Source organism: Pseudomonadota bacterium (genome assembly GCA_022361155.1).
Taxonomy (GTDB): domain Bacteria; phylum Myxococcota_A; class Polyangia; order Polyangiales; family JAKSBK01; genus JAKSBK01.
The window spans coordinates 1-57,671 of record JAKSBK010000095.1 but is presented as its reverse complement, the minus strand read 5'-3'; the positions used below and the strand labels follow the sequence as shown (position 1 = coordinate 57,671).

At 65.6% G+C, this 57,671-nt stretch carries 44 protein-coding genes and 3 tRNA genes (1 of these 47 running past the window's edge); 22 read left to right on the top strand and 25 right to left on the bottom strand.

Features of this window, described 5'->3' with window-relative positions; genetic code table 11:
• Window positions 1-666 carry the 3' portion of an acetyl-CoA carboxylase, carboxyltransferase subunit beta gene (gene accD / locus MJD61_03015; protein MCG8554249.1) on the top strand. The gene continues 171 nt to the left of window position 1, outside the view, so 666 of the gene's 837 nt are visible here — the last part of the coding sequence; the start codon falls outside the window, past its left edge; it ends in the stop codon at window positions 664-666.
• Between the two features lie 40 nt (window positions 667-706).
• Window positions 707-1,996 (top strand): bifunctional folylpolyglutamate synthase/dihydrofolate synthase, encoded by a 1,290-nt coding sequence (locus MJD61_03010; protein MCG8554248.1) that lies wholly within the window; start codon window positions 707-709, stop codon window positions 1,994-1,996.
• Window positions 1,997-2,278: 282 nt separating this feature from the next.
• Here MJD61_03010 and typA read toward each other — a convergent pair whose 3' ends face one another.
• Entirely contained in the window at window positions 2,279-4,153 is a 1,875-nt protein-coding gene (gene typA / locus MJD61_03005; GenBank protein MCG8554247.1) for a translational GTPase TypA, read from the bottom strand.
• 1,175 nt (window positions 4,154-5,328) lie between these two features.
• Window positions 5,329-6,366 (bottom strand): type III secretion system cytoplasmic ring protein SctQ, encoded by a 1,038-nt coding sequence (sctQ, locus tag MJD61_03000; GenBank protein ID MCG8554246.1) that lies wholly within the window; start codon window positions 6,364-6,366, stop codon window positions 5,329-5,331.
• A gap of 232 nt (window positions 6,367-6,598) precedes the next feature.
• Between sctQ and MJD61_02995 the strand changes: the two genes are divergently transcribed.
• Window positions 6,599-7,732 (top strand): serine/threonine protein kinase, encoded by a 1,134-nt coding sequence (locus MJD61_02995; protein MCG8554245.1) that lies wholly within the window; start codon window positions 6,599-6,601, stop codon window positions 7,730-7,732.
• A 187-nt stretch (window positions 7,733-7,919) separates the two neighbouring features.
• Here the strand turns inward: MJD61_02995 and hisS are convergent, their stop codons facing one another.
• From hisS to MJD61_02960, 7 genes are all read right to left on the bottom strand, one after another.
• Window positions 7,920-9,323 carry a histidine--tRNA ligase gene (gene hisS / locus MJD61_02990; protein MCG8554244.1) on the bottom strand — a complete coding sequence of 468 codons (1,404 nt, stop codon included), beginning with the start codon at window positions 9,321-9,323 and terminating at the stop codon, window positions 7,920-7,922.
• A 55-nt stretch (window positions 9,324-9,378) separates the two neighbouring features.
• A complete protein-coding gene (locus MJD61_02985; protein ID MCG8554243.1) occupies window positions 9,379-9,798 on the bottom strand; it encodes a DUF1232 domain-containing protein in 420 nt (139 codons plus the stop codon).
• 102 nt (window positions 9,799-9,900) lie between these two features.
• Entirely contained in the window at window positions 9,901-10,065 is a 165-nt protein-coding gene (locus MJD61_02980) for a flagellar biosynthesis anti-sigma factor FlgM (GenBank protein ID MCG8554242.1), read from the bottom strand.
• 78 nt (window positions 10,066-10,143) lie between these two features.
• Window positions 10,144-10,707, bottom strand: coding sequence for a hypothetical protein (locus tag MJD61_02975; protein MCG8554241.1), 564 nt, complete (start codon window positions 10,705-10,707; stop codon window positions 10,144-10,146).
• 146 nt (window positions 10,708-10,853) lie between these two features.
• Window positions 10,854-12,671, bottom strand: a complete 1,818-nt coding sequence (locus MJD61_02970) for a hypothetical protein (protein ID MCG8554240.1) — start codon at window positions 12,669-12,671, stop codon at window positions 10,854-10,856.
• Between the two features lie 236 nt (window positions 12,672-12,907).
• Window positions 12,908-13,990, bottom strand: coding sequence for a 4Fe-4S binding protein (locus tag MJD61_02965; protein MCG8554239.1), 1,083 nt, complete (start codon window positions 13,988-13,990; stop codon window positions 12,908-12,910).
• Between the two features lie 28 nt (window positions 13,991-14,018).
• Entirely contained in the window at window positions 14,019-15,386 is a 1,368-nt protein-coding gene (locus MJD61_02960; GenBank protein ID MCG8554238.1) for an NAD(P)/FAD-dependent oxidoreductase, read from the bottom strand.
• Between the two features lie 428 nt (window positions 15,387-15,814).
• On the opposite strand from MJD61_02960, the gene MJD61_02955 reads away from it, so the two are divergent.
• A complete protein-coding gene (locus tag MJD61_02955; GenBank protein MCG8554237.1) occupies window positions 15,815-17,044 on the top strand; it encodes a penicillin-insensitive murein endopeptidase in 1,230 nt (409 codons plus the stop codon).
• Between the two features lie 11 nt (window positions 17,045-17,055).
• Here the strand turns inward: MJD61_02955 and MJD61_02950 are convergent, their stop codons facing one another.
• The 4 genes from MJD61_02950 to MJD61_02935 all read right to left on the bottom strand — a co-directional run bounded on the left by MJD61_02950 (window position 17,056) and on the right by MJD61_02935 (window position 20,047).
• Complete coding sequence (locus MJD61_02950) at window positions 17,056-17,469, bottom strand: acyl-CoA thioesterase (protein MCG8554236.1); 414 nt, start codon at window positions 17,467-17,469, stop codon at window positions 17,056-17,058.
• Between the two features lie 16 nt (window positions 17,470-17,485).
• Window positions 17,486-17,740: an acyl carrier protein gene (locus MJD61_02945; protein ID MCG8554235.1), complete on the bottom strand. Its 255-nt coding sequence runs from the start codon at window positions 17,738-17,740 to the stop codon at window positions 17,486-17,488.
• 98 nt (window positions 17,741-17,838) lie between these two features.
• Window positions 17,839-18,093 carry a phosphopantetheine-binding protein gene (locus MJD61_02940; protein MCG8554234.1) on the bottom strand — a complete coding sequence of 85 codons (255 nt, stop codon included), beginning with the start codon at window positions 18,091-18,093 and terminating at the stop codon, window positions 17,839-17,841.
• A gap of 274 nt (window positions 18,094-18,367) precedes the next feature.
• Window positions 18,368-20,047, bottom strand: coding sequence for a fatty acyl-AMP ligase (locus MJD61_02935; protein MCG8554233.1), 1,680 nt, complete (start codon window positions 20,045-20,047; stop codon window positions 18,368-18,370).
• A gap of 228 nt (window positions 20,048-20,275) precedes the next feature.
• On the opposite strand from MJD61_02935, the gene MJD61_02930 reads away from it, so the two are divergent.
• The 3 genes from MJD61_02930 to MJD61_02920 all read left to right on the top strand — a co-directional run bounded on the left by MJD61_02930 (window position 20,276) and on the right by MJD61_02920 (window position 24,108).
• Window positions 20,276-21,508 carry a beta-ketoacyl-[acyl-carrier-protein] synthase family protein gene (locus MJD61_02930; GenBank protein ID MCG8554232.1) on the top strand — a complete coding sequence of 411 codons (1,233 nt, stop codon included), beginning with the start codon at window positions 20,276-20,278 and terminating at the stop codon, window positions 21,506-21,508.
• Window positions 21,509-21,677: 169 nt separating this feature from the next.
• On the top strand, window positions 21,678-22,892 hold the full coding sequence (locus MJD61_02925) for a hypothetical protein (protein ID MCG8554231.1): 1,215 nt from the start codon (window positions 21,678-21,680) through the stop codon (window positions 22,890-22,892).
• A complete protein-coding gene (locus MJD61_02920; GenBank protein MCG8554230.1) occupies window positions 22,879-24,108 on the top strand; it encodes an aminotransferase class I/II-fold pyridoxal phosphate-dependent enzyme in 1,230 nt (409 codons plus the stop codon). Before MJD61_02925 ends, MJD61_02920 begins: the two co-directional genes overlap by 14 nt.
• Window positions 24,109-24,130: 22 nt before the next feature.
• On the opposite strand, the gene MJD61_02915 is transcribed toward MJD61_02920, so the two are convergent.
• Entirely contained in the window at window positions 24,131-24,622 is a 492-nt protein-coding gene (locus MJD61_02915) for a hypothetical protein (protein ID MCG8554229.1), read from the bottom strand.
• Window positions 24,623-24,763: 141 nt separating this feature from the next.
• On the opposite strand from MJD61_02915, the gene MJD61_02910 reads away from it, so the two are divergent.
• The gene (locus tag MJD61_02910) at window positions 24,764-26,965 is read left to right on the top strand and encodes a DUF4388 domain-containing protein (protein ID MCG8554228.1); all 2,202 of its coding nucleotides are present in this window, start codon (window positions 24,764-24,766) and stop codon (window positions 26,963-26,965) included.
• Window positions 26,966-27,023: 58 nt separating this feature from the next.
• Here MJD61_02910 and MJD61_02905 read toward each other — a convergent pair whose 3' ends face one another.
• Both MJD61_02905 and MJD61_02900 read right to left on the bottom strand, forming a co-directional pair.
• Window positions 27,024-29,045 carry a hypothetical protein gene (locus MJD61_02905; protein MCG8554227.1) on the bottom strand — a complete coding sequence of 674 codons (2,022 nt, stop codon included), beginning with the start codon at window positions 29,043-29,045 and terminating at the stop codon, window positions 27,024-27,026.
• A gap of 377 nt (window positions 29,046-29,422) precedes the next feature.
• Window positions 29,423-29,509, bottom strand: a tRNA-Ser gene (locus tag MJD61_02900).
• 161 nt (window positions 29,510-29,670) lie between these two features.
• Between MJD61_02900 and MJD61_02895 the strand changes: the two genes are divergently transcribed.
• Window positions 29,671-30,120 (top strand): hypothetical protein, encoded by a 450-nt coding sequence (locus MJD61_02895; protein MCG8554226.1) that lies wholly within the window; start codon window positions 29,671-29,673, stop codon window positions 30,118-30,120.
• Window positions 30,121-30,277: 157 nt separating this feature from the next.
• On the opposite strand, the gene MJD61_02890 is transcribed toward MJD61_02895, so the two are convergent.
• Together MJD61_02890 and MJD61_02885 are read right to left on the bottom strand one after the other, a co-directional pair.
• Window positions 30,278-30,727 carry a secondary thiamine-phosphate synthase enzyme YjbQ gene (locus MJD61_02890; protein MCG8554225.1) on the bottom strand — a complete coding sequence of 150 codons (450 nt, stop codon included), beginning with the start codon at window positions 30,725-30,727 and terminating at the stop codon, window positions 30,278-30,280.
• 2 nt (window positions 30,728-30,729) lie between these two features.
• Window positions 30,730-31,383: a radical SAM protein gene (locus MJD61_02885; protein MCG8554224.1), complete on the bottom strand. Its 654-nt coding sequence runs from the start codon at window positions 31,381-31,383 to the stop codon at window positions 30,730-30,732.
• A 133-nt stretch (window positions 31,384-31,516) separates the two neighbouring features.
• Between MJD61_02885 and MJD61_02880 the strand changes: the two genes are divergently transcribed.
• The 4 genes from MJD61_02880 to MJD61_02865 all read left to right on the top strand — a co-directional run bounded on the left by MJD61_02880 (window position 31,517) and on the right by MJD61_02865 (window position 33,645).
• The gene (locus MJD61_02880) at window positions 31,517-31,993 is read left to right on the top strand and encodes a hypothetical protein (GenBank protein MCG8554223.1); all 477 of its coding nucleotides are present in this window, start codon (window positions 31,517-31,519) and stop codon (window positions 31,991-31,993) included.
• Between the two features lie 13 nt (window positions 31,994-32,006).
• On the top strand, window positions 32,007-32,969 hold the full coding sequence (pip, locus tag MJD61_02875; protein ID MCG8554222.1) for a prolyl aminopeptidase: 963 nt from the start codon (window positions 32,007-32,009) through the stop codon (window positions 32,967-32,969).
• A 189-nt stretch (window positions 32,970-33,158) separates the two neighbouring features.
• Window positions 33,159-33,234, top strand: a tRNA-Lys gene (locus tag MJD61_02870).
• A gap of 132 nt (window positions 33,235-33,366) precedes the next feature.
• Window positions 33,367-33,645: a hypothetical protein gene (locus MJD61_02865; GenBank protein MCG8554221.1), complete on the top strand. Its 279-nt coding sequence runs from the start codon at window positions 33,367-33,369 to the stop codon at window positions 33,643-33,645.
• Between the two features lie 55 nt (window positions 33,646-33,700).
• Here MJD61_02865 and MJD61_02860 read toward each other — a convergent pair whose 3' ends face one another.
• The gene (locus MJD61_02860; protein ID MCG8554220.1) at window positions 33,701-33,886 is read right to left on the bottom strand and encodes a hypothetical protein; all 186 of its coding nucleotides are present in this window, start codon (window positions 33,884-33,886) and stop codon (window positions 33,701-33,703) included.
• 184 nt (window positions 33,887-34,070) lie between these two features.
• Here MJD61_02860 and MJD61_02855 point away from each other — a divergent pair, with 184 nt between their 5' ends.
• Complete coding sequence (locus MJD61_02855) at window positions 34,071-35,414, top strand: 2-oxo acid dehydrogenase subunit E2 (protein ID MCG8554219.1); 1,344 nt, start codon at window positions 34,071-34,073, stop codon at window positions 35,412-35,414.
• 37 nt (window positions 35,415-35,451) lie between these two features.
• Here the strand turns inward: MJD61_02855 and MJD61_02850 are convergent, their stop codons facing one another.
• The gene (locus tag MJD61_02850; protein MCG8554218.1) at window positions 35,452-36,750 is read right to left on the bottom strand and encodes a PEGA domain-containing protein; all 1,299 of its coding nucleotides are present in this window, start codon (window positions 36,748-36,750) and stop codon (window positions 35,452-35,454) included.
• Window positions 36,751-37,021: 271 nt separating this feature from the next.
• Here MJD61_02850 and MJD61_02845 point away from each other — a divergent pair.
• The 3 genes from MJD61_02845 to MJD61_02835 all read left to right on the top strand — a co-directional run bounded on the left by MJD61_02845 (window position 37,022) and on the right by MJD61_02835 (window position 40,597).
• Window positions 37,022-37,104: transfer RNA gene (locus tag MJD61_02845), tRNA-Leu, on the top strand.
• Window positions 37,105-37,195: 91 nt separating this feature from the next.
• On the top strand, window positions 37,196-39,031 hold the full coding sequence (locus tag MJD61_02840) for an ABC transporter ATP-binding protein/permease (protein MCG8554217.1): 1,836 nt from the start codon (window positions 37,196-37,198) through the stop codon (window positions 39,029-39,031).
• A 132-nt stretch (window positions 39,032-39,163) separates the two neighbouring features.
• Window positions 39,164-40,597, top strand: coding sequence for a hypothetical protein (locus MJD61_02835; protein MCG8554216.1), 1,434 nt, complete (start codon window positions 39,164-39,166; stop codon window positions 40,595-40,597).
• A gap of 151 nt (window positions 40,598-40,748) precedes the next feature.
• Here MJD61_02835 and MJD61_02830 read toward each other — a convergent pair whose 3' ends face one another.
• Window positions 40,749-42,137, bottom strand: a complete 1,389-nt coding sequence (locus MJD61_02830; GenBank protein ID MCG8554215.1) for a hypothetical protein — start codon at window positions 42,135-42,137, stop codon at window positions 40,749-40,751.
• A 417-nt stretch (window positions 42,138-42,554) separates the two neighbouring features.
• Here MJD61_02830 and MJD61_02825 point away from each other — a divergent pair, with 417 nt between their 5' ends.
• Window positions 42,555-43,181: a response regulator transcription factor gene (locus MJD61_02825; GenBank protein ID MCG8554214.1), complete on the top strand. Its 627-nt coding sequence runs from the start codon at window positions 42,555-42,557 to the stop codon at window positions 43,179-43,181.
• Between the two features lie 92 nt (window positions 43,182-43,273).
• Entirely contained in the window at window positions 43,274-44,440 is a 1,167-nt protein-coding gene (locus tag MJD61_02820) for a PLP-dependent aspartate aminotransferase family protein (GenBank protein MCG8554213.1), read from the top strand.
• 154 nt (window positions 44,441-44,594) lie between these two features.
• Here the strand turns inward: MJD61_02820 and MJD61_02815 are convergent, their stop codons facing one another.
• Window positions 44,595-45,308: a hypothetical protein gene (locus MJD61_02815; GenBank protein MCG8554212.1), complete on the bottom strand. Its 714-nt coding sequence runs from the start codon at window positions 45,306-45,308 to the stop codon at window positions 44,595-44,597.
• Window positions 45,309-45,345: 37 nt separating this feature from the next.
• Window positions 45,346-45,891: an RNA polymerase sigma factor gene (locus MJD61_02810; protein MCG8554211.1), complete on the bottom strand. Its 546-nt coding sequence runs from the start codon at window positions 45,889-45,891 to the stop codon at window positions 45,346-45,348.
• 251 nt (window positions 45,892-46,142) lie between these two features.
• Between MJD61_02810 and MJD61_02805 the strand changes: the two genes are divergently transcribed.
• The 3 genes from MJD61_02805 to MJD61_02795 all read left to right on the top strand — a co-directional run bounded on the left by MJD61_02805 (window position 46,143) and on the right by MJD61_02795 (window position 53,763).
• Window positions 46,143-51,758, top strand: a complete 5,616-nt coding sequence (locus tag MJD61_02805; protein ID MCG8554210.1) for a tetratricopeptide repeat protein — start codon at window positions 46,143-46,145, stop codon at window positions 51,756-51,758.
• Between the two features lie 41 nt (window positions 51,759-51,799).
• Entirely contained in the window at window positions 51,800-52,225 is a 426-nt protein-coding gene (locus MJD61_02800; GenBank protein ID MCG8554209.1) for a PilZ domain-containing protein, read from the top strand.
• Window positions 52,226-52,383: 158 nt separating this feature from the next.
• A complete protein-coding gene (locus MJD61_02795) occupies window positions 52,384-53,763 on the top strand; it encodes a hypothetical protein (GenBank protein ID MCG8554208.1) in 1,380 nt (459 codons plus the stop codon).
• A 176-nt stretch (window positions 53,764-53,939) separates the two neighbouring features.
• Here MJD61_02795 and MJD61_02790 read toward each other — a convergent pair whose 3' ends face one another.
• Entirely contained in the window at window positions 53,940-54,572 is a 633-nt protein-coding gene (locus tag MJD61_02790; protein MCG8554207.1) for an alpha/beta fold hydrolase, read from the bottom strand.
• 37 nt (window positions 54,573-54,609) lie between these two features.
• Window positions 54,610-57,540: an aminomethyl-transferring glycine dehydrogenase gene (gene gcvP / locus MJD61_02785; protein MCG8554206.1), complete on the bottom strand. Its 2,931-nt coding sequence runs from the start codon at window positions 57,538-57,540 to the stop codon at window positions 54,610-54,612.
• Between the last annotated feature and the right edge of the window lie 131 nt (window positions 57,541-57,671).

Sequence of the window (57,671 nt, the reverse complement as noted above, 5' to 3'; positions counted from 1 at the left end):
GCCTGGCTCGACTTGTTGCTCGACCCCGGATCCTGGACCGAGGCCGAGCAGGCGCTGGTTTCCATGGATCCCCTGGGGTTCAAGGACAGCAAGCGCTATCCGGACCGGATCAAGGCAGCGATCAAGAAGACAGGCGTAAACGATGCCGTCCTGACCGGCACGGGCGCGATCGAGGGCCGGCCGGTGGAAATGAGCCTGCTCCTGTTTCGATTTCTGGGCGGCTCCATGGGCTCGGTCGTCGGGGAGAAGATCACCACGACCTTCGAGCGGGCAGCAGAGCGCCGGCACCCCGCTGTCGTGCTCAGCTCCTCGGGCGGCGCGCGCATGCAGGAAGGCGTGCTCTCGCTCATGCAGATGGCGAAGACGGCCGCCGCCTTGGGCAGGATGCGAGACGAGGGGGTGCCTTTCGTGAGCGTGCTCCTGGACCCCACAACAGGCGGCGTTGCAGCGAGCTACGCGCTGCTCGGCGACGTCAACATCGCGGAGCCGCGGGCACGCATTGGCTTTGCAGGCGCCCGCGTGATCGAAAACACCATCCGTCAGAAGCTGCCGGAAGGCTTCCAGCGCTCGGAGTTTCTGCTCGAGCACGGCATGCTGGACATGATCGCCGAGCGCCGCGAGATGCGTGCCACGATCGCCAGGGTCTTGTCGCATCTCGTGGGCTGAAAGCCGCATGCAGCCGCTGCCTTCGCCGTACCCAAGGACTGTGCGTGCGAGCTACCGCGAAGCCCTCAGGGGTCTTTACGCACTTCAGGCCCGCGGCGTCAAACTCGACCTCGAGCGCATGCACGAGGCGCTCGCCCTGCTCGACTCGCCCGAGCTCGCCACGCCCTTCGTGCACGTGGCTGGAACCAACGGCAAGGGAAGCGTTTCGGTCATGCTCGCCGAAACGCTGCAGGCTGCGGGATACCGTACAGGCCTGTACACCTCGCCGCACTTGCATCGCTTCGTGGAGCGGATACGTGTGAACGGGCGCGCGATCACGCAGCGCGAAGTGGCTGGGCGCCACCAGGCCCTCAGTCGGGCGCTCGCGCAGCCGGGTGCGCCACGCCTGACCTTTTTCGAGCTCACCACCCTGATGGCGTTCCAGCACTTCCGTGACCGGCGCTGCGACATCGCCATACTCGAGGTCGGTCTGGGCGGGCGCCTCGATGCGACGAATGCAGCGCCGTCGGTGTTATCGGTCATCACGCATATCGGTCACGATCACGGCCGCATCCTGGGCACGGATCTGGCGAGCATCGCGCGCGAGAAGGCGGGCATTCTCAAGTGCGCGGTTCCTGCGATCGTGGGCGTGCGTGAGCCGAGCGCGCTCAGCGTGATCGCCGGCCGCGCCCGGGAGCTGGGTGTGCCGACGTTGTGCGCCGGCCGTGACTTCGAGCCCCGTCCATGGCAAGCGAGCGGCTCGTTCGACCTGGCGCTGGGCGAGCAGCGGCTGCAGGGGCTGCGTTGCGGGCTCGAGGGAACTCACCAGGTTCACAATGCGAGCTGCGCGGTCGTGGCGGCGCTGCAGCTCGAGCGGATCGGCTTTCCCGTTGCAGAGGCCGCCATCCGACAAGGCCTCGAGCGCACCCGCTGGCCGGGTCGCAACGAGTGGCTGCCCGGAAAGCCGGCCTGCCTGCTGGATGCAGCGCACAACCTCGATGGCTGCCGGGCGCTAGCCAGTTTCGTCACCGCCCACCGGAACGGCCGCAAGGTGGCGCTGCTCTTTGGCACGATGGCGGACAAGGATTACGCGGGCATGCTCCATAGCCTGCGCCCCCACGTGGACAGCGTCGTGTACGCGGCCCCACCGCTGCCTCGTGCCGCCCCACCGGAGACACTGCACCAAGTCGTGCCCGGTACGTGCTGCCCCGATCCCAGGGCAGGCCTGGAGCGAGCGCAAGGGGACGCGGGAGAGCGCGGCCTGCTCGTGGTTGCCGGCTCCATTTTCATGGTAGCCGTGGCACGCGAGCTCCTGCTCGGTGTGCGCTCGGATCCTCCGCTCCGCATGTAGTGTCCTGCGTCCCAAACCTCGGCGACCGAAGCGGGCTAGGAACTGCCTGCAAGCTCGACGCCCTGCAGCTTGGCTTGATGCTCGGCGACTACACCGGCGCCAGGCACGCCTGGGCTGCCGTTTCCCGAAGCACCGCTGCCCGAAGCACCGGTCGTTCGGCCAGCATCGGGAGGCAGCGCTTGCGACGTCCCGGTTTGGAAAGCCGGCGAACAGGCTCCGGGCAGCCAAGCGGCAGCAAGCCCCATGCCCGCGCAAAGAGCTTCGTGACACTCGCGCCGGCAATCACCCCGCCAGCAAGGCGGTACGTTTGGGGCGGCGGTTGCAGGAGAGGATCTTCTTGCGCACCCGGACCGCATCGGGCGTGACCTCCACCAGCTCGTCGCTGTCGATGAACTCCATCGCGGTTTCCACGTCAAGCTCCAAAGGTGGGCTCAGGACCACGTTTTCGTCGCGACCTGCTGCTCGGATGTTGGTGAGCTTCTTCTCCCGGGTCACATTGACATCGAGGTCGTTGGCGCGGTTGTGCTCACCCACGATCATGCCTTCATAAACCCGGCGGCCTGGACCCACGAACAAGCGGCCGCGCGGTTGCAGCTGAAACAACGCATAAGGGGTGGTGTTGCCCTTGCGGTCGGCAACCATGGCACCTCGCTTGCGACATACCTTCACGCAGGAGGGTGCGGCCCAGCCGTCAAATAGCGTGGTGAGCAGTCCCGTGCCGCGGGTGTCGGTGAGAAACTCGGAACGGTAGCCTATGAGGTTGCGGGACGAAATCCGGAACTCGGAGCGTACGCGACCGCTCAAGGGACTCGACATGGCGATCATATGCGCGCCACGCTGACCGAGCTTGGACGTGACCACGCCGACGTGCTCCTCTGGAACGTCCACGACCGCCCGTTCGAAGGGCTCCTCGATGACGCCGCCGCGGTCTCTTTGCACCGCCTCGGGCGTGCCCAGCGAAAGCTCGTAGCCCTCGCGGCGCATGTTCTCGACGAGCACGGCAAGCATGAGCTCGCCTCGGCCGTAGACCGTGAAGGCATCGGGCTGATCGGTCGGCTTGCAGCGCATAGCCAAATTGCGTCGCGCCTCGCGCTGCAGGCGGTCTCGCAGATGTCTCGAGGTGATGAACTGTCCGCTCTGGCCCGCAAAGGGGGAGCTGTTCACCTGGAAGCGCATCTTGATGGTCGGGTCGCTGATCTCGATGCGCGGCAGGGGCACAGGCGTATCCAGGGCCGTGACGGTGTCGCCGATCTGCAGCTCCTCGATCCCCGAGAACGACACGATGTCGCCGGCGCAGGCATCCTCGACGTCGACCCTTCGCAAGCCCTCATAGCGGTAGAGCTTTCCGACGCTCGCACGCCGCTCGCCGTCTTTGTGCAGGTGCATCACCAGCTGCCCAGGGCGCAGGCTGCCCTGCACGACGCGTCCCATGCCGAGCCGCCCGACGTAGTCGTCGTGTTGAATGTTGGCCACAAGCATCTGCAAGGGCTTGCCCGAGCCGTCTTCGGGAGGCGGTATGCGCGCGATGAGGGTTTCAAACAACGGTCCCAGATCGCCGAGATCGTCGCTCATGGCCCGTTTGCATTGACCGAGCTTTCCAATCGTATAGAGCGTCGCAAAATCGGCCTGCTCGTCGCTGGCCTCGAGCTCGCAGAACAGATCGAAGACTTCGCTCAAGACCTCGTCCGGACGGGCATCGTGCCGGTCGATCTTGTTGATGGCGACTACGATCGGCAGCCCCAGCCCGAGCGCGTGCTGCAACACGAAGCGGGTCTGCGGCAAGGGTCCCTCTGCCGCGTCCACTATCAGAAGCGCCCCGTCTGCGAGCATCAGGGTTCGCTCTACCTCACCGCCGAAATCGGCATGACCGGGCGTGTCGATGATGTTGATGCGCGTGCCGCGATACTGGACCGACGTGTGCTTGGCCAGAATCGTGATACCGCGCTCGCGCTCGAGGTCGTGCGAATCCAGCGCCCGCTCAGGCACCTGCTCGTTGCGCCGGAAAACGCCGGTTTGATGCAGCATCGCGTCGACCAACGTCGTCTTGCCGTGATCGACATGCGCCACGATCGCGACGTTTCGCAGCGAGCGGCTGCCCAGCGGCCGGTTATCCGCCGCCTCGACCCCGCTCCGCGCCTGCTGGGATTGGCGTGTCATCTCAACCGTTCGCCGACGCTTTAGCACGAGGCCAGCGTGCGGCCAGCAACACTGTAAGACAGCCGCGTACTGCCGGTACCGAGATCGTACCTATTTGATGCAGTAAGTGGACGCGCGCGCGGGCTTCGGTGACGTTGAGACCGTGGGCAGTGCGCGGAGGCGATGAGCATGGCACAAGCACCGTCGATCGAGCTCGACCAAGAAACGAACGAGCGGCTCCTTTTGGAAACCGTGACGGCGGCGATCAACGCGCGCGTCACCCGGCGCGACGGGCGCGGGATGACGGTCGAGCAGGTTCTTCCATTCCTGAAGCTGCGGACCGGGGTACGCGACGAGTCCCGACGTCGCTGCCTCATCGAGTCGGTGGGCATCGTGATCGAAGACGAGGTGCCGCGACTGGTGATGCGTTTGGGCTACGAGTCGCCCTTCCTGGAGCAGCGCGCCAGCGACACCGCAGCCGGGCGATCCGCGGTGCACGACTCCCACCAGGGTGAGTCCCGCGGCAGCGAGCAGGCCCTGCTTGCAGCGCGCAGCTCGACCGGCGCACGCCTCACCCTACCCTACGCGCCCGCGATGCCCCCACCGCTACCTTCGCGGCGCAACGATCGAAGCGTGACCGCCACGGACACCAAGGGTGCGCGTAGCGAGCTCGTGCCCGGTGCCGCTCGAGCGAGCGCATCCGGGATTCGCCGGCTCATGCTGGCGCTGCGCAGGGGCCTGAGCGCGTGCGTCGGGTTTTATGCCGTCGCCTGCGTTTTGCTCGCGGTCGCACTTGCCTGGGCCGTGCGACCAGGGGCCCGCTTGTGGCAGCGCCTGTTCCGGAGCGGCGCGGGAGCTGCCGGGTCAGGGGGATCGAGCCCGAGCAGCCAAGCTCTGCAGGCCGTGGAGCCTGAACCGATGGGCGCACTACCGTCGGTGGCCGCCCCTTCGGGCCGCGACGTGGCACCGCCCCGGCGCATCACGAGCCATCCCCGGCGCATCACGAGCCATCCCCGACGATCGCCGCCCGCGTCCCGCGCCCAGCGACGCCCCCGCAAAGCTTGCCCGCAGCGACGCTCTCTACCTCGCCCTGCCGCGCGCACCCAACAAGAGGCCGCCGTGAGCCCGAGGGTCCGAACCACGGTCTGCTCGGCTTTGCCGCGGCCTGCCCGAGCACCCGCGCGAGGCGGGTCCAGTCAAGAAGCCGCGGCCGGGTCCTCGGCCACGCGAACGATGCGCACGCCGACCTCGCCTTCGATGTCCACGAGCTCGCCCGTGGCCATGGCCGCCGGGCCGGCTCGCAACACCACGTGCTCCCCTATCCGCCGTCCCGTGCTCAGGACCTGACCGGGCTGTAGGGCTGCGAGCTCCGCCAGGGTCAGATGGAAGCGAGCGAGCTCCACTCGAAGCTCGATCGGTGTGTCGCCTGCGGGGACGAGCGGGTCAAAAGGCTCCTGTTCCGCTTCGTGAGACTTGCTGTCGCCCATGGCCCCGTCTTGTACTCGAAGAACACGCTCGATCACCAGAGCCTCATCGTGCACATGGCAGGAGCAGTGCGTGTGCTTTGTGCCCCCGAGCGATAGCTCTGCTCGGCCCCGCCAGCCGTCTTCGACCCTGCACAGCGCGCAGGCGTCAGGCACCAGTATGTCGCCAGGGAGCAGCGACCGCAGCTCCGAAAGCTCGAGCTGGGCCTGGCCCGCGTCGGCGGCTAGCGCAAACGGCAGTGTGCGCGCAAGCGTGTCCGGCAGTCGGGCCGGGGGCAGCTGCGGCGCGCCGCAAGAGGACCACGCGGACGCGCTGGTCCACAGCTGCACATGGCCGCGGACGGGCTCGACCCAGACCTCGAAGCACGCGCCGGCATCGCAGGGCGCTGACCGCTTCAGGGAGCTGATCCGTTCGGGTCGGACATCGATCGCGCACAAGCATTGCCCGCTGGGAGCCAGTAAACGTGCCAGCACGTAGGCCAGCACCCCCTTGGAGAACTCGTCCGCTGGGAACACCCCGCGCCCGATGCCCGAGTTGCCGTCGCCCCCGAGCGCACGGTCCACCACCACGGCCGCCAGCAGCTGGTCGATCTCAGCGACCCACAAATGGCCTGCGGCGTCGTCGATCACCGCGACCACCACGGGCCGGCCATCCGGCGGCAAGGCATCTTCGGGCGGCCCCGGCCGAGCCCCGGTGAGTCGGAACCGTACGGGCGCGCCGAGCAGCTTGCTGGCGGTATCGAGAGCCATACCCAGTTCGATACCAGCGAATCGGTGCACGCAGCGACGGAGCAGCTCCACCTGGCCGCGGCTCAGCTTGGGCCAGCGCCCGTACGGGTAAGGCGAGGCGTGCCTCGCTGGTGGGCGGCTCGTTGTCACCGGCGCTGCACCGTCAAGAAGCGGGCGAAAGAGTCGATGTTGGGTTCGGGGTCGAGTCTGTCATGGCCCACGGAAACGCGCTAACAATGGTATGCTGAGTGCTGTGGCTGACTCCCTCCTGGGCAAAGAGGTTGCAGGGCAGTTTCGCATCACGTCGAGGATCGGCACCGGAGGCATGGGCTCGGTTTATCTGGCCCAGCAGCCCAGCATGAACCGCGAAGTGGCTATCAAGGTGCTGCATTCCAAGTACGCTGCGCGAGCCGACGTGAGCGCGCGCTTCCGGCGTGAGGCGCGCGCCATGAGTCAGCTGTCTCATCCCCATACCGCCCGGGTATTCCTTTTCGGCGAGCTCGACAACGGTTGCGCCTACTTCGTAATGGAGTACCTGAAGGGGCGGAATCTGGCCCAGGTCGTGCGCGCCGAAGGCCCCATGGGGCCGGAGCGAGCGCTCAACATCATGGTACAGGTTTGCGGCGCACTCGACGAGGCCCACAAGCTGGGCATCATTCACCGCGATCTGAAGCCGGAGAACATCTTCCTGACCCAGCAGGGTGGCATCCGCGACTACCCGAAGGTGCTCGATTTCGGACTGGCCAAGGTCACCCAAAAGCAGATGCGGCCCGACTCGATCATCTTGACCAAGCAGGGCATGGTGTTTGGGACGCCGGAGTTCATGAGCCCGGAACAAGCCCAGGGCAAGGAGCTCGACGCACGCTCGGACATCTACGCGCTCGGCATGATCTTGTACGAGCTGCTCACCGGCAGGTTGCCCTTTGACGCGCGCAACGCGCTCGAGTTCATGAAGGCCCAGGTGACCAGCGAGCCCATTCGACTCAACGATCGCAGCAAGAGCAAGCAATTCTCGGCCCAGCTCGAGACCGCAATCATGAAGGCGCTCGAGAAGGACGCGGGCAAGCGCTATCCTACTGCCGCGGAATTCGGGCTCGCGCTCAAGGGCTGCCTAACAGGCGCCGCCGTCAGTAGCGCGCGCCATGCGATAGCGGGCGCGGCCGTCCCAAGCACGAAGACCCGGTCCGCGCGGGCCGCTGCCACCGAGCCGACTGGGCCGGTGTCGGCTCCATCCAACGACGCGCACGTGGGAGTCGGCAGCTCGGCCGCGGCCACGCCCACACCACCGCCGAGCGCGCGCTCGCCCGTGCCCCTGGTCCTCGTGGGCTTTGCGCTCGGCCTCAGCGTGGCTGGGGCTGTGGCCGCCGCCTTCTGGGCGCTGGGGTAGTTCCGGGGATTGCCGATTCCAATCGAGTGCTCCGGGCACGGTCGCTCTGCGCACGTAGCCTGCTTCGAGACGGGAGAATCGGCCCTCATCGGTCACCGTCCTCCGGCCGATCCAACCGTGCCGGCCGCCGCGTCCTCGAGTGGCAACGGTGAGCCGCGCGGTGCTGTGTCCAGGTCTTCGGACAGTCCTATCCGGACGGGGCTTGGTTCGGACGGATCAGCTCGGTCAGCAGGGCCTCGGGAGACAGGTCACCGCCCAGGACTCCGCGCTCCTTGCGCCAGATCTTGAGGTGATCGGCCTGTCCGCGCTCGAACCACACCGCGGACACAACGCCGCGGGCGTCGGCATACTTGCGCAGCGGGCCCGGCTTGGTGGCTTTGGGTCGCAGGTCCACTCGCAGGCCCGCAGAGCGCAGCTTCTGGCTGAGCACCAGGGCTGCTCCAAGGTCGTCTTCATGCGTCGCGCTCAGGACGACGTCTGCGTGGGCCATGGCAGCAGGGAACATCCCGCGCTCTTGCATCACGACCAGGATACGCTCGAGCCCAAGCGAGATGCCGCAAGCGGGCATGTCCTTGCCTAGAAACATGCCGATCAGCCCATCGTAGCGCCCGCCGGCCCCCAGCGAGCCTGCAAGATCGGGGACGGCTATCTCGAAGATGCAGCCCGTGTAGTAGCCGAGCCCACGAGCCAACGAGACGTCGAACTCCAGATGACGCGCAGCCGGTGTCAGCGCGGCCAGCTCGAGTACGCGATCCACATCGGACAACGCCTGCCGGCCCAGGTCGCTACCACTCAGCTGTTCGCGCATGGTGACCATGCTTGCAGACTCGCCCACGATCTCGAGTAGCCTCGTGCAACTTGCGGATTCGATGCCGCGAGCGAGCAGCTCTTTTTCGACGCCGGGCAGGCCGATCTTGTCGAGCTTGTCGAGCGCGGTGATGGCGGCGAGCTGCTGGTGAGCGGCGATGCCGGCACGCTGCATCACGGCCTTGAGCAGCAAGCGATGGTTGAGCCGCACGCGGAAGGAGGCGAAACCCAGCCGCTGCATGCACTCGCAGGCCGCGCTCGCCACCTCTGCCTCTACCAGCAGCGAGGAGGAGCCGATCACATCCACGTCGCACTGGTAGAACTCGCGGAAGCGTCCTTTCCCGGGGGTATCCGCGCGCCACACCGGCTGAATCTGGTAGCGCTTGAACACGGCAGGAAGCTTGCCCTGATGCGCCGCGACCACGCGAGCCAGCGGGACCGTGAGATCGTAGCGCAGGCCGAGATCCGAGAGGCGCTGCTCGGCCGCCGGCGCAGTCTCACCGCTGCGTCCATGCACGACCGTGCCCGAGCGCTCGAGCAGCTCCGCGGCCTGTCGGATTCCGCTGACCAGGGGCTGACCCCGCAACAGCACCTTGAACAGCAGCTGGTCCCCTTCCTCGCCGTACTTGCCGAGCAGGGTCTCGAGGCGCTCGAAGCACGGCGTCTCGAGCGCCTCGAAACCGTGCGACTCGTACACGCGCCGGATGATGGACGTCACGTGCTCGCGCTTGCGCACGTCGTCAGGCAAGAAATCCCGGGTACCCCTGGCAGGCTGGCTGGCCATCGCAGCCGCTGTGTATCACCGGCCGGCTAGCTTGCAACGCAGGGTGGCCAGTACCTTAACCCCCAAAGTACTTGGCGAAGTCGTAGCCCTTGAACGCGCAATACGCGCGCAGATCTTCCTGCAGCGCGTTGATCGCCAGCGCCACGACCAGCGCGTCGTCCACGTATCCGACCCCGGGGAAGAAATCGGGCATGAGGTCGATAGGGGCCAGGAAATACAGAAGCGCTCCGGCCGCCATGGCTATGGAGGTCCATGGCACGGTGCTGTAGTTGCCCTGCCAGTAGTCCTTGATCATCTCGAACAGGAGCTTGACCTGATTGACGAGCTGGCCGAACTTGCCGGGAACGTGCTCCAGCTTGTTCTGCAACTCCTGTTTTCGCTCCAGGATACGCTCGAGATCCTCCGAGCGGATACGGGCAGCCCGCGTCCTCAATTCCCGGTCGGCTTGCTGTGGGTCGATACCCTCGCGTCCCATCGGGAACCCTCCGCCCCCCTTTGGGCTAACTAAGCATGCTGGCCCGGCCATGTCCACGCGCCCGATTGAGCACGCCGCGAGGCACGGCAGAGCGCCCGCGTGTCAGAGACCCAGCATCTCGTCCACCAGGCGATCGACATCGACGCGAAAAGAACCGTTCTTGATGGCCCGGCGCAAGCGCGCGACCTTGTCCTTGCGTAGATGGGCCATGGACTCCGATTCGGCAGGCGCGTGAGGCGCCAGCGTTCCCTCGCGGGGGCCGGTCACCGCAGCCGCGTTGTCGGGGCTGGGCCTAGGACGGCAACGACGGGCTTTTCTTGGGGATCTGCTCACCGGCGGGTGGCCTCACCTTCTGTTTTCGGCCGGTATCCCTCCGAACATGAGCGCGTGGCGGGGCCCGAAGCCGTGCTTCGCCGCCGCCAGCCTGGACTTCATTCGCTGCTCGGCAACGCCCAGGACTCGCTGCCATACACGAACATCAGCATGGCCGTAATCGATGCCCTTGCCCGAGCAGTGGCCGAGCCAGTGCATGGCCTCGTGGATAACCAGCCGCCGGCGGTGATCCCGAGGCTCGAGCGCGCTGATCACCAGCAACGGAACACGGTCCCTGTCGAGCACCGACCAGGGCCAGGTGTGTTCCCGCTGCGTGAGCGAGCATGCATACAGCCTGCCGCCAGCCTTGAGCGGCCGGTTACGGCAAACGTGTGTGAAGGTATCGGGAGGCGCCACTACGATATGCAGGCGCGTGTATTCCTCGTCACACTGAGCCCGCCACGGAAGGCCGGCTGCGCGCCAGGTCTCGATCGCGGCCGAGAGCGCCGCACGCTGCGGCCCGTCGGGTGTCGTGGCCCCCCGCGGCAAGCCGGCGGTGCAACCGGACAACAGCAGCGCAACCCACAACGTCCTCAAGCCGGGTTCCGCCTCTCCACCTCCGTGAACAGCCGGCGACCGATCCAACTTGGGGTTCTACGTTCAGGGATATGCCCAGTAGTGCCCATACTAACAGTATGAGGCCTGGGACCCCTCGCGCACGCCTACAATTGGCTACATATGGGCTAGTGGTGCCCTCCGCCATGCGAGCCTGCGCCCGACGATTGGCCCTCACGTGCGGTTCCTGCGATTCCGTCGAGGCTCCACATAGCGGCCAGAATGGTGGCAAACTCGGTGTCGGCAGCGGTGGCCGAGTCCGGGTCCTGCCCTGGAAGCAAGACACGGCCGTAGTCGATGTGCTGCAGCCCGACTCCGAAGCGCAGCTCGATCCGGGATCCCAGCGGGTGGGCCAGATAAAACTCCCCATCAAAGCCGCCGTTCGGGGCCCAGTGCCCCGGATCCACGTTTTCTTGGGCCGTCGTGGCCGTTAGCAAATGGCCCCGCAGGCCGAGCGTCAACTGCCCAACAACCAGAAAGCGCGCCTCGGCGCCGTATCGCAAATAGCTGTAGCTTCCGATTTGCCTTGGAAACATATCCTCGGGGTTGGTGACACCTGGAAGATCCTCGGTCTTTTCGGTGGGCTCGTACAGGAGCCCTGCAACGGCTGCGATCTCGTGCTTGCCCAGCGGCAGGCGATAGCGCACGCCTAGCTGGTAGCCGATCGGACCGCTGAACTGGTCGGTCGAAATGTGCACGCGCAAGCGCACGTCCGCTCCAAGGTTGCCCAGGAAGCTGCTGCCCAGATGGCGAAGCGGGAACCAATAGCCTTCCGCCCGGATGCCCTTGCGCTCGCCACCAACGACTTCGAGCGGTGATTCGCCAGCATCTCGAGTGGCGTGGGCCGGTAGCGTATCGATGACCCCGATCCCATGGTGCCCGCCGCCGTGATCGCCCCCATGATCGCCGCCTCCATGCTCTCCGGCTGCCGCGTGGGCGCCAGCGGGAGCTGCCCCGGGCGCGCGCCCCAGGCGGATGGCGTCACCGAGCTCCGCCCACAGCCGGCCCTGTACTTGCCGGGCAACCTTGTCGAGGCCGGCCGCCGCGAACTTCGCGTCATCGAGCTGGTCGCCGTCCGAGGCATTGAGCACGCGGATGCGCGCCTGGTAGTCCTTGCCGTCCTTCTCGACCTCCCCGGCGATGAAGGTCGCCACGCGCAGTTTTTGGGCCACGGTTCCGCGCCCGCTGGCGGATGCCAGGTCAGCACGGGCGCTCTTGGCCGCCGCTGCCACGGCCTTGCTCGGCACGAGCACGACCGACGGCTGACTGAACAGCGCGCTCACGACCGACTGGTGTACAACGCTGTTGCTTGGGCCCCGAAACGGCAACACCACGGTGCGCGTGCCAAACCCGATCGCTGGCCGCGCCGAGAGGTCGTCCGCTGCGGCCCGGGCTCGCTTGCGGGGGGGGGCCGGTGCCGGGGTCGCCACCGGTGCGGGCGCGGGCGGTGGTGCCCGTCGTAGCTTGCGCAGGGGGGGACTGCTGAGCTCAACCGACGCGCCCAGGCGATTCCAGAGGGTCTGGGAAAGGATATTTGAAAGCCCGTTCAGGCTTTTGGCCTGGAAGGTGGCCTCGTCCAGCTTGTCGCCGTCCAGGCCGTTGTAGACGCGTACGGTGATCTGCCAGTTGCGCTTGGCGCCCTCGATCGCTCCCTCGATCCACGCCGATAGTTCCAGCTCACCAGCCGCGCCGATCTTTCCGCGCTTGCGATGCAGCCTGACGCCGAGCTCGCGCGCGGCCTTCTCCGCATCGGCGTTGGGCACCAGGCGAATGCTGCTCCGGTCCGAGAACACATCCACCACCGCCTTTCTGAGCGCTACGCGGCCTTTGCCAGAAAAGGGCCGCACGACCACGCGAACGCTCTGAGCGTGGCTGACGGCGGGCGGCAGCAGGGTGAGACCTAGCGCCGCGGACAGCAAGCAAGCGGTGCGTTTGGCCGTGAGCATGTTGGTTCCTACGGGTTGGGGAGTTCGGGACAATCTCAGGATGCTGGGGTTTTAGCGCAGGGGCGAAGCGAAGTTCAAGCAAGCGTCCTGAATCCGGCGCCCTTCGAGACAGCCGCGCCCGAGTCGAGCACTTCCGCGATTCGTTTTCCGCTCTGCGAACCGTGTAGCATTGCGGTCGCGACGCAAGCCTTCATGACACCTGGAGTGCGCAATTATCTGCGCTTTGGGGTGGATCCTCAGATATCCAGGACACGCAGCTGTTGCCGTGCCTTGTCCTTTGAGCGTGGCCAGGAGCTCTCGAGCCTGAGCACGCCCCGAGGGCAAACGTGCGCACACATGCCGCAGCCAACGCACGAGGCGCGGGTGAAGCTCGTGTTGCTCTGGGCGTAGGAACGCACGTCGATGCCCATCTCGCAGTACGCGCTGCAGTTGCCGCACGAGATGCACATGTTGGGCTTGACCCGAATGCGAAAGCGCCCGAGTTTTTGAAACAGCCCGAGCATGGCCGCCATGGGGCAGAAGAAGCGGCACCACACCCGCGGGCCGAGCACGGGATACACGCCCACGCCCACGACTCCGGACAGGATCGCGCCAGCCACGAGCCCATAGCCGGAGCGCATGTCCCCGACGATCGCGTGAAAGCCGGGGTGCTTGTCTCCGATGAAGAAATCGAGGCCTACCAAGGCCGTCGTGGTGATCGCGACCAGCAGCACCAGATGAACCGACACTTGCTCCAAACGCCACGACTTCGTGGACTTGTCGGCCAGATGCCGGAAGGGGTCTCCAAAGGTATTGGCGAGCCCGCCACAGCCGCAGATCCAGGAGCAATACCAGCGCTTGCCGTACACGACCGCCAGCACGGGGGCGGCGACCAGGGAGGCGCCGATGGCGTACAGCCCGATATACAGCGGGTAGTAGGTGAGCGAGCTCGGGTAGAGGGCGTCGATCTTCAGCGGCCACAAATAGGAGAAGTAGTAGTCCTTCTGCTGCAACGCGAACATGGCGTAGGGCAGGAGAAACGCGAGCACGTACTGAACCGCGACGTTCACGGCGATGCGCACGCGGTTGTAGCGACTGTTGCCGTGACGCTTGAGGTAGTAGACGGCGCCAGCGGTCATAGCCAACGAGTAGAGCGCCCCGTAGAGGAACCATCGGTTTGGCAGGCCCGCAGCCCGCGCAACCGGATCGAGGTAGTCGCTGAAGTAGAGCGTCAGGTAAAACAAGAAAAGCAGCGCGCCAAGCAGCCACGCCGCAGGGGCGCGTCGCCGCCACGGTTCGCGGTACGTGTGCAGCAGTCCATCTTGTCCTTGCAGATCCATGGGTAGGGGCCCTGGCAAATACCAGAAACTAGACGTTCGTGTGCGGCAGTTGCGGCGGCGGCACAAGCTCGCTGTCAAAGGACGCTTCGCTTAGATGCGCGATGACCCACGGCAGCGTACGGCGCTCCTCGATCCATCGCGCCACCAGATCGTGATCCCAGCGGCGACCCAAGGCGTTGAACCCCACGATGCGGTCAGCCATGCTCACAATCCGCGTGGTGCTCCGCACAGCACCCATCTCTTCGTGAAACCAGTTTTGTTCTCCGGACAGGCGCCGGTTTACTTGCCCCACCGTCGTGTACTCGATGTCCATCAGCTTTGCCGCATTGTACCAGGTGCCTCGATCGTAGCGAACCGGCTCTCCCATGAGGGCACGCGCCGCGACGCGTCCCTGATCGCGTGCGGTATACCAGAGCTGTTCCGGACGCCGCGTGCCATCCTCCCAACGCACCGAAGCGCAGTCGCCCGCAGCGAATACCGAGGGCAGGCAGGTCCTCAAGTCGTCCCCGACCACGATACCTCCGAGCTCGTCGAGCTCGAGCCCCGAGTCGGCAAGCCATCCGGTGTTGGGCTCCACACCGATAGCGACGACCACCACATCGCACGCATGCTCGCCCGAGGCCGTGCGGACGCAGCGCACCGTGCCCTGTTCGTCGCCTTCGAACCCGGTGATCTCGTGATCGAGCAGCACGTCGACGCCGTGCGAGCGGAGCCGTTGCGCGACCCAAGCGGCTTCGCGTGCATCGAGCGCGATCGGCCAGAACCACTCCTCTCGGATGAAGAAACGCGGGCGACGCCCAGCCGCCACAAAGACCTCGACCGCTTCGATGCCGATCAGGCCTCCTCCGATCACGGCCGGCTCGCCGGCAAGGCGCGACCTCAGGGTTGCGGCCGGCGCACGGGGCAAGTAGGGGGAATCATCCGTTGTTGCGCCAAGGTGCTGATCGGGTCGGGGAGGCCGACCTTGACCCGGTCCGGCGTACAGCTCCTGCTCCAGCCACTCCAGATCCTGCATCGTGACAAAGTGACCGATGCCCCTGAGGTCGGCGTTGGGCCAAGGAGGTCGGCGAGGCCGTGAGCCGCACGCTATCAGGAGCCGATCGTAGCTCAATGCGGTGCGATTGCCCGCCAACAGCAGTCGCTTGCCGCGGGCGTCCAGTCCCACGGCGCGCGCCCTGATGCGCCTTAGGCGGGCCCGCTCGTACAGACCACGCTCGTAGGGCTCGATGTCAGCGTGGTTGAGCTGCCCGCACAGCACCCACATCAGCGCCGTACGCGAGAAGAAATTGTCGGACTCCTCGGAGACCACCGTAAGCTCAAGCGACTCGTCTGCCGAGCGCAGCGACAGGGCCGCCTCCATTCCCGCTACGCCGTTGCCAACGACCACGATATGCATCGGTCCGCCTGTGCGCTTGCGATCGGAAGCACGTGCCTACCGTGCCGGCCTTTCGCGCGGTTGCTCCCACGGATCTCCATTGGGCCGCCACTTAATCTCCACTGAAATATTTCGATATTTGTTCATTGTCTGCGGTACCGAAGACGCTCGGCGACACGTGCACTCCTAGTACAACGGCCCGGCTCAAACCCGAGTGGCCAGTTCGTCGTTCAGGGCCCGCCGAAGAGTAACTCGTGTGTTTCGGCCCGGACACCGGCGTCCGAGGCGTGACCGCGCTTGCCCCGTTGGCGAAGCCCTCCAGCGCGAGAATTGCGCAAGAACCTGCGCTATCTGCCGTACGATCTTCTCCAACGGGGCGATCCAGCGGGCGGATCAGTAGTGCTTCATCTCGATTGTCTCGTATACTGGAACAGCCTTGTGAGCTAGCTTTGCACCGTTATCGGACAAGAGAGCTACGGTCCGGCTGGCGTGGAGCACGCAGCCGGACTTGGATTGGCGCAACCGTCGGGCGCAGGCTGACTGCCCTGAGCGCGCTGTTGCTCTGTGCGCTCGGTGGGCTGTCGGGGTTGCTCATGCTGAGCACGCCGGCTGCGGCGACCCCCCCTGTGCTGGGTACGTTTCGCATCGACGGCTACCGTCTACGACCCAGCATCGAGGCAGCCACCCGAGAGCGTACGTGGCTGCGACATGAGATTCTTCCGGGCGAGAACGTCCGGGACGTCGCCAAACGCTACCACGTGACCGCCGACGAGATCGTCCGCTGGAACGGCCTGAATGCTCGCCGCCCGCGGCTACGCGCAGGCCAGTTCCTGCGGGTGGGTGCCCGGGTGGTACCACCGGTACGCAAGCGCACGATCTACAAGGTACGCTTCGGAGACACCTGGGATGCCATCAGCGCCCGTTACGGGATAGACCGCAAAGAGCTGCGCAAATGGAATCGACGCGTTCCTTTTCGCTTTCGTGCAGGCCAGCGCTTGCAGGTTTGGACCAGCGCAGACCGCACCGGACCCAATCCCGGGCTGCCCCCCGCGCCTCCCGTCGCCCTGGGAAGCGACCAGTTGCTCAAGCCGGTGGCAAGCCGCGGGCGCAGCCTTGGACGCCCCGATCGCGGCAGGCTCAGGCGAGGCGTGCGGCTACCGAAGAACGACGTCCTTTATACCCGCAGGCAACCCGACCGCGCCTTCGGCTCGAGCCACACGGTCCGTAACCTGCAGCGGGCGGTCGCCGATTGGCGAAACGCTAGCAGCTACCGGGGAGCCTTGGTGGTCAGCGACATAAGCCGCCGGCGCGGCGGGCGCTTGTGGCCTCATCAGTCGCACCAGAGTGGCCGCGACGTGGATATCTGGCTGCCACTGAAAGAGCACCTGCCGCAGGGTACCCAGGCCCGACGCGCCTCTGAAGTGGATTGGCCAGCGACCTGGGGCCTGATCAAGGCGTTGCTCGACACCGGGCAGGTGCGCTACATCTTCCTCGATCGCAGGTGCCAGCGTAGGCTCTACCGAGCCGCCAGGGCCACGGGCATCAGCCGCGAACGTTTGCGCGAGATCGTGCAGTACCCCCGTTTCGCAAAAACGACCGTGGTTCGGCATGCCAAAGGGCACGACAAGCACATCCACGTGCGCTTTGTCTGTGATCCGGCCAATCGCCGCTGCCGTTAGCTGTAGCTAGACTAGCCAAGCGCTGTGCGTAGCTGCTCCGGCAGCCTGCGGGCTCGTCCGGTACGTAGATCGACGCAGGCGAGCGTGATCCGCGCCTCGAGGACCAGGCGTCCTTCGTGTTCCAGGTTCGTCTCTACGCACAGGCGCGCTGCGGTCAAGAGGCCGATCCAGCTCAGCGCGACCAGGGCATCCCCGCAGCGCGCTGGGGAACGGTACCAAAGCTGCGCCTCCACCACCGGCAGGCCAAGCCGCTGCTCGCGTTCCATGCGCGCGTAGCACAGTCCCCGTGCCTCGAGCAGATCGATGCGCGCAGCTTCGAGGTAGCGAAAGTACGCAGAATGATGCACCACTCCGCTCTGGTCGCTGTCCACGTAGTCGACCACGCGGCGATAGATGCTGGTTCGGGCCTGCGGGGGGGGCTGCATGGGTGCGCGTCTGCGCTCACGCCAGCTTGGCCTCAGCCAGCGCGACCACGCTATCCAGGTTGGTGATCTGCTCCAGTTCCTCCTCCGGGATCTTGATCCGGAAGGTCCGCTCCACCTCCGCCACGATCTCGATCGCCATCATCGAGTCGATGCCCAGGTCTTTGAATGGCTTGGAGTCGGGCACATCGTCGACCTCGCTAACCTCGGCAACGATGGCCCGTAGCTTCTCCCTCAGTTCTTGCCGGCCCATGCTTTCCCCTGGATCGTGCATCGCTCTTGGATCCGCCGTCTACCTGTCCGCGTCCTGCGCGCGCCCCGCTCAGCCAGCGTACACCAGCCTTGCCCTTGCCGAGTTGCCGCTGGTCAAGATCACGCCGTCCGAATCGGGCGCAAGCGCCGCTCTACCAGTTCGAGCAACTGCCGGACGGTCTGCACACCCACCAGGTTGTCATCGGGAATGCGTACCTCCAGGGTACGTTCCATCTCACCGACCAGCTCGAGCATACCCAGGGAGTCGATTCCCAGATCCTTGATCGCGGCGTCCTCGGCCACATGGCTGAAATCCTTCTCCGCGATCTCGCTCGCCATGGATCGAAACATCTCCAACAGCTCAGCCCGAGTCATCTCCGCTCCTTCTCTCCATGAGGCGCGCGCAGCATGCCTTATACGCGCAAACCCCCCCGGTCGTCCACGCAGATTGGCTCGTTCATGACACTTGACTTTGGCGGCGTTTCGGTACCCTGGGACCCATCAGCAGCAAGGTTGCAGCCGGGCGATCGCCCATGGACCGCACCGCGCTATAGCAGGCGCGTGCCGCAGCGCCACCTGAGCTCGCGGGAGCTGGTCGGCCTGACCTTGGCGCACCACCTTCGTGCCGGAAGCTGGTGACCGATGCGGATCAGGGACCGTGCTCCTCGAGCTTCCCCTCCTCGAAGAGCTGCTTGGTCTTGCGTCGCTGAACTTTTCCGCTGGTCGTCTTGGGTAGGGCACCGATCCGCACGGCGCTGACGCGAGCAACAGCCAGCCCGGTGGCCTCGGAGACCCGGGCGGCGATGGCCTCGCGCAGCCGTTGCGCGTCCGCAGAGGCACACTCCGCCGCCACGACGAGCCGCTCCTCGCCGTCCTGCACCACACCAAACGCGATCGCGTTGTCACGCCGAACGCCCTCAAGACTGCTCACCAACCATTCGATGTCCTGCGGGTAGTAGTTCGCTCCGCGGACGATAATGAGGTCTTTGACGCGCCCACAAATGTACAGATTGCCGCCCGCCAGGTAGCCGAGGTCGCCCGTGTGCAACCATCCGTTTCTGAAGCTGGCAGCGCTCGCCGCTGGATCGTTATGGTAGCCCGGGCTCACGCTGGGACCCCGCACCACGATTTCGCCTACCTGCCGATCCCCAAGCTTCCGGCCCTGCTCGTCGACGGTACGCAGCTCATGGCCCGGAAAGGGCCGGCCGCAGGAAACCAGCTCGGTGCTTTGCGCGACACGCTCGCTTTGCGTCGCTCGCCCAGCCCTGAGCGCCACCGAATCGACGCGGTCGGTAGCCAGGGGCGTGCCATGCGGATGAAAAGTGATCGCGAGTGTTGCCTCCGCCATGCCGTACGACGGCAGCAAGGCCTCGGCTCGAAAACCGGTCGGCTGGAGGCGCCGGGCAAAGGCGCGCATCGTGTCGGGGTTGATCGGCTCTGCCCCGCAGCCGGCGACGCGTAGACAGCTCAGGTCCAAACGAGCCAGATCGCGCTCGCGCAGGCGCTTGGCAGCCAACCCGTATGCGAAGTTCGGGGCATAGGTGATCGTGCCTCTGACGCTGTGAATCGTTTCGAGCCAGCTGCGCGGATTGCGCGCGAAGGCAGCCGTGGGCAGGATAACCACCGGGATATCGCAGATCAGCGTGCCCAAGATGAAGCCGATCAATCCCATATCGTGAAACAGCGGCAGCCAGCTCACCCCAAGATCGTCGTCGCGTCGATCGAGCCCCGAAGGCCCCAGGAAATCTCGGGCATTTCGGACCAGGTTGGCATGCGTGATCGTCACGCCTTTGGGCAGCGCCGTGCTGCCCGAGGTGAACTGCACAAAACATGGATCTTGGGGGGTCACCCGGGGTAGGGCGACGTCCGCTTGCGGTGCACCCGCCAAGTCTGCCTCCACACTGAGCAACCGGGGCGCGAAATCTTGGCCATCCCACAACTCCCCAAGGAGCGAGCGGTTGCGTTCCATCACGACGACAGCCCGCGCTCCGGAGGCCCGACTCACATGGCGCAGCGTGCCAAGGTGGCCATCGACCGCTCTGAGCAAAGGGGTTGCGGATACCGGGACCGGCACCAGACCGGCCACCACCGCACCAAGGAAGCTCAGCACGAACTCGTCTTCCTGAGCAACGGCGACGACGACCCGGTCACCCTTGCGCAGGCCGTGCTGTAGCAACAGCGCGGCGCGGCGCTTGGCTTCGGCGCGGATCGCTCGTTGGGGGTAGTTGCGCTCCTGCCCCTGCGGGTCGAGGAAGCGGAAGCCTCGCTCGCTGTCGTTGGGCAGCTGCTCGAGCGCGGAAACGAGCGTCTGTGCTGCGGGCTGGGTCACGCCATCACAACGCGGTCGCATGGACCGGCAAAGCAACGCCCATCGACCCTGCGGCGGCGCCTCATGCTCGGTCCCAGGTTTCGGGTGGGCGCACTATCTATGGGCAGGTTCAGGAGCTGTCAAGCGCGGCAAGCACCTTGGATTTAGGCCAATCGGCCGATGCGCCTTGCTTGCGCAAGGTGTCACGATTGGCTAGAAGCTGTCACGTGCGCTCATAGGTCCACTCGCATGGGGCGAGTCTTTGTTACCGGTCTGGGGGTTGTTAGCTCGCTGGGTCTTGGACGCACGGCGTTCTGGGATTCCATGGTGGCGGGACGCTGCGGCTTCAGCCCGATCGAGACCTTCGACACGCGCGGCCTCGACCGGTGCTTTGCCGGGGAGGTCAAGGGCTTCCGGCCCCGTGACTTCCTGACCGGGGCCGAGGCACGCCGGATGGGCCGCTGCTCCGCCTTCGGGCTCGCGGCGGCGCGCATGGCCGTGGAGGACGCAAAGCTCGACAGCGGCCTGCTCGCCGGCGAGCGCACCGCGGTCGTTGTAGGCACCACCATGGGTGAGGCCGATATCATCGGAGAGCTCGAGAGCACATGGTTCCGCGAGGGCGTGGAGGCGGTGGACAAAGGCAAGATCCCCCGATACGGCACGACGCTGCTGCCGATTCACATCGCTCGGGCGTTTGGCGCGCAGGGCATGGTTCAAACACTGCCCGCGGCATGTGCGGCCGGCAATTATGCCATTGGTTTTGCAGCGGACCACATCCGCGCCGGCCGTGCCGACGTCGCCATCAGCGGAGCCAGTGAGATCCTGCAGCGTCTCGAGTTCGCTGGCTTCGTGCGCTTGGGGGCTATGGCACGGCAGCGTTGCCAGCCGTTCGACAAGAACAGAAAGGGCCTCATCCTGGGTGAGGGTGCGGCAATGCTCATTCTGGAATCCGAGCGTCACGCGGCCGCACGCGGAGCTTCACCGCTCGCCGAAATCGGCGGCTGCGGGCTCGCTTGCGACGCTCATCACATCACCCGCCCGCACCCCGAGGGCGCCGGGATCCGCACAGCAATGCAAGCCGCCATCGACGAAAGCGGACTTGCCGTGGATGAAGTGGACTTCATCAATGCACACGGCACGGGTACCCACGCCAACGATCGCATCGAGTCGCGCGTGATTCGCGAAGTGTTTGGCGAGCGCCCCGTTCCCGTAAGCAGCATGAAGGGCATGCTGGGTCACTGCATGGGTGCCGCTAGCGCGCTCGAAGCCGTCTCCTGCGTGATGACGGTGCAAACTGGCGTCTACCCCCCCACGGTCGGCTACGAAACGCCGGACCCCGAATGCGACATCAACCTGGTGGCGAACCAGGCTACTCGGGGACCGAGCGGTGTGGTCTTGAACAACGCCCTTGCCTTTGGTGGCTACGATGCGGTGCTCGCGTTCGCCCGCGCGGGTCGCCTGCCCGAAACGGCGTTGTCCTAGGGCCCGGAAGAATAACCCATCCACTTCGCCGGTTCCGACCACCGCTGGCCATGTTGCTCCTCCTCGAAGTATCCCCAATACTCCTCGTCGCGCCTCGCCAGCGGCGCCCGGTCCTCGCCGAAACACACGAGCTATTCTTCCGCGGGCCCTTGACGCACCGGGTGCCCTGGTGAAGCTATCCGTCACCGGACTGGGCGTCGTTGGCCCCTTGGGCGTGGGCCGAAGGCGGTTTTTCGAGCTGCTGCGAGGCGGGGCCGCGGCCGAACATGCGTTTGGACCTCCACTGGACGTGTTGTCGCCGCAGCACGCCGGCAACACGCTTGCGGCGCAGGTGCGCGACTTCGACGCGGGCTCCTACCTGGGACGCAAAGGCTTGCGTAATTTCGATCGGCTGACGAAATTCCTCATCGTCGCCGCCAAGCTCGCACTCGAAGACGCCCGCATCAAGCGCAACGGTTCGCACCTCACGGGCTCACCCGAACGCGTGGGCGTATGCTCGGCCACGGCGTACGGTTCGCTTGACGCGATCACCGAGCTGAATCTGGTAGCCGAGTTCGAAGATCCTCGTTTTCTGAATCCCAATCGATTCCCGAACACGGTGATCAATTCGCCTTCCGCCTACGTGGGTATCTGGGAGAACCTGCGTGGGCCGAATGTGACGATCGTAGACGGCAACTGCGGGGCGCTCGACGGCGTCCTGAGCAGTCAAAACCACCTGGCTCACCATCGAGCCGACATGTTCCTTGTGGGCGGCGGCGAAGTGCTGAGCGAGCCGTTGTACCTGGCCTTCCGCAAGCTGGGGGCACTGGCGGAGCAACCGTCCGGTTTCGCGCCCGGCTCACCGGCCAGCAAGGGTATGCGGCTGGGTGAGGGCGCCGTCTACTTGTGCATCGAGCCTCCAGAGGCCGCCAAAGCCAGAGGCGCCTGCATCCGCGCCGAGATAGTGGGCTATGGCGCCGGCTTCGAGCCGCCTCCTTCGGAGGCCTCGCTCGTGCACGTGTCGAAGTCGGCGATCTTGCGGGCGCTTCGCAACGCGCTCGCAGACGCCTGTCTGAGCCCGCAGGACGTGGACGTCGTTTGCAGCGCGGCTTGCGGCATTCCGCATTTCGACTCCACCGAGCTGAACGCCGTTGAGGAGTTTTTCGGAGCCGACATCAGCACCGCGCTGCCAAAGGCCCTGTTGGGAGAGACCCTGGGCGCGAGCGGGGCGTTTGCGCTTGCCACGGTGCTGGCCTGGTTCGCGGGCGCACCCGTGGTGCCGCTCGTCGGACGCGCGCTGCGCTCGCGCCCGCGCACCGCGGTCGTCATCACGCTCGGCTACTATGGCAACGTCTCGGTCGTGGTCGTACGACGCTGCGAGCAAGAGGGTCATGAGCTGGGCTGACGACAAGGCACGTTCGCAGCTGTCGCGCGTGCGCGACGCACAAAGCCGTCAAGTCTACCCGTTCTTCAGGCCCTTCGAAAGCGGGGGATTGCATACCACGATCCAGGGCAAACCGATCGTCAACTTCAGCTCCAACGACTACTTGGGCCTAACCACGCATCCTCTGGTGAAGCAGGCTGCCAGAGCCGCGGTAGATCGGTTCGCGTGCGGGCTCAGCTCGTCGCGTGTCCAGGCCACGACTACAGCGCATGTGGAGCTCGAAGAACGCCTCGCGGCCTGGTTCGGTTACGACAGGGCGCTGATCTTCACAACCGGCTACCAGGCCATGGTCGGGACGATCATGTCGCTGGCTGACAAGGACACGACGATCGTCCTCGACAATCTGAGCCATGCCTGCATCTTGGACGGTACCTTTCTGGCGGCAGGTACTCCCGGCCGGCAACCGGAAGTACGCTTCTTCAATCACAACTCCGCTCGCTCGCTTGAACGCTGCCTGAGGACCAGCGATCGCCCCAACGCTTTGGTTCTCGTGGAGGGCATCTATTCCCTCGACGGGGACATGGCCCGACTCGCCGAGCTGGTGGAGGTTTGTGAACGCCACGACGCCGTGTTGATCTGCGATGACGCCCACGGGACCGGGACGCTGGGAAGGCGGGCAACCGGTGTGATCGAGCATCTGGGCTTGCGCGGGCGCGTTCCGATCAGCGTAACCACGTTTTCGAAGACCTTCGGCGCAATCGGGGGCGTGTTGCTCGGCACGATCGATGTCGTCGAGCACGTGCAACACTACGCTCGCTCCTTTCTGTTCAGCGCGTCGTTGCCCGTGCCGCTCGTAGCCACGGCGTCCGTGATCTTGGACATGTTGGAGGCAGAGGGGGAGGCCTTGGTGCAGGAGTTGCACGAAAACGCGCGCTACATGCGCAGCAGGCTGCTACAGATTGGCTTCGACCTCGGCATCAGCGACACCCACATCATGCCCGTCATGTGCCGGGACGAGCGCAAGGCGCTGTTCATGCACATGGCCCTGCTCGAAAACGGTGTGATGATGGTGCCCATCACCTATCCGGGGGTCAAGCAAGGCGAAGAACGGCTCAGGCTCAATGTCACACGCGGACACAGCCGCGAGGACATGGACAAGGCGCTCGAGCTCCTGGCGGCCTACGGTGAAGCCTTCTATGTGTTGTCGGGAGAGGATCTCGGACCGATGGAGCCCTAGTCCTTTACGTGAGCCAAGGCAGCTAGAGTATGGCGGGATCCGACGGCGCGAGTCGTCGAGCCTGCTCCAGCCGGGCCAGCGCGTTGTCGAGGTGCACCCGATCCCGCATCTCCCGCGCCAACCAGCGCTGCAGGGCACGCGCGCGACCACGGCGCGCCGGTCGTGAATCTCCACTCGGTGGATGAGCGTGGGCGATCCGGCACCGCGTGACCCAGCCAGCGTGCTGCTGCCTCGCGCGCGAGAACGCCTTCAGGTGAGCCCGGGCTTGAGCGACGAGCACGTCCGCTCTGGCGTGCGCAGGGCTGTTGACGCGCCGCCAGAGCAAAGAGCAGGGCCGAGGGGTGGTCGCTTGCGGAGCATCCTGCGAGCGCGCCGGCATCGGCAACGTGATTAGGGCTACGCAGGTAGCGAAATTCCACACGGAGCGGGCCCATGACGCGAGCCGGGCAAAAAGACCGCCAAGGCGGTCGCTGCCTGCCGCCACGATGGGATACCTGGCAATCCCTCGGTTCATGCCACGCTGCCCAGCATGGCATACATGCATCATCCGGTCGCACCCCGAGGTAGCCGGAGGCGACGAAGCGGCAAAGTTCGCTCCCGGGTGGGCCCATAGATGCTTCGGTTCGCCCGCGCGTGCGCTACACTAGTCAAATCTGTGGGTCGATCAGGTTCCTCCAGTGCCGGCGCCCGTACCCTGCGGCGACTCGTTAGCCAAGGACAGCTGACACAGGCGCAAGCAAACGCTTGCGAGCAGCATGCCTACAACTTCGGGTGCGGGTTGGACGACGCCATCGTAGATTTGGGGATCCTTCCCGAGCTCGAGCTGCTCAAGATCCTGGGCAAGCTATGCCGGACCCAGTTTCTGTCGACCTCCAAGCTCGAGCGGCTTCGTCTGAGCCCGGCCCTGCTCAAGCTGCTACCTGCGAAGGTCGCGCACGAGCTCGGGGCGTTTCCGGTGCGCTACGACGGCGGCCAGCACACCTTGTTCGTACTGGTGAACGACCCAACGGACCTGGAGCTCAGCAAGCATCTTCAGTTCGCGAGTCGCGTCAGGCGCGTCAAGCTCCTGCTTGCTCGCACGGGCGCCATCCGCGCGGCGATTGCACTGCATTACGACGGCGACCGAGCGGCCTTCCGCAACCTGGAGCGGTACGCGGGCTCGATGGACAGTTCGGCGTCCTTGTCGCTCCCGGCCGCTCCCTGGGTCTCGACGCCCACCAAGGGCCCGGACCATCCTATCCCAGCCGCCGACACGGATCGCGGGCCGTCCTCGGAGCCCCCCCGGGAGCTGCCGCGCGCCGTGCCCATCGCACCGGTGGCTGGTCCGGGCCTGGACACGGCTGCGCAGGCGCCGGCGGGACTTCCAGCGCCCGTCGCCGTCTTGCTCGGTGGTCAAGAGGCGACGGTTCCGGTCTCCGTCCTCGATCGCCGAGCTCAAGGCTTGGCGCCGCTGCCACCTGCCGGGGTAGCCCCTGAAGCCGCGGCTCCTCCCGAGGCAGCAGCAGCCGAGCCCGCCCGCATCGATAGCGCGGTTGCCACCCACGACGCGGCAGCGACGCGGGCGGTCCCACGCCACGACTACCTCGAGACGCTCAATGTGCTGGTGACGTTGCTCGAGCAGGACCGGGACGAGCTCCGGGGCCACTCCGCGCAGGTCTGCAGGATCTGCAGGCGCATGGGTGAGCGGCTCGGTTTGTCCGGCGAGGAAGCGGACGCTCTTCTGACTGCCGCCTACCTGCACGACGTTGGCAAGAGCGCCAGTCCTCACCTGACTGCGTTCAACGTCGCCCAGTACGACAGCCACAACGCGCGCGCTCGCAAGAGCTACCTCACGCCGATCAAGCTGTTCGAGTCCGTGCGTCTGCCCAAGAGCGCGATCAAGTCGCTCATGCACCTGTATGAGCGCTACAACGGCACGGGCTTTCCGGATCGGCTGAGCGGCTCCGGGATTCCCCTTGGGTCTCGAGTGCTCGCCATCGTGGAGAGTTACACCGACCTCACGAGCCGTGCACGCAACCCCGCCGGCAGGAAGCTCTCGGCGCAGGAAGCGTGGGAGCAGCTGGCCGAGCACGGGGGCGTGCTGTTCGATCCCAATCTGATCGATCTGTTCCGTTACGTCGTGTTGGGCGACGATCTGCGCGCGAAGCTCCTTTCCGGCAGCGGCAGCGCGCTGCTCGTGGAGCCGGATCCGGAAGAGGCTACCGTGCTCGAGCTGAGGCTGATCGAACGCGGCTTCGACGTCACCGCTGTGCGCGACTCGCAAAGGGCGCTTCAGGAAATGGCTGGCACCGACTTCGATGTCATCGTCAGTGAAGTGGAGCTCTCGCCTCGAGACGGCTTCGATCTGCTACGCAAGATCCGTGAGACGAAAGGGACTGCGGAGGTACCGTTCATCTTCTTGACGCGGCACGCATCCAGCGCGAGTGTGCAAAAGGGCTTCGAGCTCGGGGCCGCCGACTACATCACAAAACCCTCGGCTGCGGACGTAGTAGCGCTGAAGATTCAGCAGGTGCTCGCGAAGCCCAAAGACCGCAAGGGCAAACGCGGCGTCAGTGGCTCGCTCAGCGAGATGTCGTTGCCCGACGTGGTCCAAATCCTGTTTCACGGACGCAAGAGCGGACGGCTCTCGATCTCGGCCAACCGCCAGAAAGGCAGCATCGACTTCAGCGAGGGGCAGATCTTTGGCGCGTGCTTCGGCGAGCTCACCGGAGAGGAGGCGTTCTACGCCATGCTCGTGCTCACGAGCGGCGAGTTCGAGCTCGATCCCCACGCTCAGCCCGATCAACGCATAATCCAGCTGCCTCCAGAGAGCCTGCTCCTGGAAGGCATGCGGCGTCTCGACGAAGCCAACCGTTAGGGTTTTGGCGCCGGCGGCCAGACCTGAGGGTCCCGAGCGCCGGCGCCTGTGGATGCGACTACCAGGTACAGATCTGGGAGGGGTTATTTCCACCGCCGCCGAACGGCACCGAGCGGCAGCGCATGCCCAAAGGACACTGGCGGCCGAACGTGCAATCCAGGGCACAGCGCCCACCACCGATGTCCTGACAAACCGGAACGGCGGGATTCGGGACCGGAAGTGCAAAGGGTGCTGGCGGACACTCCGCGTTGCTGCTGCATGGGTCGGCGCACCACGAACCCGTGCTAGCGCTACGCCGGCAGCACACGTCGTTGTCCCGGCATTGGCCGTTGGGCCGGCAGAAGCCGCCTCCCATGTTGGGATTCCGCGTGCACTGGGCGTACTCTGGGCAGTGCCCGGGGAGCGCACAGAAACGACCGCAGTTGATCTCGCCAGGCGGGCAAATGCACTGGCCACCCTCGCAGTGTGCGCCCCGCGGACACCGGAATCCGCACATACCGCAGTTAAACGGGTCGGTGTCTTCCCAGTTGGGTGTGCTCAGGCGGCAGCCCTCTGCCGTCTGCACCGAGCCGCCGCCGCAGAATTGGCGCCCTGGCGGGCAAGGTAGGCACTGGCCGTTGAGGCAGTCGCCACCGGACGGGCAGGCGTTGTTGCAGATGCCGCAGTCCTGCGGGTTCGTCATCGTATTGACGCAGCCGTGAGGGCAAGCGGTCAGGCCGGGCGGACACTGGCAGACACCGCCGGCGCAGGTGGCGCCCGATGCGCACGCCGTGCCGCAGGTTCCACAGTTGAGCGGATCGGTGAGCAGGTTGGCGCAGGTGTTCAGGCCCACCGTGCCGGGACCGCCCGGGGTGCACGCAACGGTTGGAGGCGGGCACAAGCACTGGCCGTTCAGGCACATGCTGCCGGGACCGCACTCGTTGCCGCAGCTGCCGCAGTTCATGGGGTCGATGTTGAATCCGCCGTTTACGCAGCGCTGCTGTGAGCCTCCGGGGCCCGGCGGATTGAAGTTGCAGGTCTGTCCGGAGCAGGTGCAGGTGCCGCCGATGCACAGCGCGCCTGGATCGCACTGGTTGTCGCATCCACCGCAGCTGAGCGGATCCATGTTGAGGTTTGCGCAGCCAGTATTCGGGCAGTACTGCTGCCCGGGCGCGCACTGGCACTGGCCGTTGGCACAAAACCCTCCCGGCCCACAGGGCTGGTTGCAGCCACCGCAGTCAAAGGGGTTGTTCAGGAAGTCCGTGCACTGACCATCGCAGACCTGTTGGCCTGGAATCGCGCACTGGCACTGGCCGCCGACGCAGATTTCGCCCACCGCGCAGGAGTCCCCGCAGCCGCCGCAGTTGAAGGGATCCGACTCGAAGTTCGTGAAGCAGGCCTGGGTCGCAGGGCCGGGTGGGTTGCACTGCTGGGTGCCGGGAGGGCACTGGCACTGCCCGTTGACGCAAACGCCGCCCGGACCGCAATTGATGCCGCACGCGCCGCAGTCCGTAGGCGATGTCAGCAGATTCGCGCAAGCGTCGACGCAGTCGACGCTCCCCGGTGGACACAGGCATGCGCCTGCTATGCATCCCGCGCCCGGCTCGCATATCACACCGCAGCCGCCGCAGTTGAAGATGTCCTGGTTGTAGTCCACGCACTGGCCAAAGCACTGCAAGGTGCCTGGAACCAAACATGCCCCGGTCAATGGATCGGGCGGCGTGCCCATGCCCGCAGGGCCGCCGATGCCGCCGAAGCCACCCGGGCCAACGACAGTACCGCCCACACCGGCGCCTACTCCGGCTACACCCATGCCGCCAAAGCCACCGCCCTGGCCACCCAGACCGATCGTGCCGCCCTGGCCACCCAGACCGATCGTGCCGGCCCGGCCGCCTACACCAATCGTGCCGCCTTGGCCGCCCACACCGATCGTGCCGGCCCGGCCGCCCACACCGATCGTGCCGGCCCGGCCGCCCACACCAACCGTACCGGCCTGCCCTCCGGTCCCGGCCGTCCGTACGGGCGTGTCGCCGCTGCATGCCGCCAGCGGCAGGATGAGCGCTGCTCCAACCCCCCGAAGCAAAGAAAAGCTCAATCGCATGTCCACACCTATTATTGGGTCCCTAGTTGGGTCTATGGGTCTTTGTTGGTCTGTCTGCTGTGCTGGTCGGGTCTATCTGCGCCGCTACCTGCCGCTTCCCTATTAAGAGACTCGGCCGGCGCACTTTGGTCGGAGTCCTTCACAGCCGGTTCGCCGCACGGCTTCCATCCCTGCCTCCATCCCTTGCAGTCGTTCAACAGGGGTCCGCTTCATGCCTCCACGCTGCGCAGGTCCCGCCCGATGCGCAATGCGGTCCACTTGGGCCTCCAGACAGGCGCACCAGCTTGTCCTTGTACACGTAAACCCAGCGTTGGCACAAGACTCGTTTCCTGGCGCTGCCTGTCTCGTTCGCCCCACGGTCATCGGAGCGGAATGGGCGGAGGAGGAGGGATTCGAACCCCCGGTACCCTTGCGGGCACAACGGATTTCAAGTCCGCCGCCTTCGACCGCTCGGCCACTCCTCCAGGGGAGGGCATCCAATCTCGCGCTAGCCTGGCTGTCAAGCAGCGGTGAAGCTGCTCGGGCTCGAAGCTGGTGACCGCCGCAGGTTAGCTCGGTGTGCTCGAGCCCGCACGCGGGGTAGGTCTACAGGCTAGCTGTGCGGCAACAGCCTATATGTGGGTCAATGGCCCGATTCAAGGGGTGCGTGCCGCGACCGTTGTGCGCGTGGGTGAGCAACCTGATCGACCGGCACCGCCCATTGCCCCGGGCTCGGAGTGAACGGCGCAACGGGCCCGACTTCATGAGCAGGTTCGGCAGCTGGTGTGTGGCCACAGGCTGGCTGTTCACCCTGGCCGGCATCCTGCTCTGGCTCAGCGCAAGACCGGATGAGCCGACCATGTTCGATCGTTTCCTGGGAAACGACCCCCCGGCGCACTGGGACACCGGTCGAGTCGAGCTCGCCTTTCCCTTGATGATCATGGGCCTGCTATCGTGCCTGCTCGCTTTCGCCACAGCCTCGGCGCGCATGAAGCGACGAAACGACCGCTACGCCGCATCGCTGATCCTGCTTTGCGTTACGACAAGCATGGGCCTGATCGCTCACTTGTTGTTCACTAGTGTCCTGCGTCCATGATTTCGTACCTAAGTCTGCGAGCGATTGGCGTCGCTCGGGCCGGCGAATCGATCCCGGAATAGCAGCGCTATTTCAAGGAGATAGTCAAAAGGACGGTCGCTGGCTCGAGCGGCGTCAAGGGCCGATGAATGGTGTGCGAGATTTGGGATGCAGGACATTAGGACTGGATAGCGATGCCCATAACGCTTACCTGCACGCGCCGGCCATGGCCATGGAAGCGGTGCTCGAAGAGGTAGATGCCCTGCCACGTCCCCAGCGCGCAGCGTCCGCTCTCGACGGGCATGCACAGCGATGTCGCCGTGAGCACACTCCTTATGTGAGCCGGCATGTCGTCGGCTCCCTCGGCAACATGACTGAAGAGCGGGTCACCGTCGGGAACGACGCGCGCGAGAAAGCGCTCGAGATCGCCTCGCACGGCAGGATCCGCGTTCTCGCAGACGATCAGCGAAGCGCTGGTGTGCTGGACGAACAGGTTGCAGATACCCTGCGCAATGCGCGCTTCCCTCACCACCTGTTGAACGCGCTCGCTGATGTCGTAGGTCCCTCGGCCGGGTGTCTCGAACGTCAACGAGGCGGCGTGAAACGACAGCGCGGCAGACGCCTTCATCCTCACACTCCCCTGGCATCTGCTCCCCAGATGAGCTTATGCAGTTGTAGCTGCACTCGAACCTCGAGGCCGTCCTTTAGGGTCCACTCCACCAACCTGCGCGGCTCGAGCACGCCGTGCACTGCGCTGAGCAGCACCTCGCCCACCCGCTGCTCGAGCTTCTGGTTTCGAATGATGTCGCGCGCCCACACATAGTCGCGCCGATCGGCCAGCACGAACTTGATTTCGTCCTGTTTACCCAGCAATGCCAGGTTCTGCCAGCGATTACGTGCCAGCTCACCGCTGCCAGGGGCCTTCAAGTCCATGATCCGACGCACGCGTGGATCGACCCCGCTGAGATCGCGCTCTCCGCTGGTCTCGAGCAAGACGGTCCTGCCGGCGTCGCACAGCTCCCGCAGCAGATGCACGCAGCCGGCCTGAAGCAAGGGCTCGCCACCGGTGACCTCGACAAGCTCTGTGCCCAAAGAAAGCGCCCTCTCGCGCACTTCGCCGCGCTGCAGCCGCGTGCCTCCGCTAAACGCCTCGGGCGTATCGCACCAGATGCACCGCAAGTTGCATCCGGTCAACCGCACGAACGTGCAGGGAAGCCCCGCAAGACTCGATTCGCCCTGAATCGAGCGGTAGATCTCGTGCACGATCAGCATGTCTTCGTTCATTGATGTGCCGATCCGGGAGCGCGCATAGGCCGCCTTACGCCACGGCCGCTGCGGCTCGCAATCCAGGAGCGAAGGGGCATGCGCCGCCAACCATCTCGGGTCCGTCGGATTGTAGTAGGAAGTGTGGGTCCAGATGACTAGGATGGCGCGCATGGTTGCCGGCGTCTACCAGGGGCTTCTCATCCTGCACGTGCTATGCGCCATGGTTTGGTTTGGCGGAACGTTGGGCCTCGGCCGGGAGGCGCGCCAGGCGATACAGCTCGAGCGCAGCTACGCTCGGCTGCGTATCGCTGAGATCGTTCGCAGCCACCGTCGCGCCGCCATCGCGGCACTCCTCGTCCTCGTGAGCGGGGTGGCAATCGCGTTGATCACCCCGGGAGGCTTCGGGGCACTCGGCGTGCGCTACCACATCGCTCTCAGCCTGACGCTCGCATGGGTGCTGCTCTGCCTGGGCGCAGTTCGCTCGCTGCTTGGCAGACTGGCGCGGGAACTGGACGGCGAGCGACCTCTGGTCGAGGCGGCCCGCATGGTGAGACGTCTCGCCGGGCTAATGGGAATGCAGCATGCGCTCTTTGGAGCCTGCTTGGTGCTGATGCTGTGGCGCTTGTAGTCGAGGACCTCGCATGACCAATTCAGCGACCCTGCGCGAGCTGTATCCGCAACTGCGGCCTTACCAGACGGGCCGGCTGCGTGTGGACGACGAGCACGAGCTGTATTTCGAGGAATCGGGCAACCCCCGCGGTAAGGCCGCGTTGTTTGTGCACGGCGGCCCGGGCGGAGGAACCAATCCCCGCCAGCGCCGTTTCTGGGATCCTCGCCACTACCGGATCGTGTTGTTCGATCAGCGCGGGTGCGGTCGAAGCCAGCCACACGCGTCGCTGCACAACAACACGACATGGCACTTGGTCGCCGATATCGAACGACTGCGCGAGCACTTGGGCATCGAACGCTGGCAAGTGTTCGGCGGCTCCTGGGGCAGCACGCTGGCGCTCGCCTATGCGCAGGAGCACCCCAGCGCGGTGAGCGAGCTCATCCTACGCGGCGTCTTCCTGCTGCGCCGCCACGAACTGCACTGGTTCTACCAGCAGGGTGCGAACCACATCTACCCGGACGCCTGGGAGGCGTTCGTCGAGCCGATTCCCGAACCCGAACGGGACGACCTGATGCGCGCCTACTACCGTCGCTTGACGTGCGACGATCCGGTCGTACGCCTTCGCGCGGCACGTGCCTGGAGCATCTGGGAGGCATCCACAAGCAGCTTGGTCGTGGTTCCCGACGTGCTCAAGGACATGGCGGCGGAGAACTTCGCTTTGGCCTTCGCGCGCATCGAGTGTCACTACTTCGTAAACGAAGGCTTCTTGGGTTCGCCCAACGCGCTGATCGACAACGTGGATCGGATTCGCCACCTGCCCGGCGTCATCGTGCACGGTCGCTACGACGTGGTGTGTCCCATGCAAGCAGCCTGGGACCTGCATCGTGCGTGGCCGGAGGCCGATTTCCGAATCTGCAAGCGATCGGGACACTCAGCCTTCGAGCCCGAGATCGTTCACGAGCTCGTATCCGCTACCGATCGCTTTCGGAACTGACCCGGAACTTCGTCGCGGGTCAAGTGTGCTCGCTGCGCGAGCGTGCCGCGCACCGGCGCCGCTGGCGCAATCCTCCGATTCGCGCGATGCAGCAAGGCGCGCGGATCTGCCGGCGTTGCAGACTGGATCCGTCGCGTCGAGCCGACAAAAGCGCTGGCGCCGCCGACAGGGCTGATCTACAACGTCGCCGGGCCATTAGCTCAGTTGGTAGAGCAGGGGATTCTTAATCCCTTGGCCGAAGGTTCGAGTCCTTCATGGCCCACCAAAGCCCGCGTCGCCACGGCTTTGGTGCGCCTTGCCAGCGCCGCCAGCCCTCGACGACAATCGACAGCCACCCGTGACCGGGAGTCGCGGCTCCGAGGCGCAAAAAAGTCGAAGGGGATTCGGTGGTGAGATCATGATGACCAAGAACGGAATTGCCAGCACTGCCGCCCTGACCCCGCAGGACCAAGCCACGCTGTTGCAGATCCTCGCCGATGGCGGGTTTATGACCGCGATGCAGATGGGGTTTGCCTGCCCTCCGGCACCCCAAGACGTCGGCGTCACGTACACGTGGACGCCGACTTCGGGCCGGCCCCCTGTCAACAACGTCACGGGTTGTGCGTTGACGAACCAGCCCCTTGCTGGACCCGAGCGAATGGCCAAGGCGGCCTACGACGTCGTGAGCAAGTACTGATACTGGTCGGCGGGCCGCTGTCAGCAACCGAACGCCGGTAACACCACCACCTGCATCATTCGGCCTTATCCCGCTGAGCATCGCTGCCAAAGAAGGTCCGCGCCAGGCACCCCCCGAGGTTGTCCTGGGTCAGTTGGCCAAACAGGAAGGCGCCAACCAGCGCGCCAGCGAGCACGATCAGCACGAGCTTTACCACGAAGCCCCGATCTCGCCTCAACGCATGTTTTTCGAGTTCTGCCACAGGCTGCTACCGTGCCGGGGCTCCGACCGATTGGCAAGACGGGACGACGTGTCGTGCATCCGGGCATCTGGGCTCACCAACGCACGACCCCAGGCACCGCCGCAGTCTGCATCAAAAAGGCTGTGCATGATTGCGTGGCGCGTGCCGTAGCATTACATCTATTTGCATCGGAGAGTGGTGATCAATGGCTACAACCGTCAGGATGCCGCAGCTCGGAGAAAGCGTGGTTGAAGGTACGGTCGGTAGATGGTGTGTGCAGGTAGGCGAACGCATCGACAAGGACCAGGTCGTCGTCGAGATCCTCACCGACAAGGCGGATAGTGAGCTACCGTCTCCGGTGTCGGGTGTACTTGCGAAGATCGTAGCCGAAGAAGGTGCGACGGTCGCGGTAGGCGACGTCCTATGCGAGATCGACTCGGAGGCCGCTGTCGCCGCTGCACCGACGTTGCAAGCCGCGGCCACACAGCCGGTACCTGAAATGCGTGCCGACCCGGGAGGACGTGCGCCTGAAACGTCGGCACCTAAACGACCCCATGGTGCAACGGTCACGGTTGGCGGGTCCGGCCTGGCGGCCGATACCATCACGTCGAGCTTGGAAGCGGGCAACGGTTCCACACCCAGGGCCTCGACCGAGGCACTCGCCGCTTCGCCGGCCGTGCGCAAGATGGCACGTGAGCACGGGGTCGACCTGGGCGAGGTGCGAGTTACGCGCGACGAGGTGCTTCGCGCTGCACAGGGATTGGCGCGCATCACCTCCTCGGGCACTGCGGCGGCCGAGCGTGCGCGCCCGTCGTCCGGTGCCTTCAAGGTAGAGCCGTATATCGAGAAGACCGGCGACGAGATCGTACCGTTTTCTCGCCGGCGCAGGATCATCGCCGACCACATGGTGTACTCGCAGCTTACGGCGCCGCATGTCGTGACCGTGGCCGAGTGCGACCTGCAGCGCACATCGAAGCTGCGGGAAGGCCACAAGGCGCAATTCAAGCGGGAAGGGCTATCGCTCACGTACCTCGCCTTCGTAGCCACAGCGGTCGCAGGCGCGCTGCGCGAGCACCCCATCATGAACGCCCGTGTGCTCGACGATGCCTATGTGCTGCTTTCGGGCATCCACCTGGGCATCGCTGTGGAAACGAGCGAAGGCTTGGTCGTGCCCGTCGTGCGCAACGCAGATGACTTGACCGTGCGCGGGATGGCACGTGCTGTCGATGACGTGGCCAAGCGGGCCCGCGAGGGCAAATTGACTCCCGATGACTTGGCGGCAAAGACCTTCACGATCTCGAATCCCGGCCGGCTCGGCAACCTGTACGGCGCCGCGATCATCTCGCAGCCGAACGTAGGCATCCTGCGCATCGGCGAAATCAAGAAGCGTCCTGTAGTGGTGGAGGTGGACGGTGACGACGTAATCACCATTCATCCCGTGATGCACATGGCACTGTCATACGACCACCGCATCGTGGACGGCGTCGCGGCGAACGCATTCCTGAATCGCATCGGCGAGCTGCTGGAATCGGGATCTTTCCAGGTCTAAGGGCGCCGGCGCGCCCGGAGCATGCGGTTGGAATCGCCTAGAACCGTCCATGCAGCTGCATTGCGAGCTTGCGGGGACCCACCTCGGGTGCCAAGCGCACCATCGCTTCCTCGGTCTCGGGTTGGGCCTTCCAGCACCAATAGGCCGCAATGCCCGCGGTCACGACCGAAGTTCCGAGCAGCACGTCCGTGGTGATGGCAAGCATGCGGGCGTTGTCCGCCGAGTTGACCGCATCAGCCCAGGCTTTGTCCTGCTGCGCCGTGGGAAGCGCGGGATTGCCCGCATCGGGATACGAGCTCTCGAATTTGCGGTTGAAGTAGACCGCCAGCACGCCCGTGGCGATGCTTGCGGTGAGCAACGTGCCCGTGATACCGGTCATCCACCAGATCTCGGTCCTGTAGTCCGGCGCTGGCTCGGCGTCGAGCGGCGGCAGCGGCTCGGTGGGGCGGAGCGGCGGCTCGGCCGCCAACGGGGCCGGCGGCGCGGGTGCGGCAGCCGGCGGTTGTGGCGGGGGTAAAGCCGGGCTCGGCACGACTACCGGTGCCGGCGCGGGCGCAACCGGCGCAACCGGAGCCGCTGCCGGCGCGGGCGCAACCGGAGCCGCTGCCGGCGCGATGGGCGCCGGAGGACCCGCGTGTGCCGGCTTCACGGGGGTTGCCACAGCAGGCTTTGGCGGAGCCGGTGCGAGCGTGGGCGCCGGGGCCGGCCGCGGTGGAACCGTGGGCGCTTGCGCGCCGATCATGGCGAGCGCGAGGTTGACCTCGGCCCTCTTACCGCCTTGGATGACCACCTCGCGTCGCTCTGTAACGTACCCGGGATGCTCGATCACCACGCGGTGTGTGCCTTGAGCAAGCTCGACCGGGTGCAGCACCGGTGCCCGCAAGACCTCGTCGTCGTCGATCCGAATGTGCGCACCGTCTGGAACGACCTGCAGCTCCAGCGAGCCGATGCGCTTGCGCAATCGCCGGACGGCCGCCCTCACCTCGCGACGCTGTCGCGAGCTCGCTTTTCGACCCATGTCCCGGAGAAAACGCTCGAAATGGAACACGGCTTGCAGCGGCTTGTCGAGCTTGTCGTAGCAGTTGGCCATGTTGACGTGCACGGCGGGATGCGGCCTGATCCGGTACGCCTCCTGAAACGAAAAAAGAGCCGTCCCATAACGGCCAGCGTCATACGCCTCCAGGCCCGCGGTGAACAGCTGCCCCGCCCTGCGCTGCAGCTCCGCGGCGCGGTCCTTCTCTTGCTGCTCCGCCTGGCTCGCCGGCGTGGTCTGAGCCCTTGTGATGCCCGCGAGCAGCATCCCCGTACAAAACACGGCTGCAAGGCGCATGATCATGATCGCTCTCCTGAACAAACGTGGCGCTCAGCGCTTCTTCGCTGAGCATACTGGCTGGATACCACGGCCACGGCAAAAGGTAACTGTTCACGGGGTAACCACGCCTGCGCGACGGCTTCCCAGGCGTTTGCTGGGGCGGCTTTCGTCCTCGCCATCGCTCGCTGGCGAAAAACGCAGCGGCGGCCGCGCCAAGGCCGGATCGCGCGACAGCGGCCCGCCTTGACAGCAGCGCACCCACCCGCCACGCTGGCGCCGCCGGAACATCGTACTAGCGAGGGTGGCGGAACTGGCAGACGCGCCAGATTTAGGTTCTGGTGTCCTATGGATGTGCGGGTTCGAGTCCCGCCCCTCGCACTGCCCGCGTGGCGCGCCGTGCAGGGGCCGCCACAAGCTCGAACATGCGAAGGTCCGGTTACCGTCCCGCAGCGATGCTAGACGGGCCATCATGGTAGCCGTGTCGCCGCCGCCAGACCAAACAGCGAAAGCGGGCCTGCAGGAGTTTCTCGGAGTCTTCCGCTACTCCAAGCGCGCCGTGGAGCTGGTCTGGTCGACCAGCCGACTGCTTACCGTTGCGTTGGCGACCTTTACGCTGGTCGCGGGCGTCCTGCCTGCCGCGGTCGCCTGGGTCGGCCAGCTGATCGTGGACGCGGTAGTGGCGGCCGCAGGAACAGCCGATCCCGAGCTGCGTCCTGTTATGAGGTTCGTGGCCTTGGAGGCCGGCATCGTCGTGGTCCTCACGGGCGCCCAGCGTGCGATCGGCGTCTGCCAGTCCCTGCTGCGGGCGATGCTGGGACATCGCGTCAACGCGATCATCCTCGAAAAAGCCCTCACGCTCGATGTCAGCCATTTCGAAGATTCCGAGTTCTACGACAAGCTGACCCGAGCCAGACGGGAAGCATCCACCAGACCGCTAAGCCTGGTGATGCGCACCTTTGGGCTGGTTCAGAACGCTATCTCGCTCGGCAGCTACGGTGCCTTGCTGTTTCGCTTTTCGCCTATTGCGGTGCTGGTGTTGTTCACGGCTGGACTGCCGGCCTTCGTCGCGGAGACGCGCTTCGCGGGAGACGCATTCCGGCTCTTTCGGTGGCGTTCGCCTGAAACCCGCAAACAAATGTACCTGGAGACGGTGCTGGCTCGCGAGGACTACGTCAAAGAGGTCAAGATCTTTCGACTCGGGCCGCTCCTCCTCGAACGCTACCGCGACATCTTCACGAAGCTCTTTGCCGAGGATCGTAACCTCACTCTGCGCCGCGGAATCTGGGGCTACGCGCTCGGACTCGTTGGAACCCTGGCGTTCTACGGCGCCTATGGCTGGGTCGCCTGGGCCACGATCGAGCGCCAGATCACCTTGGGCGAGATGACGATGTACTTGCTGCTCTTCAAACAGGGCCAGGCCGCAGTGGCTGCCAGCCTATCGGCCATCGGTGGCATGTACGAAGACAACCTGTATCTGTCGAATCTGTACGAATTCCTCGACCAGCGCGTCGAGCGACCCACCGGCCATCGGTTGCAGGGGATCGAACCCAGCTTGGGCATCGAATTCGACGATGTGAGCTTCACCTATCCGGGCAGCGATGGCCCTTCCCTCAGCCACGTCTCGTTTGCGCTACGCCCGGGCCAGAGTCTGGCCCTGGTGGGCGAGAACGGCTCTGGAAAAACCACGCTTATCAAGCTCCTGGCCCGCCTCTACGAGCCCAGCGAGGGGCAGATCCGCATCGACGGGCTCGATACCAGGCAGTGGGACGAGGAGTCGCTGCGCAAGCGTATCTCGGTCATCTTCCAGGACTTCGCCCGCTACCAGATGCTCGTGGGCGAAAACCTGGGCGCCGGCGACGTCGAGCGCTTCGACGACGAGGCGCGCTGGAAGTACGCGGCCGACACGGGCATGGCCGCCCCTTTCATCGAGCGCTTCCCGGATCGGTACCGAACACAGCTCGGCCGCTGGTTCAAAGGGGGCCGCGAGCTTTCCGGCGGCCAATGGCAGAAGGTTGCCTTGTCCCGCGCTTTCATGGCGGGCGGCGCGGACATCCTGGTCCTCGATGAGCCCACCGCGGCCATGGACGCGGAGGCGGAAGCCACGGTCTTCGACCACGTGCGCAATCGGGCCAGCGGCAAGATGGTCGTTCTGATCTCGCACCGCTTTTCAACTGTGCGCTCGGCCGATCGCATCGTCGTCCTCGACCGTGGCACGGTGATCGAGGAAGGCTCCCACGACGAGCTGATAGCTCGCGATGGGCGCTACGCGCGCCTGTTTGCGGTACAAGCCGAGGGCTACCGTTAGGGCCCGTCCAAGAATAGCCGGTCGAGACCGGCCGCGCAGGAGTGCTGGGCTTCACGGGCTTCACAGCTGTGCTCTGACGACCTACACTCAAACGTCTCGGCGGTAGTGGCTTGGCTCCAAGGAGGCAGCTCGATGCTCAGCCTGTTTGCTGTGAGAGGAAACCTCTGCGCTTTTCTAACGGCTATCCCATGGGCGATCGTGGTGCTGGGCGCGGGCTGCGGCGGCGACGAAGACAGCGCTGCAGACGCCGCTGCTGCAGACGCTGGAGGCATGGGCGGCGGTGGCGGAGACGGCGCTGCCGGGGACGCTGGAGGCATGGACGGCGGTGCTGGCTCGGGCGGCGCTGCGGGCCACGATGCCGCTATGGGCCCTACAGTGGACGGCGGCACAGCCGGCATGACTCCGGGGGCGGGTGGGCTGGCGGGCCTGCCGGGCTCTCCAGGAGGCAGTCCCAACGACTGCGGCGGGCTGAACTGCCCCGATCCAAGTATCGAAGGGCTAGCCGCCTGTTGCCGGATCGACATGACGTGCGGTGTTCGCAGTGTCGTGGGCATCGCATGCGTGGATATGTCGGAGGTCGAGCCGAAGTGTGCGCAGGATCTGGGACCGGGTCCGGGGTGCTGTTTACCCAAGGACACGTGCGGGTTCGTTGGGTACGACGAAAGGTGCACGGCGGCGCAGCCCGTTCCCGGCCTTCCCTCGTTCGGCACCGAGCAGCGTTGCGACGGCAAATACTATTGCAGGATGAACGCCTGCGCCGACCCGAGCGGCCTCGCATCGCCCTGTTGTCTGCCGAACGGCAGCTGCGGAGTTAGCACGGGTCCTGGGGTTCCCCCTCCGCTCGGAGGTGAGCCCGATTATTCGCCCACCGGTTGCATGGAGCCGGCCCTTCTGGACGAAAACTGCCGCGGCGGATGCTGCACCAACGAAGGCTACTGCGGCCGACCGTCACTCGACGGAACACAATGCCTTCTCGACGCAACGTTACAGTACTCCACAGACTGCATGGGCGAGCTACGACCGTTTACTTGTGGCGGCGTGGTATGCCCGGAAAGGCCACCTAATCCCCTGCGTTACCCTCGACCGCGCTGTTGCACGGCGACCGGTGCGTGCGGGCTCTTCATCAGCGGAGCTTGCATCGATTCCAGCATTCTAGATCCAGACTGCCCAGACCAGACCCAGGCCGTGGGCTGCTGCGCGGAGATGAATAGGTGTGGGGTCTGGGATGGCGCCAACAAGAGCTGCCTCGCGTCCCCCAGCTTGTCGGGCCTGCCTTCGCTTGACTGCGACGGGAACATCGTTCTCACGTGTGGCGCAACAACCTGCACGGGCGCCGGCTCGGCGCCGTTTCCGCCCTGCTGCACCCCCAGCAGCGGCTGCGGCGCGCTGCTGCCCAGCTCGCTCACGCTATGCGTGGACAAAATGCTGATCGCGGCGGATTGCCCGGGCGATGCGATCAGTCCGGTCGGCTGCTGCACTGCGACGGGAGTGTGCGGCACGTTCAACGCCAACGGTGACTGTGCGGCTGGCTCGGACCCGATGGCAAGCTGCACTCCATCGCCTTAGGAGGCGCCTAGCCGGCCTCCGCATCGGGCCTCGGCCTCGGTCCCACGATGGCACCCCAAAAACGCCAGCTTCGGACCGACGCCCGCCTATCCCGCCCCCGTTTTAAACCTCCCCTGCTCTTGCACCAGCATGTAACTGGCCTCTTTGGAGGCTACTCGGAGCGCAGTGCGGTGTAGAGCTGGTCGAGGGTGACGGTTGCAGCCAGGCTGAGCTGGGAGAAGCGATTCACAAAAGGGTTGCGGCGGCTTCCGTCCGGCTTCAGTTGACTGTCACCCATGGGTGGAGATCCGAACGCGAGCGTCAGCATCACCCAAGCGGCGGCCATGTAGGTGGTCGACACCGAGAAGCTAGTTGCGTTGCGCCAGTGGGTCCGGCTTTGATCGGACAGGATCACATCGCCTGCAAGTGTGGGAACGCTGGCGTCTGAAAGCCCGTACCCGAGCGCCCATATCCACGAGAAGCCACCGGACACGATCCACCCGGGCATGAGCATCACCTGGGAGCCAACGCCGCTGACGAAAACGTCTCGAATGCTGCTGGGACCGAGGGCTTGATCGCACGAGCGCTGCAAGGGGAGCCCCACCGGGGTTGCGAGTGAGCAGGGATACTCCAGTCGGGGATCGACCGAAGCGACGTTCGACCTTGCCCACCAGCGGGAGTAGGCGCCCATCAGCTGAACAACGAGACCCTCGGCCACGCCCTTGATCGATTTCGTGAGCGCAGCCCGCAGTCCCGTCGCCATGACACGCTTGCGGGCGCGGCTCGCGATCGATAGCGGCAACAGCAAACGGGCGCCCACGCCGATGATCACTCCGTGCAGCGTCTCGAGATTGGCCTCCACCAAGTCGATGGTCGTGTCGCCGAGCAGCAGCTGGCGCTTCTTGGTGGCCGCTTCCGATGGTGTAAGCTCGAGTGCCATCCCCTGATTCAGGCGCACGCTCAGCGTATCGGTGAAGTTCCAGCGCGGGAACAGAGCGTAGCTTTGCCAATAGGTGGGATTGTAGGAAAGCTGCGCGCCTTTAAGTAGCGTGTAGGCGGATACCGAGTGTGAGGTCGAAAGAAACGTGTTGCGCCAAGGTAATGGCTCGCCCACGGGCATGTAGCGACCTGTGGTGGGGTCGAAGCGCATGGTTTGACCCGGCTTCGACGCTGCTTTCGATGCAGGCGAGGTGGGCCTGGTGGTGTCCTGCTTCGACGCCGCACGCGCTCGGACCTTCTCGACAGAAGTCCCCGTGCTCGCCGGAGCCGCGAGCTGCGATGCCCTGCTTGCGGCCGCCGCACCCCACGAGCCCAGGGGATGGCCGTGGCCGGTCGCGTGCCCTTGGCGCGGCTTGGCTGTAGCTGACCCGCGCTCCGGCGCATCTTCCACAGATGGAGAGCGCTGCCGGGGCTCGTCTTGAGTCGCGCCTGGCGGTGCAAGGCGTCGCGCTTCGCTCGCAGGCTCGGGGGCTTCGCCGGCGGGCGGCTGCTGTGCCAGCGCGCCGGAACCGATCGCAAGCTGGATCGCTGCTACCGGCACGCCAATCGGTTTCAATCGCATCCGTTCACGACCACTGCGCTCGCACGCCATACGTGTGTTGCAGACCCCGGCGCACCAGGGCGATGTGGCACGATAGCATGCAACCGGGCGCCCGCTGCACGTCAACCGTTGCGAGAGGCACTTGGCCTATCCCCGCACATGTCGTAGACCAGGGTACATTCGTGGTGCTCGCTCATGTTGGATTGGTTGTGCTCGCTCATGCAGGGACGCTCAATGTTAGTCTGCATGTATTAAGTCCGTAGCCGATGTCAATTGACCGCCCCCCATTTTCTGGAAAAAGTTGAAAGATTGAAGTTAACACACGGCTGAGTGTCTGCTAGACTTCTAGTTAGTTGGCAGGTGGCGCGTTGGGGTAGCTTGCGATGCCTGGCTTGTTGACTGCAATCGCTGATGTAGTTGACGCCGCGAGGGTGGTGGATGGCAGGAACATTCCTGGTTGTCGAAGACGACGTGCAGCTGGCAGGCGCGTTGCGGCGAACGCTGCAGCAATACCGGCCTGTTCATGTCTCGGCCACGATTCGAGACGCGCGCGACGCCTTGAGGCGGCGTCGTAACTGGGTCGGTGCGGTCTTGGACATATCGCTTCCCGACGGTTCGGGGGTGGAGTTTCTGCAGGAGCTGCGCCGTCTCTGGCCCAATCTGCCTGTCATGATGCTGACGGGACACCTCGAGCGCGACTACCTCAATCGGGCCCAGGCGCTTGGCGCCGAATACGTCTGCAAGCCCGCGGGGCGGGACAATCTGATACCTTTTGTGAAGCGCGCTGTGATCGAGAACCAGGACGCAGAGGCGCTGGTGGCGTCCTACGTGCATGAGTACGCGGAACGCATGCACTTGAGCCCCCGAGAAACGCAGCTCTTGTCGTTGTCCGTGCGCGGCTTGAGCCGCGGCGCCGCCGCCCAGGAGCTCGGGACGGCGGAGAACACGGTGAAGGCGCAAACACGGACGCTCCTGCGCAAGACCGGCGCACGAACCTACGCGGCGTTGGGCAACAAGCTGCTGCGAGAGGCTGTCGACCGTAGCTGCAGGCCCCTTCGTTCGTAGGTACTCTGTCGAGGACGAAAGCCGGCCCGGCGCACTTCTGGACAGGAACGGCGGCTTGACGCCGTCGATTGGCGGGAGCAGGCTCCTCGCCGATGCGCGTCCGTGGGAGCGAATACGGCACAAGGACCCTGGCCGTGCACGCGGGGGGACTCGAGCACAACCCGGCAGGCGCGATTGCGATGCCGATATTTCGGAGCTCGACCTACGAGCTCGGTGGGGCTGCCGGCTACGACGATATCGTCTACGGTCGGCTCAACAACACACCCAACCACCGGGTGCTGGCGGGCAAGCTGGCGGCGCTCGAGCGAGCCGAAGCCGCATTGGCAACCGCGTCCGGAATGGCTGCGGTGGCGACAGCGCTCCTTAGCCACCTACGAAGTGGCGACCACCTGATAGCTCAGGAGCAGCTCTACGGCGGCACACGGGCGTTGCTCGGCGAGCTTGCAAGCCGTCATGGCATTGAAACTTCGTTTGTCGCGGACATGCAACCGCGCGCGTGGCGGGCAGCGCTGCGGGCGCGCACAAAGGTCTTCTACGTTGAAGCGATCAGCAACCCGTTGGTTCAGGTCGCGCCCTTGGATGAGGTGGTGCGTTTCGCACGCGAGCATGAGCTGGTGTCGATCATCGACAATACGTTCGCGACCCCCATCAACTTCCAGCCGATCCCCTTCGGTTTTGATCTTGTGGTCCACAGTGCGACAAAGTACCTGAATGGCCACACCGACGTCGTGGCCGGGGTCGTGGCTGGAGCTGTCCCTCGTGTGCAGCGCGCTCGGCATCTGTTGAATCTGGTGGGTGCCTGCCTCGACCCGCATGCGTGTTTCTTGCTGCAGCGCGGCCTCATGACCCTGCCTCTGCGGGTCCCAGTCCAAAACAGCAGCGCCCTTGCCCTCGCGCGCACCCTCGGCGAGCATCCCGAGGTCGAAGCCGTGCACTACCCCGGGCTGGCGGATCATGGCTCGCACGATCGTGCGCGAGCTTGGTTCAAGGCCGGTTTCGGGGCGGTGGTCTCCTTCGTTCCAAGGGGAGGCCTGGAGGCGGCCGAAGCAGCCCTGAAGCGACTCAAGTTAGCCCGAGTCGCGCCCAGTTTGGGGGGGGTCGAGACCCTGGTCTGTAGACCAGCCAACACGTCGCACGCGGCGCTTGCTGCCGACGTGCGGCGACGCATGGGTGTGAGCGACGGGCTGGTTCGCGTATCCATAGGCATCGAAGATCCGGACGACCTGGTCGCCGATTTCTCCGCCGCCCTCGGCCCTTAGGGCCCGCGGAAGAATGACTCATCCATTTCGCCGGTTCTGACCACCACTGGCGATGTTGCTCCTCATCGAAGTATCCCCAATACTCCTCGTCGTCGCGCCTCGCCAGCGGCGCCCAGTCCTCACCGAAACACACGAGTTATTCTTCCGCGGGCCCTTAGTCCGGCCCATGCGTAGCGCGGTTGCGAAAGTGAGCGAATAGCTGATACGCGGCGCACGCGAGTACGACAACGGGCAGGTGGCTGCCAAGTCCGTGGCTGAACCGCGAGGACGGGCAGCCGGCTTCCAGCACCAGGTCGCCCGCGAGCCCTGCTGCAACCGCGGCGAACCAGCCTGTGCGCGCGCTGCCCCGATCGAGCGCGCGCGTGAGCAGGTAACACGCTGCAGCGACGCTCAAGCCCAAGCCGAAACAGTGCAGCGGGTCGGCCGGCCCTGAGACGGTACGGGCCCCGGGAACCACGCAGGCCACAAGGGCGGCGCAAAACGCGCAAAGCCCTGCGCCGAGCGTGACGCGACCCGAAAGCTGAGGCAGATGCATCGGGCGCAGCGCGGCGACTACGGTGCCCGACCATACGAGAAAGCAAAGCAACAGCACCAAGGCGGTTTCCGGGTTGGCGGGCGGCCAGCGCGAGCCAAGCAGCGCGCTTGTCCCGATCACTACCCCGCCGGCAAGCGACAGCGCCAGGCAAGACCGCAAGCGCGTGGAACGGGTACGTAGCCACTCGAGGCGTCCAGCGTCTCGGCGCTGGATTTGGCCACGCAGGCTATGGTAGAGCGCGTCGAGGTCGAGCTGTTCCCCAGGCTCGACCTCGCTGGCTAGCGCCTCGTCGTCGTCGTCGCGCCCTCCGTTTTCGTTGAGTTTTGCCTGCATGGCGCCCTACAACTACTACGCGTAAAGCGTCGAGGGATTACAGCTGCGCCTCGAGCGCCTGGCGCAGGCGGCGATAGCCGCGATGGGCGCGCACGCGTACCGCTCCCGTCTTGGCGCCCACGATTCTTGCGATTTCTTCGTAGCGAAGCTCGCCGAAAAAGTGTAGCTCGATCACTTCGCGCTGCGGATCGGGCAGCTGCGCCAAGGCGGCGCGTAGCCGCGCAGCCCGCTCCCGTTGCTCCAGCGCGGCACCGGGGTCGCTCGGCGTCCTGGCTGCAAGGTTCGGCTCCAGGCCGATCTCGCCGCGGCGGCCTCGGCGACGGTAGTGTTCCCGTACCAGGTTCATGGCGATGGTGAACAACCAGGGCCTCACTCGCGAGTCGGTGCGAAAATCCCGCCGGGCTCGGTGCAGATGCAACAGCGCGTGCTGCACGACGTCCTGGGCATCCACGGCAGACGGCAGGCGCCGGCGCACCAGGGCATAAAGCGCGGGGGCGTAGCGGTCAAACAGGGCGCGGAAAGCTCTGTCGTCGCCGCGCACGTAGGCGGCCATCAGCTGCTCATCGCTCGGTTGTCGGCGCATTTGCGGGACATGCCGCGTGTCGCAGTGCAGAAAAATGCGCAGTCAAGACGCGGCCCTTGGGTGTTGCGGTTCTGCGGTCCGTCAGTATGGTTGTCACCGCCTCGAACCGGACTTCGTGGTGATAATGGTCGCCTTGCCTGTGTCCGCGGCCGGTGTTGTGCGAGCTCTAGCTTGCAAGTCGTACGAGGAGCAGATTCGTTTCACGAAGGCGTTCCCCCCGATAGCATGGGCGGCAGGCCAGAGGACAGCAGATGACCAACGCGATCGATTCCGAAGGGAAGCCGAACCAGCAACCTGATCGCACCACCGACACCCCGGATGAGCGACCGGGCGCGGCTGAAGCGCCGGGCACGGCTAGCTCGCCGGTGGAGGACGGGGCGCCGGGCGACACCATGAGCGGCTCCGCGCTCGAGATAGAGGATCTGGCCGACGAATTGGTCGAGGAGGTGGACAGTGCGCTAGACGAGGTCTCTGCGGCCGTGGGCTCTGCTCCCCCCGCACCAGGCTCGCTGCCGCCGCCGCTTCCCCCGGGCTCGCTGCCGCCGCCTGCTGGCTCGCTTCCCCCGCCGCCGCCCGCCGGCTCGCTGCCGCCGCCGCTTCCCCCGGGCTCGCTTCCCCCTCCGCCCCCACCGAGCTCCCTGCCACCGCGTCCGGCGCCGAGCTCTCGGGTCGCCCCGGCGCCTGTGCCGGCCGAGCAGTCCAGGAATACGGTTGCAGAGGGTGGAACGCGCCGGAGCGACCCGGCGCCGGCTTCAGCTCGCCAGCCGGACGAGACCGAGCCGTCCCTGGCCGCTGCCGATCCCGCTCGGCCGCCGGCCCCGCTGGGCTCGGCTTCACCCGGCCATGGAACTGAAGAGGCGAGCACTGGGGAGGCGCCGGAAGGCAGGCTCGAGGCCTCGCCGCCTGATGCGGATGCCGCGCAGCGGCCAAACGTGCTGGGCAACATCACGGAGGCGGCCATAGCGGAGTACGTACAGGAAGCGAGCGGGCTCATCGCCTCGTGGCAGACCGAGCTCGCTGGTGAGGCCGATTCGCGCCGGGCCGCGCGCCTGCACTACGAGCTGGGCCGACTGCTCGAGCACCCGTTGCAGGATTTCAATGCCGCCGCCGAGCACTACCAGGAAGCCCTGCTGGCCATGCCCAGTCATCTGCCGTCGCTGCGCGGGGCGCGTCGAGCGCTGCTGAGCAGCGGCAACCTCGAAGCGGCCGTGGCCCTGTTCGACACAGAGATCCGCGCTGTATCCGATCCGCGCCAAGAGGCGGTGCTCTACTACCAGAAGGGCCGCCTGCTGGAAGATCAACTGGGTCGCTTGCAAGAGGCGGAGCAGGCCTATCGTTCGGCGCGCCAGCTGGACGGCGATAACCCGACGCTGCTCAAGGCCATCGAGCAAATCGAGCTCAAGGGACAGGCCTGGGACAGCCTAGCGAACACCTACGAGCACCTCGCTCGCGCCGTTGGTGCCGACTCCCAGTATCGGTCCGCCTTGACGATCGAACGAGCGCATCTGATCGGAAACCACCAGAGCAACACCCAACAGGTCGTCGAACTGTTGGAGACGTCTATCGAGTTGGAACAGGATTCGACGTCGGCGCTGACCGCGCTCAAGCAGCTGCACCAGGAGCACGACAACTGGCGGGAGCTCATCCCCGTGCTGGAACAGGAGATCGCGCGCAGCACGGATCCGGTGCTGCGAACGGTGCATCGCTATCGCCTGGCTCGCATGTACGCCGATCGCTTGGGCCGCCGAGTGGAAGCGCTATCCACACTCGAGGCAGCCCTGGCGGACACCCCGGATGAGCAGCTGATCTTGCGCGAGCTGGCACAGCAGTACGAGAAGCAGGGCGCGCACGCCAACCTCACCGACGCGCTTGCACGCTGGGCGAACACCACCAGCGACCCGCAAGAACGCATGCGCCTCTTCGACCGGCTCGGTCGCATTAGCGAAGAGGAGTTGGGCGATTCCGAAGGAGCAGCCTCGTATTACCAAGCCGCGCTCGAGATCGATCCCCGCTACTTGCCTTCACGACAAGCACTGGAGCGGCTGCATGAGCGGCGGGGCAACTGGCAAGCACTGCTGGCGATGCGATTGGCCGCGGCAGAGGCGCACGCCGACCCGAGTGCCAGATCCCAGGTCCTCACGGAGGTTGCAGAGCTCTACGAAACGCGCCTCGGACAGCCGGACAAGGCGGCCGAATGCCACGAGCGCGCCCTGACGTTGAGGCCCACGCAGGTCGCATCGCTGCGGGCACTGGAACGACTGCACTGGAATGCTCGGCGTTTTGGCGATTTGGCCGAGCTTTATGTCAGGCTCGTCGAACAGGAGACCGACGAGCAAGCGAAGGCTGCCCTGTTGCTTTCCTTGGGTAGCCTGCAGCAGAACGTGCTCACCGATCCAGGGAGCGCAGCAGACACCTACGAGCGGGCACTCGCTTTGCCGCCGACGCCGCTCGCAGCGCTGCACGGGCTGCAGCGAGCTCACGCGGCCGCAGGCCGCTACGCCCAGCTGATCGCCGCGATCGATCGCCAGATCGAGTTGATTACCGATCAGGCGACCCGAGCCGAGCTGATGCATGAAGCCGCAATGCTGCTCGACACGCGCTTGGCCGATCGTGAAGCAGCCACCGAGCGTCTGTTGCGGGTGATCGAGCTCGACCCCGAGCACGAACCGACCTTGCGAGCGCTGGCGCGGCTGTACGAGCGGGAAGACAACTGGCCGCAGCTGCTCGCTATTTGGGAGCGCAGGATCGCTTGCACCGATGAGGACGAGACAAAGGGGCTATTGCTGTGCATGGCGGAAACAGCTCGCAAGCACACCAGCACGGACGACGCGCTCGCCTGCTACCAGCGTTTGCTGGAGCGCGATCCGGACAACGGCGACGCACTGACCGGCCTCGCCAGGATACTTCGTGACCGATGCGAGTGGAGCGAGCTTGTCGCCATCCTGGAGCGGCAAGTGAAGACGCTTTCGGATCCGCGCAGCCGAGCCCTGGCGTGGTTCGACATCGCCGAGATTCATGAAGAGCACCTCGGCGATCAAGCGCAGGCCGTTGAAGCGTATCGTAAGAGCACCGATGCAGTGGCGGGCTACCGGCCCTCACTTGACGCCTTGGAGCGCCTGCACACGAGGGCGAAGAATTGGCGTGCGCTCGCGGACGATGTCAGGCAGCTGGCGGGTCACGCAGCGGATCCCTCGCGCAAGATCGCTCGCCTGGCGCAAGAGGGCCGGCTGTGGATGGACAAGCTGGACGACATGGCGGCCGCGATCCGTTGCTTCGAGGCCGTGCTCGAACACCAGCCTGATCAGCTCCATGCACTGGTGGTGCTTGAGACTCTCTATCACCGCGCCGGACTGCGGGCTCCCCTCGTCGCTGTCTACAAGAGCCTGCACCGGCAGCTCGTCACGCCGGCAGCGCGCTGCGCCTCGTTGCGCGAGCTCGCCCGCTTGGCGTCCGAGCAAGCAGGGGATGTGGCCGCAGCGCAGGCCGACTACCAACAAATCCTGCGTGACGCCCCGGACGATTTCGATGCTCTGCTGACGCTCGAGGCACTGGCGATCCAGAGCCGTGATATTCAGACATTGTATGCCGTTGATGCCCAGCTGCTGGATCAGTGCGACGACGAGGCTCTGCGCAGCACGTACCTGACCCGTCTGGCGGAAAGCCTCGAGGTCGCAGGCGAGCCCTCAGCGCTCGAAGCCTATCGCAGCGTCGCCGAGCAGGACGTGGACAACCTCGCCGCCATTCACGGCTTGAGGCGGGTCGCCGAGCTACTGGATGCACCTTTGGTGGTGGTCGAGGCTGCCCAGCGACAGGCCGCGATGTTGAAGGACCCGGAGGCCGCGAGCGCGGCTCTGCTTCGCAGTGGCAGCGTCCGACAGAACCGCCTGAACGACCCTGCCGGTGCCGCTCAAGACTTTCAACGCGTACTCGAGTTGAACGTGCAAAACGAGGAGGCCGCCGAGCGTTTGGTCGGAGCTCTAGGATCGGTCAACGAGTTTGGGCTCTTGATCGATCTGCTTTCGAAAGCGGCAAGCACGCCCAGCACGCCGGAAACGCAGACCAGGCTTTGGCGTACGATAGCCCGGGTCCAGGCGGAGCAGCTCGGGTTGCTGCCGGAGGCGATCGAGTCGGTCAGGCGCGGTCTAGCCGCAGCGCCGCAGGACACCGAAACAGCGCTGCATCTCGTTGACCTGTTCTTGGTGGACGAGCGCTACGCCGACGCCGCGCTGGCGCTTCGCGAAGCGACCCGCACGCTGGCAGATGACCCGCAGCGGCTCAAGGATGTTCATCTGCGGCTTGCGAGACTGTACCAAGAGGAGCTCGACGATCCCATCCGTGCGGAAAACAGCTACAGGCAGGTGCTGGAGCTCGATGAGCGCGACCCCGAGGCGCTGGGAAGCCTCATGCTGCTGTGCTCCTACAGTGGCCGCTGGGACGAGGCGGCAGACCTGTCCAGGCGGCTTGCCGAGTGTGCTCAGACGCCGGCCGAACGCGCGAGTGCACTGGTGCAGCTGAGCGCCCTCGAACGCCAGCGCGGCGACACAGAGCAGGGCACGCGCGCGATGGAGCGAGCGGTCGCGTTGCTCGAGGACGATCCGTCGGTCGCGCTCCCCATCAAGGAGCTGCTTCGGGAAAGCGGGGACTGGGCAGGCTACGATGACGCCCTCAGGCGGCTGATCCCGAAGACCAAGGGCCGCAAGGGTGCGCTTTTGCGAGAGCTTGCCAGCGTGGAGTTCGATGAGTTGAGGCGACCGAAGCAGGGCTTCGAGACGCTGAGAGCAGCGGTCGTGCAACAGCCGGACGACCCGGAGCTGCGCATGGAGCTTGCCGGTCGACTCAGCACGGCCGGTCAATTCGAGGAATCGGTGGGCCAGCTGCAGGAGCTGTTGCGAAGAGACGCAGGCAACGCCGAGGCGTGGCGTTGTTTGGTTCAGACCTATCGGCTCTGGGGCCACAACCGCGATGCGGTCGCGTCTGTTTGGCCCCTCGCAGTGCTTGGGGCTGCGACTCAGGCGGATCAGGCTCATCTTGCCCGGATACCTCCACGTCCTGCCCGCGCCTTGCCGGGATCTTTGGGCCCGAATCGCGTTGCGGAGCTTGCACCTGCAGTGCCTCGAGCCCAAGCTGCGGAGCACCTGTTGGCGGCGATCGCTCCGGCTCTGGGCAAGGTGTTTCCGCCGAACTTCGACGCCTTCCAGACGACCAAGCTGCCACCACGTTCCGGCCACCCGCTGCGCGCGCTTGCCGACCAGGTCGCCTCGATCCTAGGAGCGGGGCCGGTAGATGTGTACTTGGCTGCAGCGGTGCCACCGCACGGTGTCGTTCAGTTCGATAGCCGTCCCGCGATCGTGCTGCCGAAGGCTGTAACTGACCGCTCACCGGCTGGACAGGCGTTCTTGCTGGCACAGCACATCGCTCCCATCGCGCGGGGTCTACACCCGCTGAACGCGCTCGGCCCGGAGGAGATCAAGCTGCTGCTCGGAGCGGCGGCCCGGCTTGCCAGTGCAGCGTTCGGCGCCGGCGTGCTGGACGAGCAAGGACTCTCGAACCTGGGCAAGAGCTTGAGCAAGGCGCTCGGGCGGCGCGGCCGCAAGGCGGCGGAGCCCCTGGCCAGCGCCTACGTGCAGGCCCCCGAGCTCGATCTGGAGGCCTGGACGCGAGCCACACGGCTCGCCGCCACCCGGGCAGCGTTGCTCGTCGCAGACGACCTCAGGGAAAGCGTGGCTGCACAGGCGTTCGCCGAAGGTAACGACGGGCAGACCGCGGGACCGGCATTGGTGCGTAGCTCCGAGACCCTGGCCGACCTGATGCGGTTTTGGATCAGCGAGCAGGCGCAGCAGTTTCGGCACCAAGCCTACGCGCAATAGGGGTGCCTTCAGAACCTTAGTCTGCAGCCGATGATGCCAAGGTGAAAGGGCAAGCCGGCAGCAAACGCGTGCCGCCAGAGATTCCAGATCCCACACCAACCTACACCCGCCAGCACGATCGCTACCTGGTCAAATGGGGGGCGTTGATCCGCCGGGGTTTCGATGTGTCGCCCGCGCGGGTCGTCGATATCTCCGCCGGCGGGGTACGGCTGCAGTCAGCGCTGGCCTTGCAGCGCATGGACCAGGTAGTCGTGGTCTTCGAGGGTTGCCCTGGCCGTCCAGAGCTCAACGCAAGAGTGAGGCACCACGAACTGCTCAGGGGAGAGCTTGGTCTGGAGTTCATGGGGGATGCGGCTCGCAGCCATGCTCAGGCGCTCGTGCGGCACGCGGTCGCCCAGGGGGCTGTGCTGCGCGCGCTGGATCCAGAAGGACCGGCCGAGCGCTCGGCGAACGTAACCACGCCCTGAGATCCATGCCGCTCGGATCGGCCGACGCGTGCGATGTGCGGGCGGCGATCAAGCCCGCGAGCAGCCCGCGAGCTCGTTGCCTGAGCTAGGAGCTTCGGATAGGCTGGGTTGGGGCTGAGCGCGCTCGCCGGTCGTGCGGCTGAGGCGTGGGTTTCGCGATGGGCGAAGACGTGCAAGGCAGTCCCCGACGGAAGCGGATTGGAATCGCCGTTGCCCTATCGCTGATGTGTTTGTTCGTTCCGGGCTGCTTCCTTTCGCACGACGCGCCGGGGATGGCCGGCGCGGCAGGCCACCAGCCGCCGGGCGATGCCCTGCCTGGACCGTCGCGACCCATGCCTGTCGGCACCACGGCTGTGCCCGGCTTGCCCGCCGAGCGCGTCTCCTACACGGTCACGCTGCGGACCGACCCCCTTCCCTCTCAGCCAGCGGCGGAGCTCTCGATGACATGGACCGTGGAGCCGGCTCGCGACCCGCGCCAGCTGCTGGTTGCGCTGAGCGCTTATGGCGAGGCGTCGCAGGCCGTTTTCGCTTACGACCTGCGGCAAGCGCGCTGGAGCTATCGCTCGCAGCCAGTATCGAAGCCACTGTGGATACGCAGCAGGCCCGTTGGGGGCTGCTCCGAGCTGGAGGCATTGAGCTTCACCCGGCTTTGGCTGAGGTTTCCCGATGCGACGAGCTTGGAGGGCGAAGTGCAAGGCATCCTGACCCACGGGGACGGCGATGACTCGCTCGTTGGCCCGTTCAGCGGTAGCGTTCGCGGTGTGCTCGATGTCGCTCCGCCGCAGCTGTTGTCGTCCATGCCGGACGGGATGCTGAATCCCTTTGACGGGCTGCGGCTGCTCACTGACGAGGCGTTGCCTGCTGACACGGCGGTGACGTTGCAGGGCGGCCCCGAACCGATCGCGCTCGAGCCTTCTCCGGCGCATCTGCCAAGCAGTTTCCGTTTGAGCCGCCTGCCATCGTTTGGGGCGCAACTGTGGCTCGAAGTACTGCCGCAGCTGCAGGATCTGGCTGGAAACGCGGCCCGCGAGCCCTTGCCTCGATACGGTACGGCCAGGTTGCCAGGACCTTTTTCGGGTTTTGGACCGCCGCTATTGGCTCTGCTCGAGGGCTCGACCGAGATCGTCGACAGCTCGCTGGCGCCTTCCCTGGATCAGAAGCGGGCGCTGCTGTTGCCGGACGACGATGCGAGTTTTAGCGCGCGGCTGCTCGTGCCTCCGAAGGCTACCCAGCTGGTGGTCACCACGCGCGCGCTTTATCGCGACCGTGACAGCAGCGCGCCCTTGTTTCGCCTGCGGACCGGGGTCCTGGGGCAGGCGTGGTCTTCGCTCGCACTCGAGTTCGCGCCCTTTAGCGCCGGGGTCGAGACGATCGACTCGGGACTGCATCTGAGCTCGGCCCACCTAAACGCGCAACCGCTGTCTCCGGCTGCCGTGGAAACCGGCGAGGTTTACGTCCAAATCGACTTTCCGGACGATTTCTGCGGCTACGCTCCCGACCTAGCAGCGGCACTTGTCGAGTCCATCGTCGTGCATTAACGCCGGCGATTGGGGCTACCTGCGTCTGCGCCGCTCTGGCTACACCCGGTCCGAGCCGGCTACCTGGGTGGAGCGTATCCAGGCGCAGCCGTGGCGCAGGGCCTTCTTGTACTTCAAGCACGAACAATCGGGCCCATCCCTCGCGATGGAGCTGGCTCGGCTAACTCGAAGTCCAGCTAAGGCCCCCGAATAAAGGCCACCAGCGCCTCGACGGCCTCCTGCAGCGCCTGCGCGCGGGTGCGACCCGAGCGGGCTCGCGTTTTCAGCGAGTGGTCGCCGTCCTCGATCCACGCGAGCTTGATCGCCGCCGGCAGCTCATAGCCTCGGACTTGGCTTGGTGTTCCGAAGGCGTCCCGTGTGCCCTGAACGATCAGGGCTCGCGTCTTGAGCGTGTATAGATGCTCGATGCGGCCTTTTGCCGAGCGTCCCGGAGCGTGAAAGGGAAAGCCCAGGCATATCAGGCCGGCCGCCTGTACCTCATCGGCGATCAGGCTGGCCACGCGCCCGCCCATGGACTTGCCGCCGATGAACACGTGATGCTCGGGCTGGCGCGCCAAGGCAGCGAGCGCTTCAAGCCAGCACGCCTTGAGCACGGGCATCCGATCGGGCGCGCGCCGCCTTCCATCCTGCCGTCCTTTGCGCATGTAGGGAAACTCGAAACGCACCACGCGGATGCCCGCAGCGGCCACGCCCTCGGCCATGCATGTCATGAAGTCGCTGTGCATGCCTTGTCCCGCTCCGTGCGCCATGACCAAGCTGCAGCGTGCGCCGTGCGGACCGTTCGTCACCAGCTCGAGCGTGCTCGTCATCCGACAGCCCTGACCGAAAACGGGGTGTACCGCAAAGCTAGCGTTCGCCTTCCGCCACGCTCGTGACCGGCGGGCAGGTGCACGCGAGGTGGCGGTCGCCGTATGCGTTATCCACCCGCGCCACCGACGGCCAGAACTTGCGTTGCTTCAGCCAAGCCAGAGGATAGGCCGCTTGCTCGCGGCTGTAGGGATGGTCCCAGTGATCGCTTGCGAGCGCGAGCGCCGGGTGAGGCGCGTTCTTGAGCGGGTTATTCGTGCGGTCCAGCTCACCCCGCTCGATGGCGCGGATCTCTGCACGGATGGCGATCATGGCATCGCAGAAGCGATCCAGCTCGGCCTTCGATTCGCTTTCCGTGGGCTCGATCATGAGCGTGCCCGCTACCGGCCACGACATCGTTGGGGCGTGGAAGCCGAAGTCGATCAGGCGCTTGGCGATGTCTTCCACCTCGATACCCGCGCTCGCCTTGAAAGGTCGCGCGTCCAGCACGAACTCGTGCGCGACTCGTCCGTTCTTGCCCACGTAGAGGATGTCGTAATGGCTCTTCAACCGCTGCACCATATAGTTCGCGTTCAGAATCGCGACCTGGGTAGCCTTGGTCAGCCCGTCCGCTCCCATCATCGCGATGTACATCCAGGGAATAGGTAGAATCCCGGGGCTTCCGTAGGGTGCCGCCGCCACCGGACCGACAGCGTTGGCCTCGCTCGTGCGGGTCAGCGGATGACCGGGCAGGAAGCGCGAGAGGTGCGAGGCGGCTGCGATGGGGCCCATGCCCGGCCCCCCGCCACCGTGAGGGATGCAAAACGTCTTGTGCAGATTCAAGTGGCACACGTCCGCGCCGATGGTTGCCGGGGTGCATAACCCCACGAGCGCGTTGAGGTTGGCACCGTCCAAATACACCTGGCCGCCGGCAGCGTGGACGATCGAACAGATCTCTTTGATGCCCTCTTCGAACACGCCGTGGGTCGAAGGGTACGTGATCATGAGCGCTCCCAGATCGCGCTCGTGCGCTTCCGACTTGTGCCGGAGGTCGTCGATATCGATGTTCCCGCTGCTATCGCATTGAACCGCCACGACTCGATAGCCCGCTATGACGGCGCTGGCCGGATTGGTGCCGTGGGCCGAGGTTGGGATCAGGCATACGTTGCGACGCCCCTCGCCTCTGCTGAGGTGGTAGGTGCGGATAGCCAGCAAGCCGGCGTACTCTCCCTGCGAGCCCGCGTTCGGCTGCAGCGAAACCGCCGGCATGCCTGTGATGGCTGTTAGCCAGCGCTCGAGATCCTCGAGCAGCCGGGCGTAGCCGCGGCTCTGCTGCGCCGGAGCAAAGGGATGCATGTTCGCGAATTCGGGCCAGCTCACGGGCAGCATTTCCGCAGTGGCGTTCAGCTTCATGGTGCAGGAGCCGAGCGGGATCATGGATGTAGTCAGCGAGAGATCCCCGCCCTGCAGCCGGTGCATGTAGCGAAGCAGCTCATGCTCGGTGCGGTAGCTGTTGAAGGTCGGGTGCGTCAGGTAGTCGCTCGTGCGTGCGTGCAGGGCTGCGAGCGGCCCCGGCCTCTCGACCTGGGCCTCGAGCGCGGCATCGGCCGCACGCGAACGGCTCCCGCTGCCATCCGCCGCTGTGCCGGTCCTCTGGCTGAAGACATCCAGCAACTCCAGTATGTCCTGTTCGGCGTGCGTTTCGTCCAGCGACACGCCGAGCGCGGAGTCCTCGTAGAGGCGCAGGTTGATGTGCCGCGCACCGGCAGCCGCGAGCACCGCAGTGCGCTGTTCGGCGGTCAGCTTGATCTTGAGCGTATCGAAGAAGGGCGCTGCGCCGCAGTCGAGACCGAGGTTGCGAAGACCGGCGGCAAGAAGGCGTGTGAGACGATGCACTCGTTCGCCTATGGCACGCAGGCCCTCGGGACCGTGGTACACGGCGTACATCGAGGTCATGATGGCCAACAGGACCTGAGCAGTGCAGATGTTGCTGGTGGCCTTGTCACGTCGGATGTGCTGCTCACGTGTTTGCAGAGCAAGCCGAAACGCCGTTTGGCCGAGCGCGTCACGTGACACGCCCACGAGCCGGCCGGGTAGTTGGCGCCGGTAGCTTTCACGCGCCGCAATGTAGGCGGCGTGCGGCCCGCCGAAGCCCATGGGCACGCCCAGGCGCTGGGTGGAGCCCACGGCGATGTCGGCGCCGATCTCGCCCGGCGCGCGCAACAGGGTGAGCGCCAGGGGGTCGGCGGCCATCACCAGGAGCGCCCCGGAGTCGTGGGCGCGTGCGGCGAGGTCCGAGTAGTCCAAGACGCGTCCGTCCGTCGTGGGGTATTGGACGATCACTCCGCATAGCTTCTGCGCCGAGAAATCGATCTCGTCGATCGCTCCAACCCGAAGTCCGACGCCGCTGGAAGCGGCGCGCGTACCAAGCACGCCCAGGGTCTGGGGATGGCAATCCGAGCTAGCGAAGAACCCCGATTGTTTGCCACGGGCGAGGTTGCGACACATGGTCATGGCCTCAGCTGCTGCCGTGGCTTCGTCCAGCAGCGACGCGTTGGCCAGGGGCAGCTTGCACAGATCGCTCACCAGGGTCTGGAAGTTCAGCAAGGCCTCGAGTCTTCCCTGGGAGATCTCCGATTGATACGGCGTGTATTGCGTGTACCAGCCAGGATTCTCCAGGATGTTTCGCTGGATCACGGCAGGCACGATGCAGCCGTGGTAGCCCATGCCGATGAAGTTGCGGCAAACACTGTTGCGTTCGGCCAGGGCGCGCAGCGCTTCGAGCGCATCGGATTCGCTCTTGGCGGGGGGAAGCTCGAGTGCCATCTGCCCGAGCAGGGCCTCGGGCAGCGTCGAGTGCACCAGATCGTCAAGAGAAGGGCATTCGACAGCTGCCAGCAGCTGTTCGATCTCGGCCGGCGTGGAGCCGAGGTGCCGGTCCACGAAGCGTCCGTGACCAGCGGTGCCGGGCGAAGGCGGGGCGGGGTTCATGTGCGTGACTCCTCTACATCGGCGAGACTTTAACCCGCATCGGTCGCCAACTTCGAGACGAATCGGTCGAGGTAACCGTTCACGGAGGGCATCGCTTCACCGACCCGACTTCCTGGGGCCTGAACGGCTAT

Excerpts from the sequence above, each read along its gene's own strand:
- MJD61_02820 (MCG8554213.1), top strand. The coding sequence starts at position 43,274 with ATGCGCGTCCGTGGGAGCGAATACGGCACAAGGACCCTGGCCGTGCAC.
- MJD61_02805 (MCG8554210.1), top strand. The coding sequence starts at position 46,143 with ATGACCAACGCGATCGATTCCGAAGGGAAGCCGAACCAGCAACCTGAT.
- MJD61_02830 (MCG8554215.1), bottom strand. The coding sequence starts at position 42,137 with ATGCGATTGAAACCGATTGGCGTGCCGGTAGCAGCGATCCAGCTTGCG.
- sctQ (MCG8554246.1), bottom strand. The coding sequence starts at position 6,366 with ATGGCTCTCGATACCGCCAGCAAGCTGCTCGGCGCGCCCGTACGGTTC.
- MJD61_02895 (MCG8554226.1), top strand. The coding sequence starts at position 29,671 with ATGGCCCGATTCAAGGGGTGCGTGCCGCGACCGTTGTGCGCGTGGGTG.
- MJD61_02840 (MCG8554217.1), top strand. The coding sequence starts at position 37,196 with ATGGTAGCCGTGTCGCCGCCGCCAGACCAAACAGCGAAAGCGGGCCTG.
- MJD61_02915 (MCG8554229.1), bottom strand. The coding sequence starts at position 24,622 with ATGAACCGAGGGATTGCCAGGTATCCCATCGTGGCGGCAGGCAGCGAC.
- MJD61_02880 (MCG8554223.1), top strand. The coding sequence starts at position 31,517 with ATGACTAGGATGGCGCGCATGGTTGCCGGCGTCTACCAGGGGCTTCTC.
- MJD61_02815 (MCG8554212.1), bottom strand. The coding sequence starts at position 45,308 with ATGCAGGCAAAACTCAACGAAAACGGAGGGCGCGACGACGACGACGAG.
- MJD61_02965 (MCG8554239.1), bottom strand. The coding sequence starts at position 13,990 with ATGGATCTGCAAGGACAAGATGGACTGCTGCACACGTACCGCGAACCG.
- MJD61_02940 (MCG8554234.1), bottom strand. The coding sequence starts at position 18,093 with ATGACTCGGGCTGAGCTGTTGGAGATGTTTCGATCCATGGCGAGCGAG.
- MJD61_02905 (MCG8554227.1), bottom strand. The coding sequence starts at position 29,045 with ATGCGATTGAGCTTTTCTTTGCTTCGGGGGGTTGGAGCAGCGCTCATC.
- MJD61_02970 (MCG8554240.1), bottom strand. The coding sequence starts at position 12,671 with ATGCTCACGGCCAAACGCACCGCTTGCTTGCTGTCCGCGGCGCTAGGT.
- pip (MCG8554222.1), top strand. The coding sequence starts at position 32,007 with ATGACCAATTCAGCGACCCTGCGCGAGCTGTATCCGCAACTGCGGCCT.
- MJD61_02985 (MCG8554243.1), bottom strand. The coding sequence starts at position 9,798 with ATGGGACGCGAGGGTATCGACCCACAGCAAGCCGACCGGGAATTGAGG.
- MJD61_02920 (MCG8554230.1), top strand. The coding sequence starts at position 22,879 with ATGAGCTGGGCTGACGACAAGGCACGTTCGCAGCTGTCGCGCGTGCGC.
- MJD61_02790 (MCG8554207.1), bottom strand. The coding sequence starts at position 54,572 with ATGACGAGCACGCTCGAGCTGGTGACGAACGGTCCGCACGGCGCACGC.
- gcvP (MCG8554206.1), bottom strand. The coding sequence starts at position 57,540 with ATGAACCCCGCCCCGCCTTCGCCCGGCACCGCTGGTCACGGACGCTTC.
- typA (MCG8554247.1), bottom strand. The coding sequence starts at position 4,153 with ATGACACGCCAATCCCAGCAGGCGCGGAGCGGGGTCGAGGCGGCGGAT.
- MJD61_02930 (MCG8554232.1), top strand. The coding sequence starts at position 20,276 with ATGGGGCGAGTCTTTGTTACCGGTCTGGGGGTTGTTAGCTCGCTGGGT.
- MJD61_02850 (MCG8554218.1), bottom strand. The coding sequence starts at position 36,750 with ATGATCATGCGCCTTGCAGCCGTGTTTTGTACGGGGATGCTGCTCGCG.
- MJD61_02885 (MCG8554224.1), bottom strand. The coding sequence starts at position 31,383 with ATGAACGAAGACATGCTGATCGTGCACGAGATCTACCGCTCGATTCAG.
- MJD61_02835 (MCG8554216.1), top strand. The coding sequence starts at position 39,164 with ATGCTCAGCCTGTTTGCTGTGAGAGGAAACCTCTGCGCTTTTCTAACG.
- MJD61_02855 (MCG8554219.1), top strand. The coding sequence starts at position 34,071 with ATGGCTACAACCGTCAGGATGCCGCAGCTCGGAGAAAGCGTGGTTGAA.
- MJD61_02890 (MCG8554225.1), bottom strand. The coding sequence starts at position 30,727 with ATGAAGGCGTCTGCCGCGCTGTCGTTTCACGCCGCCTCGTTGACGTTC.
- hisS (MCG8554244.1), bottom strand. The coding sequence starts at position 9,323 with ATGGCCAGCCAGCCTGCCAGGGGTACCCGGGATTTCTTGCCTGACGAC.
- MJD61_02810 (MCG8554211.1), bottom strand. The coding sequence starts at position 45,891 with ATGCGCCGACAACCGAGCGATGAGCAGCTGATGGCCGCCTACGTGCGC.
- MJD61_02950 (MCG8554236.1), bottom strand. The coding sequence starts at position 17,469 with ATGCAGCCCCCCCCGCAGGCCCGAACCAGCATCTATCGCCGCGTGGTC.
- MJD61_02865 (MCG8554221.1), top strand. The coding sequence starts at position 33,367 with ATGATGACCAAGAACGGAATTGCCAGCACTGCCGCCCTGACCCCGCAG.
- MJD61_02795 (MCG8554208.1), top strand. The coding sequence starts at position 52,384 with ATGGGCGAAGACGTGCAAGGCAGTCCCCGACGGAAGCGGATTGGAATC.
- MJD61_02945 (MCG8554235.1), bottom strand. The coding sequence starts at position 17,740 with ATGCACGATCCAGGGGAAAGCATGGGCCGGCAAGAACTGAGGGAGAAG.
- MJD61_02960 (MCG8554238.1), bottom strand. The coding sequence starts at position 15,386 with ATGCATATCGTGGTCGTTGGCAACGGCGTAGCGGGAATGGAGGCGGCC.
- MJD61_02825 (MCG8554214.1), top strand. The coding sequence starts at position 42,555 with ATGGCAGGAACATTCCTGGTTGTCGAAGACGACGTGCAGCTGGCAGGC.